This is a genomic window from Enterococcus camelliae (genome assembly GCF_042685105.1).
Classification (GTDB): Bacteria; Bacillota; Bacilli; order Lactobacillales; family Enterococcaceae; genus Enterococcus_G; species Enterococcus_G camelliae.
On sequence record NZ_JBHUMO010000044.1, the window covers coordinates 98,772 to 156,074 of the forward strand.

Consider the following 57,303-nt stretch of genomic DNA (forward strand, 5'->3'; position numbering starts at 1 on the left):
CTGTAATCGGCAACTAAAAACAGTGACAATCTGAATTAAGTCCTCGACTAATTCCTGTTCTCCCGTCTTTTCTGTATTGTCAATGATTTCTATTTCTGTGCCATATTTATTACAAAGTTTTTCAATGAGTTCATAACCAAAACGGATGAAACGATCTTTGTATAGAATAACTACCTTGTCTATTTCGCCATTGGTAATTTTGTCTATTAACTGACTTAATCCTTTATTATTGTAATTAATTCCACTACCAATATCTTGAATAATGTCAAATTGATATCCTCGTGCAATCATGTAAGTCTTAACGATCTCAATTTGACGTTCTAAATCGTCTTTTTGCTTGTTTGAACTGACTCTACAATAACCGATGGTTATTCGTTTTGGTTTCTTCCTTCCAGCGATTCCTAAGAATTGATTTCGTTGTTCTTCAGAATAATAACGAGTACCTCCTTGAGAAACATGAGCGGGCTTTAATTCCCCTCTTTTATCCCAATTTCTCAACGTTTGTGGTGTTACACCTATCTGTTTTCCAAATTCACCTATCGAATACATAGTCATAATCTTCACCTCAAAATGATTATACCACATATTGATGTTTTAAATGATATTTTTATAGATATTTATACATTATAATTAACTGTTGTTACACTCCTTCTAAAAAAAATTTACATAAATTGTTGAATGACTTGCGCTACCCCATTCTCTTCATTGGTTGCAGTCACAATATCGGCCGCTTCTTTCACAGCTGCAATGGCATTTCCCATGGCAACACCCACACCAGCATAGTGAATCATTGATAAATCATTTTCCTCATCGCCAATCGCCATCACTTCAGATGACTGAATGCCCAACTCTTTGGCCAAAAGACGAATACCGTACGCTTTGGTGACTCCTTTTGGCATGAATTCCAACAGATTACTCCGAGTTTTGATCACTTCAAAGCGTTCTTTAAATTCTTTTGGTATCGCTGGAATCCATTGATCAAGTTCTTTTTGATCATAAGCGACAACGGCTTTATTGTACAAAGTCTCAGCAGTCAGTTCTTGTTGAGTTGCCGATTGAAAGACTAGTAATGGGTTTAACTTTGGGTAAATGGTTTGATGATCCGATGAGGTCGGGAAACACAAGACTACCTCATCTGTTAAGACATCCAGTGGCATATCCATTTGTTTAGCTAACACCAATAAATCCGTCACATCTTCCACAGACAACGCTTGTTTGTCCACAATTGTGCCGGTATCATTTTTTTGTACCAGCCCACCATTAAAGGTAATGCTGTAATCACCAGCGCCTCTAAGATTCAATACATCTAGGTAAGGCAAGATGGCTTTTAATGGCCGCCCTGTACATAGCACAATTTTTATGCCGTTTTCCTTTGCTTTTGCTAGGGCCGCTTGATTTTCTTGTGATATTTGTTTTTGGTTATTTAGCAATGTGCCATCTAAATCAATTGCAACTAATTTTATCATGTGGCTCTCCTTTTATTCCAAAATCTTTCCATCTTCCCTCACATCATCCAAACGAACAGAGAGTACTTTTGATACTCCAGATTCTTCCATTGTGACCCCATACAAAACGTCTGCTGCTTCCATTGTCCCTTTACGATGCGTTACGACAATAAACTGGGTCTGATGATGTTCAGACTGCAAATAACGACCAAAACGGACAACATTGGCTTCATCCAATGCCGCTTCCACTTCATCCAAAATACAAAATGGTACAGGACGAACTTGGATAATTGCAAATAACAAAGCGATTGCAGTCAGCGCACGTTCTCCACCAGAAAGTAGGCTCAAACTTTGCAACTTCTTGCCTGGCGGTTGGGCTTCAATTTCTATTCCAGTATGCAACAAATCATCTGGATTTGTGAAAAGCAATTCTGCTTTTCCACCACCAAACATATTGGGAAATACTTTTTGAAATTGCAGACGAATGGCTTGGAAAACTTCAGAGAAGCGTTGTTTTACTTCTTCATCCATTTCATCCATTGTCGCGCATAGCTGAGCCTTGGCATGCAAGAGGTCATCGCGTTGACTGGTAAGAAATTCATAACGTTCATTGACTTGATCAAATTGGGTGATGGCTTGCAAATTAATAGGACCGAGTGCTTCGATTTTCTGTTTTAGCGTTTGAATGGTCTGTTTGGCATCTGCGGTAACAACTTGTTGCCCATATTGCACAAGCGCTTGATCGAACGTTAACTGGTAGGTCTCTGCTAGGTAGTGGATACGATTATCCAACATGACTGCCAGTCGATCATGCTCAATTTCCGCTTGTTTTTGTTTCCCTAGGGCTTCTTTTTGTTCTCGATACCCTTGCGCCAACGCATCATCTTGTAGGCGAATTTGCTCATGCAAGTGATACCTTTGTTCGCGCTTTTCTTGAAGAGCTTGTTGAATTTGTTGTTTTTTCTTTTGAAGATCGTCCACTTGTGTCCGCAAAGTTTCAGAGGTTTCCTCCTGATCACTATCATCCATCGACAAGGCAGCTAATTGACGTTCCAATGTTGTTTGACGCACTTGTTGCTCTTGGATGGTTTCATCCAGTTGATAGATAGCTTGCTGCAAATGACTGACCTTTTCTTTCGTCACCGCCACTTTAGCTTGCAAGTCAGCCAGTTCCTGGCGCATTGTTTGCCGACGAACTTCAATCCCGTCTTCTTCTTCATTCAATGCCTGAATATCTGCCTGAATGCGGTCCAATGTCGCTTGAATTTCCGCTTGTTCTTGTGCAAACGTCACCGTTTTTTCCTCATATTCAGCTAAAAAAGTTTGCCATTCGCGCCATTCATATTGAGCAATTTGTTGGTCTTTTTTTAGTCGTTCGATTTCGGCTAGTAAGAGTTGTTTTTGAGCAACCCATTCTTGTTCTTGCGATTGTCGTTCTGTTCCAGACTGGCGACCTTCTTCTAGTACTTGATTGGTTGTAGCCAGTAACGTTTGGAGTTCTTGGACTTGTCTTTCAGTCTCTTGCAGTTGGTGATTGCGTTCTTTGACTAGCTGAGAGACGTGGTCCAACTCTGCTCCTTGAGAAAATAGCGTGGTTTGCTGTTGACGTTTGCTTGCTCCGCCAGTCATTGATCCCCCAGCATTCATCACGTCACCTTCTAAAGAGACCACCCGATAACGAAATTGAAAGAGACGTGCAATGCGATTGGCACTGGCCAAGTCCTCTGCAATCAATACAGTACCTAGCAAATGGCAAACAACATTGGTCAAGTCTTCTTGATACGTAAGCAGATCACTCGCAATTCCGACAAACCCCTGTAAGGTCTGTGCCTGTTGTTGAACAGCAGGCGGAACTTGGCGTGGTTTGATGGTTGTTAATGGTAAAAACGTTGCTCGCCCTGCTTGGCGTTCTTTTAAAAAAGTGATGGCTTGGCGTGCATCTTGTTCTGTATTAACTACGATGTGTTGCATTGCCCCACCTAAGGCTGTTTCAATTGCCAACGTATAATTGGAAGGTACTTGAATCAATTCGGCCACAGCACCGCGAATACCTATTAGTTGTTGACGATGCTGCAAGGCGACACGTACTCCTTGATAATAACCAGTGTAATTTTCTTGTAAATCCTGCAAGCTTTTCTGTCTCGCCTTGGCTTGCTGCAGCTCACTCATTAATTGATACATTTGTTTTTGAGCAATCGCTAGTTTTTGTTGTGTGGCTTTGCTCGTTGCTTGTAGTCGACTATACTCATCGCGTTGTGTTTGTAACATCGCACGTTCGTTCGTAATGTTTTCTGTTAATTGAGCTAATTGGGCTGTTTTCTCTTTTAACGCTTGGGCAAACCGTTGCTGATCCCGCTCATTGTGTTGATTACGATGTGTTTCTTGCTGATATTGGCGTTCAAGATACTTTCGTTCATTGCTGACATTCGCTTGCTTTTGCATCCATTCAACATATTGGCCACGAAGTTCTTCTACCAATTCCTTGGTCGATTTCTCATACCTTTTTAACGCTTGTTGCGTTTGGGTTAGCTGCTTTTCAATGACCTGCAATTGCCCATTTTGTTGAGAAAGATCAGTAATTTTGCTGGTCTTTTGTCCCTCTAGTAATGTCAATTTCTCCTCAACATCGGCCAATAATTCCTGGTATTCGTGACTACTTTTTAGTGTATGTTTGGAGCGCTCAGCCAAAACTTCTTGCTTTCCTTCAGCTTGCTTGAGGGTCTCAACAAGGGAAATCAATTGTTGATTGCCTGTTTCTAGTGCATCATCCAATTCTTCTCGCTCAGCACGTGCTTGTTGTAGAACTTGCTCTTTTTGTTGAATGGCTTCATGCAAATGTGCCAACTGTTCGGCCACTTCGGTTAAACGGTGCTGCACACCCGCGGTGGACTGTTGCGCTGTCAGCACCTCTTGAACAGTGTAAGAAACGTCCACCTGCGTTAATTCCTCTTTCACTCGTACATACGTTTCAGCAGTGGTCTTTTGTTCTCGCAAAGGTACCAATTGTTCTTCCAATTCATGGACAATGTCTTGTACCCGATACAAATTATCTTGGGTTTCATTTAGTTTGGCTTCGGCTTGTTTTTTACGGGTCTTATATTTCAAAACACCGGCTGCTTCTTCAAAAATACCGCGTCGATCCTCTGGTTTGCTACTAAAAATCGCTTCTACTTTTCCTTGCGAAATAATAGAAAAGGACTCTTTGCCTAATCCAGAGTCCATAAACAATTCTTGAATGTCACGCAATCGGCAAGCTTGTTTATTCAGAAAGAAATCACTTTCTCCCGTTCGTCGCAATCGTCGCGTAACACTCACTTCTGTATACTCAATTGGTAGATAGTTATCGCTATTGTCTAAAACAATTGTCACTTCCGCAATATTGAGTGGCTTCCGAGACTCAGAACCAGCAAAAATAATGTCCGGCATTTTCCCCCCTCGTAGACTTTTTGCTGAAGACTCGCCTAAAACCCAACGAATGGCCTCTGTAATATTGCTTTTCCCACTGCCATTAGGACCGACAACTGCTGTCACTTGCTCTTCAAATTGAATCGTTGTCCGATTGGCGAATGATTTAAACCCCGCCATTTCAATTCTTTTTAAATACACCTGGTTTCCTCACTTACTCATTCAATTGACGTAGCGCATTTGCTGCTGCATCTTGCTCTGCTGCTTTTTTGGATTTTCCACTTCCCCGACCGATTAGCTGCTCTCCACAAAAAACCTCGGTCCAAAAAACCCGTTCATGTGCAGGTCCTTCTTCTTTGATTAGACGATAATCAATCATGACATCGCCCGCTCGTTGGAGCACTTCCTGTAGTTTTGTTTTGTGATCCATCTCATGTGAAAAAGCACCTGCATCCACCTTAGGAAAAACAACCAATTTCAAGAAACGATTCACTGCTTCCAATTCTTGATCTAAATACAATGCACCTAAAAACGATTCAAATAGATCACACAACAATGAATTGCGTTGGCGTCCTCCTGAATTTTCTTCCCCTTTGCCTAAGCGAATATAGTGATCGAAGCCACATTCACGTGCAAATTCTGCCAAAGAGTCTTCCCGAACCATTGATGCGCGTAATTTTGTCAACTTTCCTTCTGGGATATCTGGAAACTTGCGATACAAAAATTGAGAAACCAGTAGTTCCAATACTGCGTCACCCAAAAATTCTAGTCGTTCATTGTCCGATAAAGCTAAGTTCCGATGCTCATTCACATAAGATGAATGGGTAAATGCTTGTTCCAGTAACCCAATCTCTTGAAAAACAATGTGATAATTTTCTTTTAAACTTGTTACGAACTGATTATCCATTCCATCCATTCCTTTATGTATAGTCCTATGACGCATCTGTAATCGCGTCATATGGTTCATTATACCAAACTGCACCCCTTCTGTTAACTATTGTTATTGTCTCTCTTAACCAAAAAAATCCCGCCCATTTTCATGGACAGGAAAAAGCTGTTACCGAATGTTCATGTGGGTTCCCTTAAACCAATAAGCTACCAAATGTTGGTACGATGACTGTGACAATCACGCCAACGACCACTAGAGCGATACTGCCCATTGATGTTTCGACTTCACCCATCTCTTGTGCTGCGGAAACACCTAACGAATGTCCCGCCGTTCCCAATGCTAACCCACGTGCAATTGGATCATTGATATGGAATAATTTTACTAGTGGCTTAGCTAATGCATAAATAATAACGGCATTTAAGATACATGCCAACGAAGTCAATTCAGCTGAACCGCCCATTGCTACTGAAGTCGGCATAGCAATAGCAGTTGTTGCTGCTTGAGGTAACATCGAAGCCGTTACCACTTTCCCTAAATTCATCACAGAAGAGACCAGATAGATTCCGTAAATAGCAGCCATGCTGCCTAATGTAATGCCTCCCATAATTTGGAACCAGTATTTTTTTAATACTTCGCGTTTTTTGTATAATGGAATCGCGAAACAAATCGTTGCAGGTTCGAGGAAGAAACTGATAATTTGTCCACCTTTGTTATAATCGGCAAAGGAAATGCCTGTTGCTGACAAGATCGCAATACCTAGAATCATTGCAACGAATAGTGGTGCAAATAAGAAGAAACCATTCGTTTTTTTGAATAAAATTTGTCCTAGAAAAAATGTTCCAACTGAAAGTAACACGCCGAAGATTGGGGTTTGATGAAACAACTGAATAATTCCTTGCATCTTAACGCACCTCTTTTATCGTTTGATTATTCAATAATTGTGGAGCAACAGGCTTCGCTTTTCGATCTGTTGCTGAATGCTTTTGTGGATTGAATTTCAATAACAACTGACTCACCCAACCTGTGCCAACCAGCAAAAGTATCGTTGAAATAAAAATAAGTAAGATATCTAATAAAAAATGCGCCTTCAAAATATCAAAAGAATTGATAACGGAAATCCCCGCAGGAACAAAAAATAACCCAATATTGTCGACCAATGCATTGCCCACTTTTTCAACTTGTTCTAGCTTGACAATTTTTAAACAAAGTGCCACAAACAATAGTACCAAACCAATAACTGACGATGGCATCGTAAACGGTAAAAGCAGTTCAATAATTTTAGAAATAAGAATAATTGCGCCGATGACAACACTTTGGTAAATAACTGAATACGTTTTCTTCATGTGGGACAGCTCCTTTTTGTACTTTCTTTATGGACCTATCATAATAAAAAAAAAGTCATTCTGGCTTTTTTTAGTATAAAACGCTAAAAATTGGGTATGAAATGCAGAATTTCGCTCGTGAAATACTCTACAACTGTTACAAACCAACCGCTTCCTTAAATGATTTCAAATAAGAACGACTGACTGGTACTTTCCCTCCGTTGTTCATAGTCACTTGATACGTTTGATTAAACCAAGGTTGAATTTCTTTGATTTCATGGAGGTTAATAATATAGCTTCGATGAACACGTAAAAACATCGTTGCTTGTAAAGCCAGTTCAATGGATGCCAAAGTCGTTGTCGTCTGATAAACAGTCGTCTTCGTATAGACACTTGTCTGCTTGCCCTCCACCTCACAGTAAAGAATGTCCTCATACGGCAATAAATAAATCCGTTCATCCGTTTCAATGGTCAAACGATCTGGGTTTTTGTCTTTCCCTTTTTGGGGCAGTGGTGGTTGCTTTGCCTGTAAAATATTTTGCGCTTTGGTCACGGCTTTTTGCACACGCGATTGCTCAAAAGGCTTTAACAAATAATCGATTGCATTCACTTCAAACGCTTCTAATGCATGATTGTCGTAAGCAGTAGCAAAAATAATCAGCGGCGGATTGGGCACCTGGATTAATTTTTTGGCTAAATCAAGACCACTCTCATTTGTTAAATGGATATCCAAAAATAGCAAATCTGGTTGCTCGGTAAGAAGTAGTTGAAACGCATCTTCAATGGATTCCCCTTCATAAATTTCTTTTACTTCAAGCGTTTGGGCTAATAAATAATGTAATTCCATCCGTGCCAACGGTTCATCATCAATAATTGCGACTTTCATGTTCCTCCTCCTTTTGCTCCATCTTTAGTGGAATCGTCATTTCAAATAAACTGCCAGAATGATCTGAATGAATCACCAATTGTGCGGATTCACCAAATAAACTTAGCAAACGGCGATTCAGATTCTCGAGAGCTGAGCCTGTCCCTTGTGCCGAAGAAACGACTTCTTTGCCTAATTTCGCGACCTTTTCAGAAGGAATTCCTTGCCCATTGTCGCGCACTCGAAGCAACAAATGAGCCGGTTCTTGCACCATTGCTTGTACTAACACTTGATTGTTGTTTTTTCTCCCTGCAAAGGCATGTTTCAGGGCATTTTCCACCAAAATCTGAATGACAAATGGCGGAATTTCCGCCTTCATCAATTCTTTCGGTACATCAATCGTAATCTGGTAACGATTTGGAAAGCGAGCTTGTTCAATGGCGAGATACGCTTCTAAATGACTCAATTCTTCCGCAATTGGAATAACATTGTTTCGAGTACCATTCAGATTGGCCCGGAAGTAATTCCCCAATTGTAAGAGCAAATGTCGCGCTTTTTCGCTGTCAATTCGAATCATCGCTGAGATTGTATTGATTGCATTAAATAAGAAGTGAGGATTGACTTGAGCTTGTAGCGATTTGATTTCTGCATCTTTTAATAAACGTTGCTCATTATCCATTTCTCCCAACTCAATTTGAGATGAGAAGATTTCACCTAATCCTTCAGCAAGTTGTTCTTCTACATAGGTTAAATCATCCGCATTCGTAAAATAAAGTTTAAAGGTTCCCACAACTTTTCCTCTTACAAACAAAGGCACGACTATTGCCGCTGCCAAAGGACAATCTGGATCACTACACCCAATTGCATCCTTCGTTCGAACAACATGAATTTTACCCGTTTTCAAGACTTCTTTTGAGAGATCTGTGATAATTTCTTTGGTCGGAATATGGTGATCACTACCAGCACCGACATGCGCCAGAATGCGATGGCGATTGGTGACACTAACCGCTGATACCCGCATAAATTTCTTGATTTGTAAAGCTGTTTGCGTAGCAGAAGCTTCTGTTAACCCTTGTCGGAAATACGGCAAGGTAGTATTTGCAAGTTCCAATACATCATGTGTCTGAATGGCTTTGGTACTTTCCTCCTGCTTGAGTGTTCCCAAAATAATTGATAAAAAAATTCCCGTTCCTAATGCATTTACAAAAACCATCGGAACAGCGATGGTCTGAATCAACGTAACGGCTTGTTCTTTATTTGGTAAAAAAATCAAAATACAGAGCATTTGAATGACTTCCATTAGGGCACCACACAAACTACCTTGCCAAATTTTCGGGTAACTTTGCTTTCTTAAACTAACTCTTCCGAGTAAGCCCGATGTACTCCCAATTAGGATTGAGGAAATGAAATACGTGTAAGGGGCACTTCCTCCTTGTAACCATCGCACCGTCCCAGAAACCAGACCCACAAAAAAACCGACAAAGGGGCCTCCAATTAAGCCCGACATCCCGATTGTCAAAGTTCGTGTATTGGCAATCGATGAGTGATTTGACAAACTGACTAGTCCACCCTGATCAAATAACTGAAGGGATTCCGATACGACCACGCCCGTAAAATTACTAATAATGGCAAAGATACTAAAGGTAAAAATCAAGACCCATTGTGCATGTTGCGTATCTCGTTCGTACATCACTTTTTTGTAGAAAGGACTAATCATCAATAAATTCGCCAGTAGAATGATTAAGCCCACGCGTTCCAATAACGGCAAAAGTAATGAAATCATCACAGCACCTCTTTCGGTCTTTATTATAGCAAAAAAACTACCCACTCACGAGTGGGTAGTTCATGTTAATCGATCACCGTTGCCTAACGTTTGTCTGAAGTTACACCGATTTTCGCATACACGTTGTGATCCAAGTCGCGAGAAATATCGTAACCTGTTACACGGTCTGAAACTGGTGTGACATCAAAACTATATGTTGTTGGAATAACAAACGCTTCATCATTGGCATATTCTTGCCAGTTTTTGTAAATTTTCGCCGCTTTGGCATCATCAAAGGCATCTTTAGATTGCATTTCTTTGATTAATTTCGTATTTTCATCGGAAACAAAACGTGTGAAGTTAAATTGCGCATCTTCCCCATATAGACCAGATTGATCAGGATCATAACCAGTTGACCAACCCGCTTGGTACATATCGATTGAAGGGTCATCATTTTGAAGCTTATCATAGAAGCTGTTCACTTCAATTAGACGTCCAGTTGCCAATTTCACATCTAAGCCAACTTCTTTCCATGCTTGGATGTAGTATTCAGCTAGTGATTTAGCTGTTGTTCCATTGTCGCGGAAGGCGAAATTAATTTCTAATTTCTTACCATTTTTGTCTTCGCGGTAACCATCGCCATCTGTGTCTTTGTAACCAGCATCATCCAATAATTTTTTGGCTTTTTTCACATCTTGGGTGTAGCCTTTCAAATCTTTGTCATATTTGGTACCAAACGCAGGTACGATTAAAGAGTTGGCACGAGTTTGTAAGCCATTGTATAATTTTTGTGCAATTGCTTCGTTATCAATGGCATACCCAATTGCTTGACGCAAGGACTTATCAGCCATTTTTGAAGATGCGTTATACACATTCACACCTTTATCATTATCCCATTTACCTAATTTGAAACCAATATAGTTATAAGCAGTATCTTGTTGACCTAATAATTCATAGCCACTTAAATCTTTCCAAGAAGTGAATTCAGAACTTGGCATACCATCATAAATATCGAATTCTTTTGACTTCATTGATGCAGTTGCTGAAGAAGTTGGAACAGTCTTCATGATTATCTTAGAAAGTTTTGGAGTGCCACCGTAATAATATTTATTTGGTGTAAATTCAACAGATTCACCCGCTGTAATTTTGCTAATCACGTATGGTCCAAAAGTGATTGGGTTTTTACGAACAGGATCTGAAGCAGCCATATCTTTGACAGCAATCCCTTCAAACGCATGTTTTGGAATTGCATATCCAATTACACCAGAACTTGCATTTTGTAGCATTGATGGAATCATTTCTTTAAATGTAATTTGAATTTCTTTGTCGTTTATTTTTTTGATTCCTGAAATAGTATCTGCTTTTCCATCATGGTAGTCTTCCATACCAACAATATTTTTCATTGAAGAATCGTAACGAACACCTGTATAATCTTTATTTCCGATTATAAGATAAGGAAATTCTAAGTCATCAGCATTAACTTCTTTTCCGTCACTCCACTTAACGTTATCATTCATCGTTACTGTAACAGTTTTAGCATCTTCATCAAATTTTATTTTGGCTGCACCATCAGTCATTTTCAAATCTTTATCTGTATTGAATAACCCTTCGTCTGCTGGTCCAAAAAATGTAGTATCCAAAGTAATTTCACTGAATGCATCATTGAAAATTCCTGTAAAGGCAGTATCAGATACTACTCCTATTTCTAAAGTACCATCTTTAATGGCATCTTTCTTATTACTAGTTTTTAATTTGAAATTGCCTGTATCGGCAGTGGCAGCTCCACTACTACTGCTTGTTCCTTTACTGCTGTCGCTTTTGCCACCGCAAGCTGCTAATGTCAATGTTAGACCTGCTACGGTAACCAAACCAAGTAATGCTTTTTTCTTCATTCCTTTTTCCCCCTCTTATTATCCTAATCGTTGACGCGCATCTGCTGAACGCTTAAATGCTTGACCAACATAATTTATACTAAGCATCAATACTAAAATAAGCAAAGATGCTGGTAGCCAGACCCATAATTTTGATGTTAAGACTTCTGCATTGGTTGCATAGGCAATCAATGTTCCCAAACTTGGTGTGTTCATCGGTAAACCAAAACCTAAGAACGTTAAACTTGTTTCAATCCCAATATTGGCTGCAAAGTTCATGGTTAAGTTCGTGATAATCAATGAACTTAAATTCGGCATGATTTCGCGAAACATGATTTTGAAATCAGAAGTACCTAACGTTTTTGACGCACTTACGTAATCGCGACGGCTTTCAGATAACGTTTTCGCCCGAAAAAGTCGCGCTTTGCCGACCCAATAAAAAGCCGACATAATCCAAATCAAACTCCATGCAGAGTATTTTGGTATGATTGTTACTAACACAATGATAATCAACATAATTGGTAAAATCATGACAAAGTCAACGATACGCATCAAAATGGTATCAATAAGTCCACCATAATACCCAGAAATAATTCCGACAGCTACCCCAATAATCGAGGTAATAATCGTAATGGCAAATCCAATCATAATGGAATTACGCGCCCCGATGATTAAAAGGCCAAAGACATCACGGCCCCCCTCATCTGCTCCTAACAGGTAGTAGCGTCCATCCATTGAAGTGGAACCCGGTACAGCATACTTATCAAAAATACTCACTTTCGTCACAGTATCTTGATTTAACACAAATCCGCCAATAATGGCAACCAGTAGTACAATAATTAACAGTGCTAAAGAGAACATAGCCAATTTATCTTTGCTAAATTCACGCGCAATCATCCGCATCCCCATAGGTGGAGTAGACACTGTTGTTGGTGTTTGTTTTTCTTGTTTCTTCGACATCTGTGTATATCCTCCTATATTATTGAATACGAATACGTGGATCAACAATACTCATAATGATATCTGATAATAAGGTACCTACGAGTGTGGCAATCCCAAAGATGAGCGTCAAGGCAGTAATAACTGCGTAGTCTCGTTGGTTGATACTTGTAATAAACAAGTTCCCAATCCCAGGAAAATTGAAAATAATTTCAATCATTACGGAACCAGAAATCAAACCAGTAATTTCATAGCCGAGTGTGGATGCAATCGGTAACGATGCATTTCGGAAAATATGACGATTAAAGACCTTCCCTGTTGGCACCCCTTTGGAACGAGCTGTACGGACATAATCCATTTGTTTGGCATCAATTACTTCACTTCGCAAATACTGGATGGTCACCGCAGTACCCAACAAGGCCTGAACAATGGATGGCAACAGCACATAATACATCTGACTAAAGAAATACCCGATTGTACCCGGATTGGCATCGGTTGACACGCTTCCGCTTGTTGGGAACCAATGCAACGTATAGCCAAAGAAAAACAGCATCAACAAGGCAAGGACAAACGTTGGAATCGCAAAACTAACAAAGTTATAAACGACTACCCCTTTATCAAACCATGAATTTTGATAACGACCTGCATACAAACCTAAAGGAATGGCTAGCGCATACGTTAAAATAACAGAGACAATGGCTAAACGAACCGTATTGCCAATTCTTTGACCAATAACAGTAGCCACATCGTATTTATACGTATAACTATTCCCAAAATCTCCATGAAGGGCGTTGCCAATCCAACGGAAATATTGTTGGTACCATGGATCATATAATCCGGCTGCTTTTTTTAGTTCTTCAATTCTGGCTGGATCAGTGTTGGGATTGATTAATCCCGTAAATGGATCCCCTGGCATCATCTTTGCTAAAACGAAAATTAAAATACTTAAAATAATGACTTGAGGGATCATCAATATCAAACGACGTAGAATGGTTTTCCACATTAGTTCGCACCCCCATTTTTCAACGCTACTTTGTGTGTCGTAGTTAATTCAGACAAATCATATACGCGCCCTTTTTCATCATAATAATCTTTTTGATGAGCGACGTATTCTGCTTCAACTTTTCGTCGTAATTCCTTGTGTTCTTCACGATGTGGCACATCAATCTGTGGAATAGCTGATAGTAAGCGTTTTGTATAAATGTGTTGTGGATTCGAATAGATATCTTCGCGTGTCCCAATTTCAACAAATCGACCTTTATACATAATCGCAATATTGTCACACATATGCTTCACCACACCCAAATCATGCGAAATGAATAAGAAGCTTAGGCCAAATTCCTGTTGCACCCGTTTCATAAAGTTCAAAACTTGCGCTTGAACGGATAAGTCTAATGCCGAAACTAGTTCATCCGCCACAATTAATTTTGGACTTGAAGCAACCGCTCGAGCAACTCCTAAACGTTGACGTTGCCCGCCTGAAAATTCGTGAGGATATTTATAAAGTGCATCCTCTGGCATCCCAACGATATCTAACAATTCCTTCACGCGTTTTTTCTCTTCTTGATCACTCAAGCGTTCAAAGTTACGCAACGGTTCAGCAATAATATCAATCACGCGCTTTTTAGGATTCAAACTTGACATGGAATCTTGGAAGATCATCTGCACGTCTTTATTGTAGTTCATTTTTCTTCTGACCGAAGCTTTCGTCACATTCTCGCCATCATAAATAATTTCGCCGGCGGTAATTTTTTCTAATCCAACAATCGCTTTACCAGTGGTTGATTTTCCAGAACCTGATTCACCAACTAGTCCATAAGTTGTCCCTTTTTCGATCACGAAATCAACGCCATCAACGGCATATACGTAATCCGTTACCCGATTAAAAAAACCACTCCGAATTGGATAGTGAACTTTCAGATCTTTAATTGTAATTAATTCTGACATCTACACTTCTCCTTCTTCGTCTCTAAAATGAAAGTGTTTGTAACACGTGCAACGAACCCAATGATTTGGGGTAACTTCATGTAAAACTGGATTTTCTTCATGTGCATCTGCTGGAATCCATGGAATACGCGGTGCAAATCGGCAACCGTTGCGTTCCATGTTTTTTAAAGAAGGTACAACGCCTTCGATTACATGCAATTCCCCGTCATGATTGTCTTCTTGTGGAATCGAATTCAACAACGAACGGGTGTATGGATGCTGAGGATTGGTAAATAGTTCCTCCGCAGTCGCCACTTCTACAAATTGACCACCGTACATAACTGCTACACGGTCAGCCATTTCAGCTACGACACCCAAATCGTGCGTAATCAAAATAATGCCAGCTTCGGTTTCTTTCTGTAAATCAGTCAATAAGTCTAAAATTTGAGCTTGAATCGTCACGTCTAAAGCAGTCGTCGGTTCATCGGCGATAATGATTGGTGGCTTACAAGCAATCGCAATCGCAATAATAACCCGTTGACGCATCCCACCTGATAATTCATGCGGATATTGACGTCCGATACGTTGTGGATTAGGAATACCTACTTGTTCAAGAAGCTCGATAGCTCTTGCTTGACGTTCCGTTGCATTTAATTTCGTATGATAGCTTAAGCCCTCTTTGATTTGGTCTTCAATCCGCATAAGAGGATTTAAAGCTGACAAGGGATCTTGGAAAATCATGCCAATGTCATTGCCCCGAATTTTGTTGTAAAGTGTTTCATTTAAGTTAACCAAATCCAGTTCTTTATAAAGAATTTCGCCAGTGATTTTCGTGTTTAATGGATCATGAAGGCCCATAATCGTAGTAGCTAACGTGCTTTTTCCACAGCCAGACTCTCCCACGATTGCCAGGATTTCGTTATGATTCAGTGTAAATGAAACATCATCAACTGCATCATAAAACTCGTCTTTAATCCGAAAACTGGTATGTAAGTTTTGAATCTCCAGTAATTGTTTTTCTGCAGACAAACGAATACCCCTCTCTCTTTCAATTTCAATTCAACCTTATGCTTTAAAGAGAAAATAATGGAAACATCATGATTCCATTTCTTTTCTTAGAAAAGTATCAGATTATTTTAATAATTATAAACAACCTGGTCCTTCTTTGCAAGTTAAAAAAACGAACACGAGGCCCAGATTCCTATTATATTGCTCTCTGAACGTTTGTCAAGATTCGCCAAAATTCATTTTTTTAAAGAAGTAATCGTTTTCTCATTTTAATCAAAAAAAATCGAAAGTATTTGGCTGGTTTTCCCTACGAATAGTAAGAAATGAGCACCGAAAAAAATGCTTTCAAACAAAATAAAACAAAAAAACCCGACTATCGAAAGCAGACTTGTTTAAAAAAACAACAACTGCTTCGTAAGGCTCGGATTTTTTTGTTTTCATTTGAAGAACTGATTTATTATTTTGCTAGATTTGCGCTAATATAATCAACTGCAGCTCCTACAGTTTCGATTTGCTCCGCGTCTTCATCTGATATTTCTGTCCCAAATTCTTCTTCCAATTCAAGGACAAACTCCATTACACTAATTGAGTCCGCATTTAGATCATCTTTGATACTCATAGATTCGGTTACTTTCTCTGCATCAATATCAAAATGATTGGCAATTACTGCGGCTACTTTATGAAATACTTCTTCGTGTGTCACCTGTTTTCACCTCCACCGACTGACAAGAGAGTAAAATAGCTACTGTTCATTGTAGCGATTCTCTCCCTATTTGTCTACCTTTTTTCGTATTCCTCTATGAACAGGCACTCGAAACTATTGACTCACTTTGTCTACTTCTTCTTCAAAGTGGCTCACCAATTTAGAGACAACCTGGGTAGTCAACATCGTATGGATTTGTTGAATCGTTGTGGCAACAGCTGCCGGCCCAGTCGCCCCATGCGTTTTGATGACGGGTGCTTTTAATCCAAAGAGAACCGCACCGCCATATTTGGCATAATCCATTTTTCCTTTGACATCATGCAGACTATCTTTTAGAAGCAAGGCCCCGACTTTTCCCTTTACCCCAGAGGAAAGGATTGCCTCTTTTAATACGCCCATAATGTTCATGGCCGTTCCCTCAATTGTTTTTAGCACCGCATTACCAGTAAATCCGTCGGTAACGACCACATCCGCCACCCCATTCAAAAGGTCACGTGCTTCAACATTCCCAATAAAATGAATAGAGGGTTCCTGGCTAAGTAGCTCAAAAGCCTTTTTGGTCAATTCGCTGCCTTTTGTTTCTTCCGTGCCATTATTTAGTAACGCTACTCGGGGATTTGCTATCCCCCGCACGTTTTTGGCATAAAAAGATCCTAATATCCCATATTGTAATAGGTGCTCAGGTTTATTATCCGCATTCGCTCCTAAATCGAGCATATCAAATCCTTGATTACCTGTCATCACTGGCAAAGTGGACATTAAACCGGGACGTTCAATCCCTTTAATACGACCAACAATAAACAAACCAGCGGCTAATAACGCTCCTGTGTTACCTGCACTAAAAACGGCATCTGCATGCCCTGCTTTTACTGCCTGAGCAGCCAGTACCATTGACGCTTGTTTTTTCTTACGAATAGCCTTGACCGGTTCGTCTTCGCTATCAATCTTCTCATCAGTATGAATAATGGTTAGATTTGTTTCATCTGTAACATATTGACGTATTGCTGCTTCTTTCCCATATAATTGAAATTCAATATCGGGAAATTTTTTTTTGGCTAACATGACTCCCTCAACTATCGCTTTGGGAGCATCATCTCCGCCCATTGCATCGACGGCAATTCTCATGTCTGACGCACTCCTTTCTGACGCTTTCAGTATAACACAACTCCCTAATCAAAAAAGACATTTTCCTTATGGGATTCTTCTAAATAATTGGCCAATGCATGGTAACTTGGTACGACTTGCCAATTGGATTGTTTCCACAACCATTCTGCTTCTTGTTTGGCAACCTCCAAGACATTCGCGTGTTCAACAATATCGGCAATCAAAAATTCGGGCAAACCTGATTGTCGTTGACCAAAAATTTCACCTGGTCCCCTAAGTGCTAAATCCCGTTCACTCACAATGAAGCCATTGGTCGTTTCGGTCATCACTTTCATGCGTTCTTTTCCTACCTCATTTTTAGGATTGGCCACTAAAATACAATAGGAAGCAGACGCTCCACGACCAACGCGTCCTCTTAATTGATGCAATTGGGCTAAACCAAAACGATCCGCATCAATAATCACCATAAGCGTTGCGTTAGGTACATTCACCCCTACCTCAATCACAGTTGTCGAAACCAAAATTTGCAGTTCATTTTCTTTAAACTGTTCCATAATTTGCTCTTTTTCGGTCGGCTTCATCCTACCATGGAGCAAACCCACCGCAAACGTTGGTTCAAAAAAGCTTTGCAAATCTTCATAAATTTTCTGCGCATTCTGCACATCCAACATTTCTGATTCTTCAATTAGCGGACAAATAACATACATTTGATGTCCTTTTGCCATTTCCTTTTTTGCCCATTCCAATACGGTTTCCAGTTGTGGTGGTCGTACCCATCGCGTTTCAATCGGAATTCTTCCCTTTGGTAACTCATCAATCACCGACACATCCATTTCTCCATAGGCAGTAATGGCCAATGTCCGCGGAATTGGTGTTGCCGTCATGAATAATACATCTGGTTTCCAGCCTTTTTCCCGCAAAATTTTCCGTTGGTTGACCCCAAAGCGATGTTGCTCATCCGTGATGACCAAGCCTAAATAGGCAAAATCGACATCCTCTTGAATCAACGCATGTGTCCCAATCAAAATATCAATCGTGCCATTTTTTAATTCTGTCAGAATTTCTTTGCGCTCTTTGGATTTGGTTGAACCTGTTAGCAAAGCAATTGTTATATCCATCTGATCAAATAGAGTAACAAAACTTTCCATATGTTGTTGGGCTAGAATCTCGGTTGGCACCATCAACGCACCTTGAAAGCCAGCCGTAGTAGTTGCATAGAGTGCAAGAGCTGCGACAATCGTTTTTCCACTCCCCACATCGCCTTGCAGCAAACGTTGCATATGTTTGGGACTCTTCAAGTCTGCGCAAATCTCATTTGTTACTCGCTTTTGAGCAGCTGTTAGCTCGAACGGAAGTTGTTTAATAAAGGATTTTAACAGCTGGCTATCATAAGAAAGGACCAAACCATTCACTTCCGCTTTTTCGGCTTGTTTCAGTCCTTGCAACTTCATCTGAAATAAAAAGAATTCTTCAAAAACCACGCGTCGCTTTGCTTTTTTGTATTCCTCCATATTTGTTGGGAAGTGCATCGCGTAAATGGCTTGTTTTCTTGCCATCAATCGATATTTCTCAATCAACTGAATGGGAAGAATTTCCTCGATTTGCTCGCCATATTGCAAAAATCCTTGCTTGATGAGTTCTTGTAATGTCGTTTGGCGAATTTGTTTGCTTACATGATAGACCGGTGCAAAACTATCTTGTTTGCCACTACCAAAAATTTTCATGCCCGTCAGTGCCTTGCGCTTGGCATCCCATTTACCATAGACCACTATTTCCTCAGCCAAGACCACCTTATCCTTCAAATAGGGCTGATTAAAAAAAGAAACCTGAAACACATCATGATTTTGCATCATTCGAAACTGAAGCCGCGTTTTTTTATAACCAAAGCGACTCATCACTGCGGGAGAAACAACCGTCCCTTTAAGCGTAACTTTCTCTTGATCTTGAATTTCTGACAGTTGTCGTTCTTGAACATCCTCGTAACGGAAAGGATAGTACGTTAGCAACGATTCAATGGTTGTGATACCTAGCTCCGCTAAGGCATCTTGACGCTTTTTTCCTACACCTGCTAAAGCAGTTACCGCTTGTGTTAACATCCCAACTCACTTCCTTTCCTAGCGAAATAAAAAGCTCGAAAAAGCCAAAGATTGACTGATTCGAGCTTTTTTAGGATTATTCTGCTGCAAATAAGTACGGGTACACCGGTTGATTTCCTTCATGAATTTCCAATTCAATATCTGGGAATTCTTCGGCCAACACCTTTGCGTAAGCATCCGCTTCTTTTTGAGTGCCTTCTTCGCCGATAATGATGGTCACAATTTCAGTCTCTTCTGTAATCATTTTTCTTAAAGTTGTGACCCCAGCTTCAGTAATATCTTTGATGGATACTACGATGCTTCCATCGATCATCCCAAGAAAATCACCTTTTGTAATGGCAATCCCATCAATTTGCGTGTCTCGAATGGCGTGTGTAATTGATCCACTAACAACGCCTGCCAATGAGTCCGTCATCGCCTGTTTGTTTTCGTCTAAAGAAGCTGTTTCATTAAAGGCCAACATTGCGGACATCCCTTGTGAAACCGTCTTTGATGGCACAACAGCAACTGGAATTTCTGCCACTTCCGCAGCTTGATCAGCTGCCATAAAGATATTTTTATTGTTTGGCAATATAATCACTTTGTCAGCATTGACTTCTTCAATTGCTTTCACAATATCTTCAGTACTTGGATTCATGGTTTGACCACCACTAATGACATAATTGGCACCCAAACTCTTAAATAATTCTTGCACACCGCTTCCCGCAGCAATCGCAACAATTGCATATGGCAACCGCGCTTTTGGCTTGCCTGTTTCTTGGGCGTCATGTTCTAGAATTGTCTCATGTTGCAAACGCATATTATCGACTTTTATTTTGACTAATGAACCGAATTTTTGTCCATAATTCATAACATCACCGGGATGTTCTGTGTGCACATGGACTTTAATAATTTCATCATCGTTGACCACTAAAAGTGAATCTCCAAGTTCATTCAAATAATTGCGGAACGTTTCATAGTCAAATGTGGAATCAACTGTGGGTCCTTCGCCAATTTTCACCATAATTTCTGTACAGTAGCCATAACGGATATCTTCCGTTGCTAATTGGCCTTGAACGCTACGATGATGTTCAGCATTCACCATTTCATCCATTGCGGCAGGGGTTGCAACAATCTCTTCTGGTTGATACTCACCCGTTAATGCTCCTAAAAAACCTTCGTAAATAAACAGTAGGCCTTGTCCACCACTGTCCACGACCCCAACTTCTTTTAAAACTGGCAATAAGTCAGGTGTTTTGGCCAAAGCACGCTTTGAACCAGTCACAACAGCATGCATTACTTCTATACAATCATCTGTTTCAGCAGCTTTCCGTTCGCCAAATTCAGCACCAATTCTAGCAACGGTTAAAATCGTCCCCTCAACTGGTTTCATAACCGCTTTATAGGCGGTTTCCACACCACGTGTAAATGCTTGTGCTAATTCTTGAGCAGTCAGGGTCTCCACTGATGGAATTTGTTTTGCAAATCCTCTAAACAATTGCGATAAAATAACTCCGGAATTCCCACGAGCGCCCATTAACAATCCCTTTGATAAACGATTCGCTAATTCGCCTACTTGTTCAGATGCGGAATCACTGACAGCTTTCGCTCCACTCGTCATCGATAAATTCATATTGGTTCCCGTATCCCCATCGGGTACTGGAAAAACATTTAAAGAATTGACATATTCTGCATTGATTTGTAGACGATTAGCGCCGGCTTGTACCATTTCTTGGAACTGGCCCGCACTTATATTCGTTACTTTCACTGATAATCCTCCTTAAGATCAACAAACTGTACTTATTTTATTAGTCGGGCAGCACTCGTACTCCTTGAACAAAAACATTCACAGAGTTCGCGGTAATTCCGAGCATCGTTTCCAAATTGTACTTCACTTTTTCTTGTACGTTTCGTGAAACCTCTGAAATTTTTGTACCATAGCTTACAATTGTATAAACATCAACTGCAATCCCATTTTCTTCTTGGCGTACAACAACACCACGTGAATAATTTTCTTTTCTTAAAATTTCATTGATATTGTCTTTAATTTGATTTTTGCTTGCCATACCGACAATGCCAAAAACATCTGTTGCTGCACCGCCCACAACTGTCGCAATGACTTCATTTGAAATTTCAATCATGCCAGATGCATTTTTCATTTTTACAGCCATAAGATAGCCTCCTTAATAGACTTTTCGCCTATTTTCTACTATAGTATTCTAACATAGCTACAATCGAAATAAAAGAACGAGTACCTTTCCTAAACGAAATCCTTCATTTTACTTGAAAATGACAGCCTTTAATTTACCTTTTTTCTTAAAAAAAGTCAATTGCAGATCAATTTTTTCTTGCATAATTGCCTTCTTTATGATAAATTCATTTAGTATGAGCCAAAGTAGCGGCTAACAATCAAGGCAAAGGAGGAAACACACACATGGCTAAAGTTTGCTATTTCACAGGACGTAAAACAACTAGTGCAAATAACCGTTCACACGCAATGAATGCTACAAAGCGTACAGTTAAACCAAATTTACAAAAAGTTCGCGTAATGGTTGATGGAACACCAAAGAAAGTTTGGGTGTCAGCTCGCGCTTTGAAATCTGGTAAAGTAGAACGCGTATAATTGAAAAATTTTATGAGTAATGGACCGTTCGTCAGACGAACGGTTTTTTTATTTCATGAATTTTTCTTGTCGTTTTCCCTCCCGTCCACCTAGAACGATGAGAATGTGGTAAACTGAAACCATTCTATAACGTTAAGAGACTGGAGGATATTTTCGTGTCAACTTTTCGTCACTATTTGCACAACCATCGCTTTTTTTTATGGGCAAGCTTTCTTTTACCGGCACTCCTTCTTGCAGGAATTTATTTAAGCATTGGCATTTATCCAGGAAGCACAAGAAGTATTCTTGCCAGCGATGCATTCGCACAGTTTTCAAATTTCCATGCTAGCTTTCAAAATATGTTACTTGGCAAACAGAGTTATTTTTATACTTGGAATGCTTCACTCGGATTAAACTACCTCTCTTTGGTTTCTTACTATTTAGGTGGCTTATTTACTCCGCTCGTGCTGTTCTTTCCCAATCACTATATGCCAGATGCGCTATATGCCCTAACCCTGATTAAAATAGGGACAGCAGGACTTAGTTTTTGGTTATTTGCGAATCACACATTCAAACTTTCTCGGTGGAACCAACTAACTTTATCGAGTTGCTACGCTTTGATGTCCTTTGCAATTGCCCACTCTGAAATTATTATGTGGCTAGATACATTTACCTTTCTCCCACTGATTATTTGGGGTATTCATCGACTTATCCAGCAACAGCGGCCAGGATTATTATTCACCAGTTACACGCTTTTGTTTATTTCCAATTTTTATATGGGCTTTATGGTGGCGTTATTTTCTGGTCTATACTACCTTGTACTTCTCTTCTCCCAATGGAAAGAGGTAAAGCAGAGCCTTCTTCGCTATCTTTTTACAGCAGCTCTCGCCGTCGGAACGGCTATGATTACTCTGTTACCGACCTATCTCGATTTAAAAACAAACGGTGAAGAATTGACAAAAATCACTTCCTTGAAAACAGAGGCTACGGGTGTCTTCGATTTTTTTATTAAAAATATGGTTGGCGTTTACGATACAACAAAATATGGATCCATCCCATTTATTTATATTGGTTTGCTTCCTCTAACATTGTTTCTCTTCTACTTTTTGGTACGCACCATCCCGTGGCAAAAAAAACTTGGCTTTGCTTTATTGGCTGGACTATTGATTACTAGTTTTTATTTTCAACCGCTAAATTTATTATGGCAAGGCATGCATGCCCCGAATATGTTTTTGTTTCGCTATTCCTTTTTGCTCTCATTTCTTGTCATCTTATTAGCTGGATATGGTTGGGAAGCACTAACGTATAAAAGAATTCCTATTTATTTGGCTGGCAATCTATTCCTGTTGATTTGCTTTACAATCACTTACTTCACACTGAACAAACATGATTACAGTTATTTACATCTTCATTCTTTTGTCCTGACACTCGTTTTTATTGGACTGTACACTATTTGCACAGTCAACTTATCGTTTCATCTTCTATCATTCAAACAATTTTCCTTATTGTTATTACTTTGTTCATTCGTTGAAGTCGGCTTGAATACAAACGGCATGATTCATGGTATTTTGGATGATTGGAATTATGCCTCTCGAAGTTTGTATACAGACCCGTATCCTTCGATTAAAGCACTTGTCGACCAAACAAAAGAAACCAATCAGACCTTTTATCGTTTAGAAAATTTAGATGGGGTGTCACCCAATGATAGCATCAATTATGGTTACAGTGGTGTCAGTCTCTTCTCCTCCATACGTAATCGCCATTCTTCTAGCTATCTAAACCAACTTGGGTTTCGTTCTAGCGGAACCAACCTAAACATCCGTTACAACAACAACACTCTTTTGATGGATGCTTTTACTGGTATGAAGTACAACATCGCTTCTACGCCCATTAGTAAATATGGTTTTGAACAAAAGGCTACTGAAGGAAATTACTCCTTGTATGAAAATAAACACGCATTGTCTTTGGGTTATTTAGCCCCTACTGATGATCAAGCTGTCACAACTTATGACAACGACAATCTACTCAATCAAACCACTTTGATGAATTATTTATCTGGATTAAATTTAGACTATTATTCGCTAATACCTATCCGGGTCATTAATACAACCAATACAACGATTGAACCACAAGGAAATCAAATAACCTATAAAGAAATCGCAAGTAATTTAGCCAAAGATGTGACCTGGGACGTGACCGTGCCAGCGAACACCCAAGCCTATTTAAGCTTGTATCCTACGAACTATAATGATCTTCAAAGTTCTACCGTTACCATTCGTGTCAACGGTACAGAGCGCAAGACACAAATGAATATCAATGGTCAATACTATGATTTGGGTTATTATCCAACGGAAACGACCATTACCTTTGCTGCCAGCTTTTATGGGACGGATCAAGTCTCCTTTCAGACACCAAAAGTGGTTGCGTTGGATACGCTCGCTTACCAACAAGCCGTTAATGCAATTCAAAAGCAACAGGTTGAGATGAAAACGACCAATCGAGGTGCTTCAACAACCATTACGACTACGAAGGAGCAGTCCTTGATTACCACCATTCCATATGACAAAGGTTGGAGTGCAACCATCGATGGAGAAAAAGCAGCTATTTCATCGTTCCAAGATGCGTTTGTCAAAGTTACGATTCCAAAAGGGACCCATACCGTGGTCTTCAGCTATCTTCCTGCGGGATTTTTAGTTGGACTGTCAAGCAGCTTAATCTCCTTGACGCTTTTTGTCTCTTACCAATGGATCAATCAAAAAAAAAAAGAAAAAAACACTAGCATTCTCTCCTCCGTTCTCCTAACATGAAAAGGAGAACTGGATTAAGAATCCATAGACAAGTTCTTCCCTTAACTTATTATCGTTGAGGAAAGGCTTGTCTTTTTTTATTTTGTTCTTTTATCTCACGTGACCGTTTCCAGAAAAGCCAATGTGCATAAACCTAATAATATTAGGTTTTTCCCTATTTTCAGAAATAATTTTTAGAATTTTCTGTCGTTTGATAAAAAAATTGGTTTACACAGCTTGCTAACCATGTTATATTTTTTTACATGAAAGATAAACAGGAATGGTAAGCGTTAGAATAACCGAAACGGAAAAAGGATGGGATGAACAATGCCAAAAGAAAAAAAGACTGCTGCAGAGATTAAAGCGATTGTTGAGAAAGAACATGTGCGTTTTCTACGCCTGATGTTTACTGACATCATGGGAACAATTAAAAATGTTGAAGTCCCTGTCTCTCAACTAGACAAAGTTTTAGAAAATAAAATGATGTTTGATGGCTCTTCCATTGAAGGATTTGTTCGTATTGAAGAAAGTGACATGTACCTACACCCAGATTTGGATACTTGGATGATTTTCCCATGGGAAAGTGAACATGGCAAAGTTGCGCGTTTAATTTGTGATATCTTCAACCCCGATGGCACACCGTTTGCTGGTGATCCCCGTGGAAATCTAAAACGTGCTTTAGCTGATATGGAAAAAGCCGGTTTTACTTCATTTAACTTAGGACCTGAACCTGAATTCTTCCTATTCAAGCTTGCTCCAGATGACAGCATTACGACTGAATTAAACGACCAAGGTGGCTATTTTGATTTCGCCCCTACTGATTTAGGTGAAAACTGCCGTCGTGATATCGTATTAGAATTAGAAAACTTAGGCTTTGAAGTAGAAGCATCTCACCATGAAGTTGCTCCAGGACAACACGAAATTGACTTCAAATACGCAAATGCCGTTGAAGCATGTGACAACATCCAAACATTTAAACTAGTTGTCAAAACAATTGCCCGCAAACATGGTCTTCATGCAACCTTTATGGCAAAACCATTATTTGGTATCAATGGATCAGGAATGCATTGCAACATGTCTTTATTTAAAGGATCTGAAAATGCCTTCTTTGATAAAGATGGCGATATTCAATTATCGACTACTGCTTACCATTTCTTAGCAGGTTTGATGAAACATGCCAAAGCCTTTACAGCAATTTGTAACCCAACAGTGAACTCTTACAAACGTCTTGTACCAGGCTATGAAGCTCCCGTATATATTGCATGGTCAGGACGCAATCGTTCGCCATTGATTCGTGTACCAGAATCAAGAGGGTTATCAACACGTTTAGAATTACGATCAGTTGACCCAACCGCAAATCCATACCTAGCGCTAGCAGCACTTCTAACGGCTGGTTTAGACGGTGTGAAAAATGAATTAGAACCACCAAAATCAGTTGACCGCAACATCTATGTGATGACTGAAGCAGAACGTGAAGCAGCTCATATTTATGATTTACCAGGTACCTTGCAAGCTTCTCTGGAAGAATTGAAAAATGATCAAGTCATTGTCGATTCTCTAGGCAAACACATTTTCAACAATTTCTACGAAGCTAAAACGATTGAATGGCAAGCATTTGGCCAAGCCGTAACAGAGTGGGAACGCGAACAGTATCTAGAATTATATTAAGATAAATGAAATAAAAAAACGGACTGTACATGAATTGATTCACCAAGATAATGAGTTCAATTGCTAATTATCTTGCGGAAATCTTCATTCAGTCCGTTTTTTTTAGTATCTTACTTCTTTTAGATAGAGTCCTTCTGGGTGGGCAGTCGGTCCTGCAAGTTGTCTATTTTTGCTCGCAATAATGCTAGGAATACTTGTTTCATCCAAGCGACCATTCCCAATTTTCAATAAGGTTCCAACTAAAATACGAATCATTTTGTACAAAAAGCCATCACCACGAAATGTAAAAACTAATTCACTCAACGACTCATCATACGTCATGGTCGCTTCGTAGATGGTTCGTGTTTTATCCTCTACCGAACTCCCGCTTGCACAAAAGGCACTAAAATCATGGGTACCAAGTAAATCAGGGAGCGCACGCTCGATTTTTGTCAGGTCTAAAGGATACGGATAATAGCTAGCATAATGCCTCCGAAATGGGCTTCGTGGCTTTCCAATTTGTACGTGGAACTCATAAACTTTCTCCTTTACAAGATACCTTGCATGAAAGGCCTCTGTCACCTCTTCTATCTTTATTACAGCAATATCTTCCGGTGTTTGCGTATCCAAGGCAAAACGCATTTTTTCAAGAGGTCTTGCTTGCGGATAATCAAAATGAATAACCTGACCAAGTGCATGTACTTTAGCATCCGTTCGTCCAGATCCATGGACCATAATCGGCTGGCTTGCCATTTTCGATAAAGTTCGCTCTAATTCTTCTTGTACCGTTCTTCCCTCTGATTGACGTTGAAACCCATTAAAGAGTGTCCCATCATAAGCAATGAGTGCTTTGTATCTAACCATGATTCATTCCTTCCCGAAAATGAGAGTCTATCCGTGTCGCTTTCCGTTTTTTATTCTTACAAAAACGGGAAACTTTCTGGATACACTCTCATTTCTTTAGTTTCTCAAAATTATTAACAATGCTGTCACAAAAATGAACGCTACTACAACCAATGTATCGCGAAGATGCCAATGAAGAATCCGGTACTTGGTTCTCCCTTCTCCTCCTTGATAGCCTCGTGCCTCCATGGCAGTTGCAAGATCTTCTGCACGATTAAAGCTACTAACAAATAATGGGATTAGCAATGGTACAATAGCTTGCATTTTTTGAATTAAATTTCCCTCGCCAAAATCGACACCCCTTGCTCGCTGGGCATTCATAATCTTTTCTGTTTCATCCATCAAAGTTGGAACAAAACGCAATGCAATTGACAACATCAATGATATTTCATGTACTGGAAATTTGATAACCTTTAGCGGTCGCAAAATATATTCTAAAGCATCAGACAATTCGAGTGGCGGTGTACTCAACGTTAACAATGTCGACATAAAAATAATTAATACAAACCGACAAAAAATAAATAGCCCATTACGAACACCAAATTCTGTCAGCCGAAGAACTCCCCATTGCCAATAAATCGTCCCTCCTGATGTAAAGAACATTTGTAACGCCACAGTAAAAACAATTAACCAGAGCAACGGTCGAACACCTTTCCAGAAAAAGGCGAGACTAATATTTGAAAGAGCAATAGCACCTAACGTAAATGCTGCTAAAAAAAGATAACTTTGCCAATTATTCGCTAAGAAAATAATTCCTATGAAATAAAAACTGCCCACTAACTTTGCTCGAGGGTCTAATTTATGAATGAACGAATCTCCTGGTATATAGCGACCAAAAATTAACTTATTCATCATTTTTTTGGTCCTCCTTGGCTAAAATACTCGTTGCCAGTTCCTTCGCCGTTAATGGCAACGCATCAAAAGTAACCCCTTTTGCCATCAATTTTTGAGCAAACCGCGTTGCAGTGGGCACACCCAATTGTTTTTCTTCAAGCCATGCAACATTTTGAAAGACTGTCCTTGGCGTTCCTTCTTTCACTAACTGACCTTTTTCAAGAACGTATACATAATCGGCAAAATCCGCTACATCATCCATCAAGTGTGTCACTAAAACAATTGTCATCTTTTTTTGTTGATGCAACAAATCAAACATAGCCATCATTTCTTTTCTACCCTGTGGATCAAGTCCTGCTGTCGGTTCATCAAGAACTAACACTTCGGGTTCCATTGCCAAAACTCCCGCAATCGCAACACGTCTCATCTGCCCTCCCGATAAATCAAAAGGCGACTTCTCTAAGACATCTTCTGGAAGTCCCACTAATTCGATGTATTCCTTCGCTAAACGTTTCGCCTCTTCATCAGAAACACCAAAATTTTTGGGTCCGAACATGATGTCTTTTTCTACCGTTTCCTCAAAAAGCTGTGCTTCAGGAAATTGAAAGACAATCCCAACTTTCTTTCGAATAGGCTTTAGATTTTTATTATTTGTTTCTGGCTTAATTATTCGATCACCAATTGTCACAGTGCCTGTTGTGGGTTTTAATAATGCATTAAGGTGTTGCAACAATGTGGATTTTCCTGAACCCGTATGGCCAACAATAGCAGTATAACTACCATCTTTGATCCTCATGTCCAGATGAAACAACACACGCTGTTCAAAGGGCGTATTCGGTTGATACGTGAAATCTACTTGTTCAAAACGGATGTCCATAGCCAATCAACCATTCCTTCCTCAGATAGATAATAATCAGGGACTGCTAACCCTTGATCTTTTAAAACTTGTTTTAGCTTTTCTGGAAAAGGTAAGTCAAGTCCTAGCTCAATTAATTTAGGTCCTTCTGAAAAAATGTCTTCCGGTGTCCCCTCTTTTACTAACTGGCCCTGTTTCATTACAAAGATTCGATTGGCGTTGGCCGCTTCATCAATGTCATGTGTAATTGAAATGACCGTTAGTTGACTTTCCTCTTTAATCTTTTTTATTGCCTCTATCACTTCATATCGTCCTTCTGGATCAAGCATACTGGTTGCTTCATCTAGTATAATAATATCTGGTCGTAAGGCAACAACTCCCGCAATAGCGACCCTTTGCTTTTGACCACCGGAAAGGCGCGCTGGTTCTCTTGTGGCAAATTCACTCATACGAACTTGTTCTAACGCATCTTTTACCCTTTTCACCATTTCTTCCCGCGGAATCCCTTGATTTTCCATACCAAATGCAACATCATCTTCAACCGTTGCTCCTACGAACTGGTTGTCTGGATTTTGAAACACCATCCCAACTGCTTTTCGGATTGTCCAAATATTTTCTTCAGAAAGATATTGGCCAGCAACACTGACCTTCCCTTCCGCAGGCAATAATAAACCATTGATTGTTTTTGCTAAAGTTGATTTTCCTGACCCATTGTGTCCTATTATTGCAATCCATTCCCCAGGATATACTTGTAGAGATACTTGTTTGATTGCAGGGTGGCTGTCTTCTGGTTGGTACATAAAGGTGATATTTTCTAATTTAACTATCGGTTCCATTCTCTTACCCCCGCTATTCTTTCTTCATAAAACACTACCAAAAAAAAGCCTTGCACGCAATCACTCAGAGCAGAATTTGCTTTTTTTTACTCTCCATCATCTGTCAAGACAGGTAATCGAGAGTAAAAAAAAACACCAACATCTTATGATGAGTGCTTACCCCTTGACTAATCAAGGGGTAGCGCTGAGCTAGACTCGGAATAATATTCCAACATCATAACACTCTTTTTGCATCGATAAAATGATGATAAGTGTGATTTTATACTAATTCTAGGATAACCATTTTGGCAGCGTCTCCGCGTCTTGGTTCAGTTTTCAAAATACGAGTATAGCCACCTTGGCGATCAGCATAACGAGGAGCGATATCACTAAACAACTTTTGTAAAGCTGATTCGATAACGATTTCTTCGTTTTCTTCACGTACGCTAGCAACTTCATTGCGAACAAATGCAGCAGCTTGACGACGTGCATGTAAATCACCGCGTTTTCCTAAAGTGATCATTTTTTCTGTAGTTGAACGAACTTCTTTCGCACGAGCTTCTGTCGTTACAATACGTTCGTTAATGATTAAATCAGTTGTTAAATCACGCAACATCGCTTTACGTTGACTTGATGTGCGACCTAATTTACGATAACTCACTTGGTTTCCCTCCTTTTAAAAGGTTTAATCGTCTTTACGTAACCCTAATCCTAAATCATGTAATTTGGCTTTCACTTCTTCTAGCGATTTTCTTCCTAAATTACGGACTTTAATCATTTCAGGTTCAGACTTATTCGTTAATTCTTGTACAGTATTAATACCTGCACGTTTTAGACAGTTATAAGAACGTACAGATAAGTCTAATTCTTCAATTGTCATTTCCAACATTTTTTCTTTTTGTGTTTCTTCCTTTTCAACCATGATTTCAGCATTTTTTGCTTCATCTGTAAGGTTAACAAAGATATCTAAATGTTCGGTCATGATTTTTGCAGCCAAACTCATTGCATCTAATGGTTCAATTGAACCATCTGTCCAAATTTCCATCGTTAATTTGTCAAAATCATCACGACGACCAACTCGCGTATTTTCTACTTGATAATTTACACGACGAACTGGTGTATAGATAGAATCGACTGGTAACACACCAATTGGCATGTCATCTTTTTTGTTTTCATCTGCTTGAACATACCCACGACCAGGCTTCACTGTTAAGCGTGCATGGAAGGTAGCTCCATCAGAAACGGTACAGATATACATATCTTTATTCAGGATTTCCACATCACTATCAACGATAATATCGCCAGCAGTGACCGTTGCAGGACCTGTAATATCGATTTCAAGGGTTTTTTCATCTTCGCCATACAATTTTAATGCTAGGCCTTTAATATTCAAGATGATTTGAGCCACGTCTTCTCGAACACCCTTTATTGTTGAGAATTCGTGCAATACGCCATCTATTTGAATATTAGTGATTGCTGCCCCAGGCAAAGAAGATAACAAAATACGACGTAGGGAATTTCCTAAAGTAGTTCCATAACCACGTTCAAGTGGCTCTACAATGAACTTGCCATAATCTTTCTCTTCATCAATCTTTGCAATTCTTGGTTTTTCGAATTCAATCATTCTTATCTCTTACCCCTTTCAAACGAAAAGTGTCTTGTTCAATGACGCGATACGGATATTGCTCAAATGAGAAGCACTCATTAAACACGACGGCGTTTTGGAGGGCGGCACCCATTATGAGGTACTGGAGTCACGTCACGGATTGCTGTTACTTCCAAGCCTGCTGCTTGTAATGAACGAATAGCTGCTTCACGTCCTGAACCAGGACCTTTTACGGTTACCTCTACTGTTCTTAATCCGTGTTCCATTGCTGCTTTAGCTGCAGTTTCTGCTGCCATTTGAGCGGCAAAAGGAGTTGATTTTCTACTTCCTTTGAAACCTAATGCACCAGCTGATGACCATGCTAACGCGTTACCATGAGTATCAGTGATCATGACGATTGTATTGTTGAATGTTGAATGGATATGTGCAATCCCAGCTTCAATATTCTTTTTCACACGGCGTTTACGACTCACTTTTTTTGCTGCCATGAAGTTATAACCTCCTTCACTTTAAAATCAATTATTTTTTCTTGCCTGCGACTGTTTTAGACGGGCCTTTACGAGTACGTGCATTGTTTTTCGTGTTTTGTCCACGAACTGGCAATCCACGACGATGACGGATACCACGGTATGAACCGATTTCCATCAAGCGTTTAATGTTTAAGTTGATTTCACGACGTAAATCACCTTCAACTTTTAACTTATCAACTTCAGCACGAATGGCATCTGTTTGTTCATTCGTTAAATCACGAACACGAACTTCTTCAGAAACACCAGCGTTTGCTAAAATTTGTTTAGCAGTCGTATTTCCAATACCATAAATATAAGTAAGAGAAACGACTACACGTTTATCACGAGGAATATCTACTCCTGCAATACGAGCCATAGCTTGTTACACCTCCGATTATCCTTGACGTTGTTTATGTTTTGGATTTGCTGGGCAAATCACCATAACGCGTCCTTTACGACGAATTACTTTACAATGTTCGCACATTGGTTTTACTGATGGTCTTACTTTCATGATAATACCTCCTGTGGTTTTACGGAGTACAATTACTTAAAGCGATATGTAATACGGCCACGGTTCAAATCATACGGTGAAAGCTCAACCGTTACTTTATCTCCAGGCAGAATTCGAATGTAATGCATTCTAATCTTTCCTGAAACAGTTGCTAGAACTTGATGTCCGTTTTCCAATTCGACTTTAAACATTGCATTCGGCAAAGTTTCGACGACTGTACCTTCGACTTCAATCATATCTTCTTTTGCCACGCACAGTACCTCCTTGTACTTTTTCGCATTTTCACACGATAAAACGGCGGAATGCAATGCTTCCACCTAATAATCTTCAAGACTTCTAAAGCTAGAAGTCAGACTGAAACATTGTAACATGTTTCTGCAAATACATCAAGAAAAAGTCATTGCACCTGTGTGTCGGCAATCGATCGTTACTCGATAATTTTTTTTACATCTGCAAATACAGCATCGATTTCACGATTGCCATCAATAGATTGCAACAAACCTTGATCTTTGTAATACTTGAGAATTGGTTCGCTACCTTTGATATTGACAGCTAGACGATTTTTGACCGTCTCAGGCTTATCATCTTCACGTTGATAAAAATTGTGGCCACCACATTTATCACAGGTTCCTTCAACCTTTGTCGGATTGAATACTTTATGATAGGTTGCACCGCAATCACGGCACATGAAGCGTCCAGTTAATCGATCAACTAAAATAGATTCAGGGACATGAATCTCAATCACCGCATCCAGTTTCTTTCCAAGTTCATTTAACATTGCATCCAAAGCTTTGGCTTGATCAAGTGTACGGGGAAAGCCATCTAACAAGAAGCCATGGTCCGTATCAGGTTCAGCTAAGCGTTCTTTCACAATGCCATTGGTGACTTCATCAGGAACTAATTCGCCTTGATCCATGTATGATTTTGCTTTTAATCCTAATTCTGTTTTGTTTGCCATTGCCGCACGAAACATATCTCCAGTCGAAATATGCGGAATATCGTATGCAGCAACAATTCTTTCTGCTTGAGTCCCTTTTCCTGCACCAGGAAGACCCATTAAAACGAGGTTCATTCTGCTTCCTCCTTATAAGTTCTTGAATAGTGTTGAGGTAAATTCCTCAACACTTCAATCACTTGTTAATTCATAAAGCCAGTATAATGACGTTTTAGCATTAATCCTTCAAGCTGTTTAGCAGCTTCCAAAGCAACACCTATTACAATTAACAAACTCGTTCCACCTAGTCCGATGGATTGTGGTAAATTCCAAATCATTTGTGCAATGATTGGAACCAATGCAACTAGTCCCAAAAAGATAGAACCAACTGTACTCAATCGCATTAAAACTGCTGAAACATAGTCTTCCGTTCCTTTACCAGGTCGAACACTTGGAATATAACTTCCTTGTTTTTGCAAGTTTTCCGCCAATTTTTCTGGATTGACTTGAACAAATGCATAGAAGAAAGTAAATGCTACAATCAAAATTGTATAAATTGTTGCACCAGGCACGGTATTGTAACTAAATATGGTTGTTATAACCGAATACCAAGATTCGTTTTGATAGGAACTTCCTAATGCTTGGATAATCGCACTCGGAGTTGTAATAAATGAACTAGCAAAAATGACAGGGATAACTCCAGCAGCATTTACTTTTAATGGTAAGTAGCTACTTGTTGGAGCACCGGTAATTCTTTTGGTGTATTGAATAGGAATCTTACGTTCTGCTTGTTGGAAATATGTGACAAGCGTTACGATAACTAATACGGCAATGATCAAAATTGTTACAAAAATTCCAGATTTCCATAAGTCAGAAGAAGGGACATTCACAAAATAATCTTCATAGAGTTCCTTCACACTAACAGGTAATCTTGAAATAATGCCGGCAAAGATAATCATTGACACGCCATTTCCGATTCCTTTTTCAGTAATTTGTTCTCCTAACCATGTAACGAACATCGTTCCTGCAGTTAAGATAATCCCAATTGTTACAAATGTTTTCCAGTTAGGATTGTTAACAAATCCATATTGGGTATAAAAGTTAAAGCCCGCTGTTAATGTCATTGATTGCAAAAATGCAAGCACTAAGGTTAGATACCGTGTTGCTTGATTGAGCTTTTTACGTCCCACTTCACCTTGCTTCGACCATTCCACAAAACGAGGAACAATATCCATTTGCAACAATTGAACAATAATTGATGCAGTAATGTACGGGGAAACCCCCATCGAAAAAATGGAGAAGTTCTGCATGGCACTACCACTTACCAGGTTTAACATACCTAAAAATGGTAAATCTGCGATATCTTGAAGTCGATTTGCATTCACACCAGGCACAGTAACGTGCGCACCAATACGAAATACAAACAATATCAATACTGTAAATAGAATTCTTGAGCGAATATCTTTAACTTTAAAAGCATCCTTCAAAAGTTTAAGCATTAGATCACCTCAATTGATCCACCAGCAGCTACGATGACTTCTTCTGCTGTTTTAGAGAATTTCGCAGCTTTTACCGTTAATTTTTTCGTTAACTCTCCGTTACCCAATACTTTAATTCCAGCTTTTTCATTTTTCACGATTCCAGCTTCAATTAAAGTAACTGGTGTAATTTCAGCTCCATCTTCAAAACGGTTTAAAAGTTCCACATTTACAACTGCATATTCCTTGCGGTTAATATTTGTGAATCCACGTTTTGGTAAACGACGGAATAAAGGTGTTTGACCCCCTTCAAATCCTAAACGTACACCGCCACCTGAACGTGCTTTTTGACCTTTTTGTCCACGCCCTGCTGTCTTACCATTACCAGATGATGTTCCACGTCCAACGCGATTACGCACTTGACGAGAGCCTTCTGCAGGTTTTAATTCATGAAGATTCATGGTTTGGCACCTCCTTAATCAAACTAAATCCAAATTTTTAAACTTCTTCTACGTCCACTAAGTGAGCGATTGTGTTGACCATACCTTTGATTGCATCATTGGCTGGTTTTACCACAGAACTGTCCACTTTACCAAGACCTAACGCTTTTACAGTTGCGCGTTGGTTTTGAGGACGTCCAATAATACTGCGTTTTAATGTAATTCTTAATTCAGCCATTATAGTTGTCCTCCTTACCCGATAATTTCTTCAACTGATTTGCCGCGAAGTGAAGCTACTTCTTCAGCACGTTTTAATTGTTTTAGACCGTCAACAGTTGCGCGAACAACGTTAATTGGTGTGTTTGAACCTAATGATTTAGATGTGATATCAGATACCCCAGCTAATTCCAATACGGCACGAACTGGTCCACCAGCAGCTACCCCAGAACCTTCTACAGCAGGTTTCATTAAGATACGTCCACCGCCAAATACACCGATTACTTCGTGAGGGATTGTAGAACCAACCATTGGCACTTCTACTAGGTTTTTCTTAGCATCTTCAACAGCTTTACGGATTGCTTCTGGTACTTCTTGTGCTTTACCAGTACCGAAACCAACGTGTCCATTTTTATCGCCAACAACGACTAAAGCTGCGAAACGTAAACGACGTCCACCTTTTACAACTTTTGTAACACGGTTAATCGCAACGACGCGGTCTTCTAATTCCAAGTGTTTTGGATCAATATAAACCATGAATGGTGTTCCTCCTTCTCCTAAAATTCTAGTCCATTTTCGCGTGCGGCTTCAGCTAAAGCTGCTACACGGCCATGGTAAAGGTATCCACCACGGTCAAAGACTACTACTTTAATACCTTTTTCTGTTGCACGTTCTGCGATTAATTTACCGACAGCTTGTGCTTGTTCTGATTTGTTTCCACCTGAAATTTCTTTATCTAAGGCAGAGGCACTTGCTAGCGTCACACCCGCTACGTCATCAATAATTTGAGCGTAGATGTTTTTGTTAGAACGGAAAATGTTCAAGCGTGGGCACTCAGCAGTACCAGAGATTTTGTTACGGACGCGACGATGTCTTTTTTGACGTGTCTTATTCTTATCTGGTTTTGAAATCACAATTGTCACCTCTTTAATTTTTTTTATGCAATTTTGGCTAAATAATCGTAACGACGATTATTTACCAGTTTTACCTTCTTTACGACGAACAAATTCACCAACATAGCGAATTCCTTTGCCTTTATATGGTTCTGGCGGACGTACACCACGGATGTTCGCTGCTAATTCACCAACTGCTTCTTTGCTAATTCCTTTAACAATGACAGATGTGTTCGCAGGTACTTCAATGGTAATACCTTCTGGAGCAACGATTTCAACTTGGTGTGAATAACCTACGCTTAATACAAGTTTTGATCCTTGTAATTGAGCACGGTACCCAACCCCAATTAATTCTAAAGCTTTTTGGAAGCCTTCGCTAACACCAACAACCATATTGTTGAAGTTCGCACGAGTTGTTCCATGGATTGTTTTCATTTCTTTGCTGTCATCAGGACGAGTGAATGTTACTTCATTTCCTTCGATATTCATTTGGATATCTTCAGAGAATGTACGTGTTAATTCACCTTTAGGTCCTTTAACTGTAATGTCACTTCCGTTTTGTTTTACTTCAACACCAGCAGGAAGGACAACAATTTTATTACCGATACGACTCACTTAGAGACACCTCCTTGTGTAATTTATTTGATTACCATACATAAGCGACAACTTCGCCGCCAATATTTTTAGCTCGTGCTTCTTTGTCAGTGATTACACCTTCAGAAGTTGAGATAATTGCAATTCCTAAACCGTTTAAAACTTTTGGTACTTCGTCAGATTTTACGTAAGCACGTAAGCCAGGTTTAGAGATGCGTTTCAAGTTAGTGATAACACGTTCACCATTTTTTCCATATTTCAAGAAGACACGGATCACGCCTTGTTTGTCATCTTCGATATATTCAACATCGCGAACGAAACCTTCATTTTTTAAGATTTCTGCAATATCACGTTTGATTTTTGAAGCAGGTACTTCTAAAACTTCGTGTTTCACCATATTGGCATTACGAATTCGAGTTAGAAAATCTGCAATTGGATCTGTCATGACCATTAGATGATTTACCTCCTTTATGCGAGTTTACTTGTTTACCAGCTAGCTTTCTTCACGCCGGGAATTTGACCTTTGTAGGCAAGTTCGCGGAAGCAAATACGGCAAAGTTTAAATTTACGATAAACTGAATGTGGACGTCCACAACGTTCACAGCGAGTATACTCTTGAGTTGAGTGTTTTGCTGGACGTTTGTTTTTAGCAATCATTGATTTTTTAGCCACGTAGTTCGCCTCCTTTTTTTATTTTTGGAATGGCATGCCTAATTGCGTTAACAACTCACGAGATTCTTCATCTGTGTTTGCTGTCGTTACAATAACGATATCCATCCCACGTACTTTATCTACCAAATCATAATCTACTTCTGGGAAGATTAATTGTTCTTTCACACCTAACGTATAGTTTCCACGTCCGTCAAATGCTTTTTTGCTCACACCATGGAAGTCACGTACACGTGGTAGAGATACAGAGACTAATTTATCTAAGAATTCATACATTCTTTCGCCACGTAGCGTTACTTTTGCTCCAATAGGCATTCCTTCACGTAAACGGAATCCAGCGATTGATTTTTTTGCTTTCGTAATTAAAGGTTTTTGACCTGAAATTAATTGTAATTCTTCTACTGCTTTATCTAAATTCTTTGCGTTTGATACTGCATCACCCACACCCATGTTGATAACAATTTTATCAACTTTTGGTGCTTCCATGATTGAGCTATATTCAAACTTTTCCATCAATGATGGAACCACTTCACTCGTATATTTTTCTTTAAGGCGGTTCATTTAGTAAGCTCCTCCTTCCTTCGTTTGATTATTTATCTAGAACTTCACCGGTTTTTTTAGAAACGCGGACTTTTTTACCGTCGACTTCTTTGTAGCCCACACGTGTAGCTTCACCGTTTGAAGGATCAATAACCATCACGTTAGAAACATGAATTGGTGCTTCGACTTCAACGATTCCACCTTGAGGAGCAGCTTGAGAAGGTTTTTGGTGTTTTTTCATAACATTTACACCTTCAACAACGACTTTATCTTTTTTCGGAAACGCTGCTAATACAACGCCTTCTTTGTTTTTGTCTTTTCCAGTGATAACTTTAACTTTATCGCCTTTTTTAACAAACATTACTGTTTCGCACCTCCTTTAGAATAAGTGACAATTATAGAACTTCTGGTGCTAGTGAAACGATCTTCATAAAGTTGTTTTCGCGTAGTTCACGAGCAACTGGGCCAAAGATACGTGTTCCACGTGGGCTCTTATCGTCACGGATAATTACCGCAGCATTTTCATCAAATTTAATGTAAGAACCGTCTGCACGACGAGCGCCTGTTTTTGTACGAACGATAACGGCTTTAACAACGTCGCCTTTTTTGACAACCCCGCCTGGCGTTGCTTGTTTAACCGAAGCAACAATGATGTCTCCAATGTTCGCAGTTTTGCGACCTGAACCACCAAGGACTTTGATTGTCAAGATTTCGCGAGCGCCTGAATTGTCAGCAACTTTTAAACGACTTTCTTGTTGGATCACGATGTGTATCCTCCTTTCAGATTTTGCAAATTCAATCTATATAGGAAAATCTCGTATGATTAAATAATCACTGCTTTTTCAACAATCTCTACTAGACGGAAACGTTTCGTAGCTGATAATGGACGAGTTTCCATAATTTTCACGATATCGCCAACTTTTGCTTCGTTGTTTTCATCGTGTGCTTTGTATTTCTTAGAATAGTTCATACGTTTACCGTAGATTGGGTGATTTTTCTTTGTTTCAACCACAACTGTGATAGTTTTATCCATTTTGTCGGATACCACACGACCTTGATAAACTTTGCGTTGGTTTCTTTCTTCAGTCATACGTTAAATGGGCCTCCTTCCAAAATTAGTTAGCTTGTTGACGCAACACTGTTTTAATGCGTGCAATCGATTTACGAACTTCTTTAATACGTGCAGTGTTTTCTAATTGACCTGTAGCTAATTGGAATCTCAAGTTAAACAATTCTTCTTTTAATTGTTTTTCTTGTTCTAGCATTTCGGCAGTGGTTAATTCTCTGATTTCTTTAACCTTCATTCGATTCACCACCCATTTCTTCACGTTTTACGATTTTCGTTTTCATTGGTAATTTATGTGAAGCAAGACGTAATGCTTCGCGAGCTACTTCTTCTGGTACACCAGCAATTTCAAACATGATTTTTCCACGTTTTACTGGAGATACCCAACCTTCAGGAGCCCCTTTACCTGAACCCATACGTACCCCAATCGCTTTGGCAGTATAAGATTTATGAGGGAAAATTTTGATCCATACTTTCCCACCACGTTTCATGTAACGAGTCATGGCAATACGTGCTGCTTCGATTTGACGGTTTGTTAACCAATGTGATTCTACAGCTTGTAAGCCATATTCACCAAAAGCAACTTCTTTTCCACCTTTCGCTTCTCCACGCATTTTTCCACGGAATTCACGACGGTGTTTTACACGTTTAGGTACTAACATGCTTATTTCCCCCCTTTCTCAGTGTTCTTTTTAGCTGGAAGAATTTCTCCACGATAGATCCACACTTTAACTCCTAGTTTTCCGTATGTTGTATCTGCTTCTTCCCATGCGTAATCAATGTCCGCACGTAATGTGTGTAATGGAACTGTTCCTTCAGAGTATCCTTCGCTACGAGCGATATCCGCACCGTTTAAACGACCTGATACTTGAGTTTTAATTCCTTGAGCGCCTGCACGCATTGAGCGTTGGATTGCTTGTTTTTGTGCACGACGGAAAGCCACACGACCTTCTAATTGACGGGCAATGCCTTCGCCAACTAATTTTGCATCTAAATCTGGTTTTTTGATTTCTACAATGTTAATGTTTACTTTTTTACCAGTTAATTTATTTAATTCTTTTCTTAGGTTTTCGACTTCAGATCCGCCTTTACCGATAACCATACCTGGTCTAGCTGTGTGAATTGATACGTTCACGCGATTTGCAGCGCGTTCGATTTCAACTGTTGACACAGCGGCATCAGCAAGTTTAGATGCGATGAATTTACGAATTCTTAAATCTTCGTGTAGAAAATCAGCATACTCTTTTTCAGCATACCATTTTGCATCCCAGTCACGGATAATGCCTACACGCATTCCAATTGGATGTACTTTTTGACCCACTGAATGTCCCTCCTTATTTTTCTGATACGACTACGGTGATGTGACTTGTCCGTTTATTGATTGGTGATGCTGATCCTTTGGCACGTGGACGGAAACGTTTCATTGTTGGTCCTTCGTTAACAAACGCTTCTGATACTACCAAGTTTTCAACGTCTAAATCAAAGTTGTTTTCCGCATTCGCAATAGCTGACATTAGGACTTTTTCAATTACCCCTGCAGCTTTGTTCGGCGTGAACTTTAAGATTGCAATTGCTTCAGCAACATTTTTCCCTCTGATTAAATCGATCACAATACGTGATTTGCGAGGAGAAACGCGAACTGTTTTTGCAGTTGCTTTAGCTGACGTAATTTGTTCTGCCATTCTTATATCCTCCCCTCAAATTAACGTTTTGTTTTCTTATCATCACTTGCGTGACCACGATAAGTTCTTGTTGGTGCAAATTCACCTAGTTTATGTCCTACCATGTCTTCTTGGATGTAAACTGGTACATGTTTACGTCCATCATAGACAGCAATTGTAAATCCAACAAAGCTTGGGAAGATTGTTGAACGACGTGACCAAGTTTTGATTACTTTTTTCTTTTCAGCACCTTGTTGTGCGTCGACCTTTTTCATCAAATGATCATCGACAAAAGGTCCTTTCTTTAAACTACGACCCATGGTGAACCTCCTCTCAAAATGTGCGACACATGGTCAAAGAAATTATTTTGCATTACGACGACGAACGATAAGTTTGTCTGATTTTGCTTTTTTATTACGTGTTTTGTATCCAAGAGCTGGTTGACCCCAAGGAGAAACTGGTGCTTTACGTCCGATTGGAGCTTTACCTTCACCACCACCGTGTGGGTGATCATTAGGGTTCATTACGCTACCACGAACAGTTGGGCGTTTGCGCATCCAACGAGAGCGACCTGCTTTACCGATGTTAATCAATTCATGTTGTTCATTACCTACAGCTCCAATTGTCGCACGGCAAGTAGCCAAAATCATACGAACTTCGCCTGAATTTAAACGAATTAAAACGTATTTGCCTTCTTTACCTAACACTTGTGCACTTGTACCAGCAGAACGAATTAATTGTCCGCCCTTGCCTGGTTTCATTTCGATATTGTGAACAACGGTACCAACTGGAATATTTGCCAATGGTAATGCGTTACCTACTTTAATATCTGCTTCAGGTCCAGAAACGACTGTCACGCCAACTTCTAATCCTTTTGGTGCTAAAATGTATGCTTTTACTCCATCTTCGTAATGTACTAATGCAATATTAGCAGAACGGTTTGGATCATACTCAATTGTTTTTACTGTAGCAACAACGTTATCTTTATTACGTTTAAAATCAACTAAACGGTATTGACGTTTGTGACCGCCGCCTTGATGGCGAACTGTAATACGTCCGTTGTTGTTACGACCGGCATTATTTTTCAATGGTGCCAACAATGTTTTTTCTGGTGTCGAAGTAGTGATTTCCGCGAAATCAGAACTTGTCATATTGCGGCGACCATTTGAGGTAGGTTTGTACTTTTTAATAGCCACGTCTTTTTTCCCTCCTGTTAATTTTTTTTAGAATGAACTCTGCTTATTCAGCAGCAAATAATTCAATTTCTTTTGAAGCTTCTGTTAATGTTACAACCGCCTTGCGGCGTTTTTTCGTGTACCCTACATATTTACCCATACGTTTAAATTTCGGACGTACGTTGATGATGTTTACGTTTTTCACTTCAACACCAAAAGCTGCTTCTACAGCTTGTTTCACCAAAGTCTTGTTTGCGCGAGTGTCTACTTCGAATGTGTATTTCTTTTCGTCCATCGCCAACATTGATTTTTCAGTGATGACTGGTTTTTTGATAACATCTAGTAAATTCATTATGCAAGCACCTCCTCAATTTGAGTAAGAGCAGTTTGAGTTGCTAACACTTTGTTGTTTGAAACAACATCCAAGACACTAACATTATCAGCAGAAACAACAGAAACGTTTGGTAAGTTACGTGCAGACAATGCTACAAAATCATTACCATCTTCTAGTACTACTAATACTTTAGAGTCAATAGATAAGTTAGCTAAAACTTGTTTAAATTCTTTTGTTTTTGGTGCATCAAGGCTTAACGCTTCGACCGCAACCAAGTTATTTGAAGCAACTTTTTCTGATAATACAGATTTCATTGCTAAGCGACGAACTTTTTTAGGAAGTTTGTAGCTGTATGAACGTGGTGTTGGTCCAAAAACTACACCACCTCCACGCCATTGTGGTGAACGGATAGAACCTTGACGGGCACGACCTGTTCCTTTTTGGCGCCATGGTTTACGGCCACCACCACGAACAGCACTGCGGTTTTTCACAGTATGTGTTCCTTGTCTTAATGAAGCACGTTGCATGATGATTGCATCATAGACAACTGATTCATTTGGTTCAATTCCGAAGATTTCTTCGTTTAAAGTGATTTCGCCATTTTGGCTTCCATCTTGTTTAAATAATGCTACATTCGGCATTCCTTAGTTCCTCCTTTCTTCCTATCTATTTATTTAGCCTTCACAGCTGATTTTATTGTAATCAATGATTTTTTCGCTCCAGGAACGTTACCTTTAATTAAGATGACGTTACGTTCAGCATCCACACGTACGATTTCTAAGTTTTGAATAGTTACGCGGTTGCCGCCCATACGACCTGCAAGATGTTTATTTTTGAATACGCGGTTAGGCGCTACTGGACCCATTGAACCAGGACGACGATGGTAACGAGAACCGTGAGCCATTGGTCCGCGGCTTTGTCCGTGACGTTTGATAACGCCTTGGAATCCTTTACCTTTAGTTGTGCCTGTCACGTCAACGATATCCCCAGCTTGGAATACATCAACTTTTACTTCTGATCCTACTTCTAAGCCCTCAAGCTCAACATCCTTAAATTCGCGAATGAAGCGCTTAGGAGCCGTGTTTGCTTTTGCAACATGACCTTTCGCAGGTTTGTTACTTAAAACTTCACGTAAATCTTGGTAACCAACTTGAACAGCTGTATAGCCATCATTTTCCACTGTTTTCAATTGTAGGACAACGTTTGGTGTTGCCTCTACAACTGTTACTGGAATTAGTTCGCCTGATTCAGTAAAGATTTGAGTCATTCCCACTTTTTTCCCTAAGATTCCTTTGGTCATGATTACACCTCCATCTTATTTTTATAGTTTAATTTCAATGTTCACACCGGATGGTAAGTCTAGCTTCATTAAAGCATCAACTGTTTTTGGTGTTGGATTCACAATGTCGATTAGACGCTTGTGTGTACGCATTTCGAATTGTTCGCGTGAATCTTTGTATTTATGTGTCGCACGGATAACGGTGTAAAGACTACGTTCTGTTGGTAATGGAATTGGACCAGATACATCAGCTCCAGTTCTTTTTGCAGTTTCTACGATTTTATCCGCTGATTGATCTAAAATACGATGTTCATACGCTTTTAAACGGATACGAATTTTTTGTTTTGCCATTGTTTTCCCTCCTTCGCCTATTTTAAAAGTAGACATAGCTCCACGAAAATTTTCCGTCACGCTCGTCCATGGCAAAGCGTCCGGGCGTGTCGCAACCTCTCGTTTCCTAGCCGGCAGAATTTTTTTTCTACCAATGCTGTTTTTGTTTTTTTGAACAGCACCTTTATGATTATAGTATGTTTAAACTTCAATAGCAAGAACTTTCTTCTAAAAAATTCAAAAATAAGCAACTGTTTTCAACAATAAGGGCTCAACCAACAAACAATGTCGCTCTCCTTGTGCCCTTTATCGCCAAAAACAGTTTATCCCTACTAGTATTTATTGGTCGGTAGCAAACGTACCATGGCTTTTTTTAATGGAAAATAAAGAAAAGTGACAACAATGATTGTTGTTACCACATTAATTAATGTAGCGGGCAATTGGACAAGCGCAGCATTAAACCCGACTGACAAACGATTCCCCATCATTAATTGAACAACAGTGTTTTTGATTTGGGTCATACTAATTTTAGCAATACCTGTTCCAATACCAATCATGACCACTTGATAGATTTTTGTTGGATTTTTTTTATATAAACAATACATTCCATATGCTGCCGCACCTACAATGAAACTCTCTAAAATAAAATAAGGCGCCTCCGTTGCGTAGCCATTTAATAAATCAAAAATAGCAAATCCAATTCCTCCGGCCAATGAGCCGCGAAGATAGCCTAGCAATAATACGGACAACAACAGCACCGCATTTCCCATGTGTACAAAAGCACCAGTAGGTAAAGGAATTTTGATCATCGTGCCAATGACAGTTAATGCCGCAAAAAGCCCTACAAATACAACACTTTCTATAGTAGAAAAACGCCTCATTTTCCTTCCTCCATTCGTTCTTCCGCATGATTATATGCACCATGCCAGACATGACCTACATAAGAATTGATAACAACTCCCTCTTCAATCGCCTTGGAAACAAAGGCTTTGGCTAAAACCACTGCATCGAATACCGTTTTCCCTTTGGCTAAGCCAGCTGTAATCGCGGCAGCAAACGTACAACCAGCACCGTGATTGCAATTCGTTTCGTAAAGTTTCCCTTCCAACAATTCAAAACGAGTACCATCATAATACAAGTCAAGGGCTTTATCTGAAGCAAACCGACGGCCGCCTTTGATTACCACCTGTCTTGCTCCATAATCCGTAATCCTTTTGGCAGCCTCTTTCATTTCAGCAATTGTATGCAAGTCGCCCATGCCAGATAAAATACCTGCTTCTACAAGATTCGGGGTAACGATTTCTGCTCTAGGTAAAAGATAGTGCTTTATTCCTTCTACACTCTTCGGTTGCAGAATTTGTGCCGTCCCTTTACAAGCAATCACAGGATCAATAACCACATGATTCGTATACGTTGTGGTTAAATAATGACTTGCTATTTCAATGTTTTTTTCATTGCCCATCATCCCCGTTTTGATTGCATCAACCGGTCCACCAGCGAATACGGAAATAAGTTGCTTTGCTAATAGTTCTGAAGAAAGCTCCGTTACTTCATGCGACCAACCGATTTCGGGATCCATCGTTACAATCGAAGTAATACTAGAAAAACCAAACGTTCCGTATTCCTCAAACGTTTTTAAATCTGCTTGCAGTCCCGCTCCTCCAGTTGAATCAGAGCCTGCAATCGTTAATACCTTTTTCATTTCACCACATCCTTTTTTCTTGTTTTTCAGTATACCCAGCAAATGCCTTGACGAAAACAACCAATTGGATTATTTTTAAACCATCCAATTATCATTAAGCTTTATCATTCTCGTTCGTGAAAGGAAGAACATGGCAAAAAAAAATCCCTTGTATCAACAAATTATTGATGATTATATTTTGAAAATCGAACGTGGCGATTTGCTACCAGGTGCCTCTTTGCCACCCGAACGAACCTTAGCTAAACAATGGGGTGTAAATCGATCGACAGTTGTGCGTGCATTAGAAGAGCTAACTAGTTTGGGTTGGATTATCCGCAAACAAGGCAGTGGGACACAGGTTGCTCAAAGTCAACTCGCCAATCGTCGGACACCATTTTCTCATTGGTCTACCTTTCCTTCGCATTCTCGATTAAAGGATGATCCCTACCTGAAAAAAATGAGGGAGCGACAGAAGACCATTGACGATATCGATTTATTTACTGGAGAATTACCCACTGAACTGATTCCAAACTTTTCTTTTCCAGCAATGGCTTGGGACCAAATACTAAAAAAAGCAACTGAAAATACAAGCAGTGGGTATACACCGTTGCTTCACTTGCTGAAAGACCATCTTCAACGTACGCTTCATTTTTCAAATGACTTCCAACAATTAGTACTAACTTCTGGCTCCACCCAAGGAATTCAGATTATTTTGCAAACTTTACTAAAAAAAGGCGATTGTGTCGCCACCGAAGATCCATCATTCTTATTCGCACTTCCCTATTTTGCTGCGTTAGGAATTCGTTTGGAGGGCATTCCGCAAGATGATGAAGGCATGTCGGCCCACGCCTTTTCACAAGCTTGTCAGAAGAAAAAAATTCGGTTGCTTTATCTTAATCCCACTCATCAAAATCCTACTGGTAGAAGTATGTCGCTTCACCGACGCAAACAAATCATTGCTATTTGTCGGCATTACCAAATCCCAATTATCGAGGATGATATTTTTACTGAGTTAAGTTTCGCCACTGTACCACCTAGTTTAAAAGAATTGGCACCTGACCAAGTGATTTATCTCGGTTCGTTATCAAAAATTTTTTCCCCTTTGATTAAAATAGGTTGGATTTTAGCTCCGCAAGCCCTTATTCAAGCATTTTCGGAAACCAAAGAACGACTCGATTTAGTTACGGACTTATTTCCACAGTTACTTGCCTATCAAGCATTAACCGATGAGAACTATCAGGAAACCCACAAACAATTAGTCAAGCATCTCAAACAAAAAGATCAACAATTCCAAGAACTCTTTCCCGCTTTACAGAAGGATTGGCAAATCAGAACAATTAGTGGTGGCATGTATCATTGGCTCACTTGGAAGCATCAACCCTTAAAGCGAAAAGATTGGGATCTATTTTTAGCAAACAATATTCTTCTAGCACCTTCTTTTCTCTTCAGTAATGATACAATGTCCTGTAGAGTGAACTTTACTCGCTTAGCTAAGAGTCAAGTCACTCCCTTTATAAAAACGATGCAGCTCATCTCTGAGCAATTAAGAAAGGATGATTACTTATGAACGAAACAATAAAACTACTGACGTCCCATCGTAGCTATCGCAATTTTGATGAAGCCTATGAATTACCTAAAAAAGAATTAGAGGCCATCTTAGCAGCCGCTCGCCAAGCTCCAAGTTGGATGAATGGCCAAATGTATTCAATCCTTGTCATTCAAGATCAAGCTATCCGCCATGAGATGGTTCGGTTAAATCCAGGAAATCCTCATATAGAAAAAAGCTCTGTGTTCTTACTTTTTCTAGCTGACTTGAAACGTACGGCAACAGTTGCCGAAAAAAATCATGTAGCCTACAAGATAGAAGAAGGCCTCAATCCATTGTTAATTGCAACGACTGATGCAAGTTTAGCACTGGAAAACGCACTAATTGCAACAGAGTCACTTGGTCTTGGTGCTGTGCCTGTTGGTAGCGTACGTAGTTATGTTGACGAACTGAAAGAGTTGCTACATTTACCTGATTTTGTTTTGCCAATCGCCGGTCTAAGCATCGGAAAACCTACAGTAGAAATGAACATCAAACCACGCTTACCAGAACAAGCTGTTATCCATTATGACACCTATAAAGATTATGATTATTCTTTGATTGAAGCATATGACACAACCATGGAAAAATTTGGTGAAGCGCGGGAAACGAAACGCTGGAGCAAAAAATTTGCAGACTACTTTGCTCATCGTCCAAGTGAAAAATTGGATCATTTTATCAGCAAGCAGCACTTGTTTCATTTCAATCAAAACCAAAAATAACTATAAAAAAAAAACGTGAACGAAATTTCGCTCACGTTTTTTCATTACTATTTTTACGCTTTGATTTCAGAAACAACGCCTGAACCAACAGTACGTCCGCCTTCACGAATAGAGAAACGAGTTCCATCTTCGATAGCAATTGGGTGAATTAATTCAACTTCAATTGTTACGTTATCACCAGGCATTACCATTTCAGTACCTTCTGGTAATTCTACAACACCTGTAACGTCTGTTGTACGGAAGTAGAATTGAGGACGGTAGTTTGTGAAGAATGGAGTATGACGTCCACCTTCTTCTTTTGTTAATACATACACTTCAGCAGTGAATTTTGTATGTGGTGTAATTGTAGAAGGTTTAGCTAATACTTGACCACGTTGGATGTTTTCGCGAGCAACCCCACGAAGTAACGCACCAATGTTATCACCAGCTTCTGCATAGTCTAATAATTTACGGAACATTTCAACACCTGTTACAGTTGTTTGAGCAGTTTCGTCAGCGATACCAACGATTTCTACAACGTCACCTACGCGAACTTGTCCACGTTCAACACGACCTGTAGCAACTGTTCCACGACCAGTGATTGAGAATACGTCTTCGACTGGCATCATGAATGGTTTGTCAGTATCACGAACTGGAGTTGGGATATATTCGTCAACAGCAGCCATCAATTCTAAGATTTTTTCTTCGTATGAAGGATCGCCTTCTAAAGCTTTCAAAGCAGAACCTGCAACAACTGGAGTGTCATCGCCTGGGAAGTCATATTCAGATAATAAATCACGAACTTCCATTTCTACTAATTCTAATAATTCTTCGTCATCAACCATATCCATTTTGTTTAAGAAAACAACGATGTAAGGAACACCTACGTTACGTGAAAGTAAGATATGTTCGCGTGTTTGAGGCATAGGGCCATCAGCAGCAGAAACTACTAAGATAGCTCCGTCCATTTGAGCCGCACCAGTAATCATGTTTTTAACATAGTCCGCGTGTCCTGGGCAGTCAACGTGAGCATAGTGACGGTTTTCAGTTTCGTATTCAACGTGCGCAGTTGAGATAGTGATTCCGCGTTCGCGTTCTTCTGGAGCGCCATCAATTTGATCATAAGCAGACGCTTTAGCCAAACCTTTTTTAGCTAAAACAGTTGTAATTGCAGCTGTTAATGTAGTTTTACCATGGTCAACGTGTCCGATAGTACCAATGTTTACATGGGGTTTAGAACGGTCAAATTTTTCTTTTGCCATTTTAAATGTTCCTCCTAAAATTTACAATTTTTTGATTTTTTTATTTGACAAGTAAGGAATCACAAGTGATTCCTTGCCTTTATCATCGTTCATTATTGTACACGAAACTTCTTAAAAAACCTAGTAGTTTGAAAAGAATTCCGAAATCATTTAAGATTATTCGGCTTTCCCACCATTTTTCTTAATGATTTCTTCTTGAATTGATTTCGGTACATCTTCATAGTGGTCAAAGACCATCATAAATGTTCCACGTCCTTGTGTTGATGAACGTAGTGTTGTTGCATAACCAAACATTTCTGATAATGGTACAATCGCATGCACGATTTGAGCATTACCATGTGCTTCCATACCTTCTACACGTCCACGACGAGCAGTCACGTGACCCATTACGTCTCCTAAATATTCTTCAGGAACAGTCACTGTTACTTTCATCATTGGTTCTAGAATGACTGGATTTGCTTTTTTCGCAGCAGCACGTAGCGCCATTGAAGCAGCTACACGGAAGGCTGTTTCATTTGAGTCGACATCATGGTATGACCCATCATAAAGTTTTGCTTTAATATCAACTAAAGGATAGCCTGCTAAGACACCATTTGCCATCGCATCTTCTAGTCCTTTTTCAACAGCTGGGATGTATTCACGAGGAACAACCCCACCGACGATTGCATTTTCAAATTCAAACCCGCCGCCTTCTTCATTAGGGGTAAATTCGACCCATACGTGACCGTACTGACCTTTACCACCAGATTGGCGAACAAACTTACCTTCTGCTTGCGTTGCAGAACGGAATGTTTCACGGTAAGAAACTTGAGGAGCACCAACGTTTGCTTCTACTTTAAATTCACGACGCATACGGTCTACCAATACGTCCAAATGCAATTCACCCATACCTGCGATAACCGTTTCACCCGTTTCAACATTTGTTGTTACACGGAATGAAGGATCTTCTTCAGCTAGTTTTTGCAATGCAATACCCATTTTATCTTGGTCTGCTTTTGATTTTGGTTCAACAGCAACTTCGATAACTGGATCTGGGAAGTCAATTGATTCTAAGATAACTGGTGCATTTTCTGCACACAACGTATCTCCAGTTGTTGTATCTTTCAATCCAACAGCTGCCGCAATATCGCCTGAATAAACTTTTTCAATTTCTTTACGTGTGTTGGCATGCATTTGTAGAATACGGCCGATACGTTCGCGTTTGTCTTTCGACGCATTTAAAACATATGAACCAGATTCTAATACACCAGAGTACACACGGAAGAATGTTAAACGACCTACGAATGGGTCAGTCATCACTTTAAACGCTAATGATGCAAATGGTGCGGAATCATCAGCTGGACGATCTGATTCTTCATCAGTCTTAGGGTTAATCCCTTTAATTGCAGGGATATCTGTTGGAGCAGGTAAATAATCAATAACTGCGTCCAATAGTAATTGAACCCCTTTGTTTTTGAAGGCTGTTCCACAAAGAACTGGGAAAAATTCCACGGCAATTGTTGCTTTACGAATCGCTTCTTTCAATTCGTCGATAGTGATTTCTTCACCTTCTAAGAATTTCATCATTAAGTCTTCGTCTGTATCAGCTACAGCTTCGACTAATTTTTCACGCCATTCTTCAGCTTGTTCGCGATATTCTTCTGGAATTTCCGTTTCTTGAATTTCCGTTCCTAAATCGTTTGTGTAAATTTCAGCTTTCATTTTCACTAAGTCAATAATCCCAGTGAAATCATCTTCAGCACCAATTGGTAATTGAACTGGATGCGCGTTTGCTTGTAGACGATCGTGTAAAGTTGATACAGAATACAAGAAATCTGCTCCAATTTTATCCATTTTGTTACAGAATACGATACGTGGAACACCATATTCTGTTGCTTGGCGCCAAACAGTTTCTGTTTGTGGTTCAACACCTGATTGGGAATCTAAGACAGTTACCGCGCCATCAAGGACACGTAGAGAACGTTGTACTTCAATTGTGAAGTCCACGTGCCCTGGAGTATCAATGATATTTACGCGATTACCCTTCCATTGAGCAGTAGTAGCTGCGGAAGTAATCGTAATCCCACGTTCTTGTTCTTGTTCCATCCAGTCCATTTGTGATGCACCTTCATGCGTTTCACCAATTTTATGAATTTTACCTGTGTAGTACAAGATACGTTCTGTTGTTGTTGTTTTACCAGCATCAACGTGGGCCATAATCCCAATGTTACGAGTGTTTTCTAAAGAAAATTCTCTTGCCATTTTAGGTTTGTTCTCCTCTCAGTTCGAGTAAATGGTTTCCATCTATACCTTCTGCTAAATGATATGCATATGCAGAGAGGATCTTACCAACGATAATGAGCAAATGCACGGTTTGCGTCTGCCATTTTGTGAGTGTCTTCGCGTTTTTTCACAGAAGCTCCAGTGTTATTGGCAGCATCCATGATTTCTTTTGCAAGACGTTCTTCCATTGTATGTTCTCCACGCAAACGAGCGTAATTTACCACCCAACGAAGACCTAAAGTTGTACGACGTTCAGGGCGAACTTCAACTGGTACTTGATAGTTTGAACCCCCTACACGACGAGCTTTTACTTCTAGTACTGGCATGATGTTTTTCATTGCTTGTTCGAAAACTTCCAATGGATCATTGCCTGTAGATTCTTTAATAATGTCAAATGCATTATAAATAATATTTGAAGCAACCCCACGTTTTCCGTCAATCATGACACGGTTAATTAAGCGAGTTACTAATTTTGAGTTATAAATAGGATCTGGTAAAACATCACGTTTTGCAACAGGACCTTTACGAGGCATCCGTAACTCCTCCTTCCGAAAAATATATTTTTATGTTCTTACTTTGTTTTTGCTAAATAAAGAAAATTATGCTTTAGGGCGTTTTGTACCATATTTTGAACGAGATTGTTTACGATCGTTCACACCGGCAGTATCCAACGCACCACGTACGATATGATAACGTACCCCTGGTAAGTCTTTTACACGTCCACCACGAAGTAACACAACACTGTGTTCTTGTAAGTTGTGGCCAATACCTGGGATATAAGCAGTCACTTCAATTAAGTTAGACAAACGAACACGGGCATATTTACGCAAAGCAGAGTTTGGTTTCTTTGGTGTCATGGTACCCACACGAGTAGCTACCCCACGCTTTTGAGGTGAACTCACGTCAGTTTGAGTTTTTTTGAAACTGTTGTATCCTTTGTTCAATGCAGGTGAATTTGATTTTTCAACCTTAGATTTACGAGGTTTACGTACTAATTGATTAATTGTAGGCATCCCTTGTCATCCTCCTTCCTGGTTCACTATATAGACCCACACATCCAGGTGGTTCTTTTTTTTCAATAAAAAATAATGCATCATTCGCATTTACGTGTACTTCCCACAGTCAGCACGTCTCAAAGAGAGACCTGTAATTAAAGCACCTTTGTTAGAATAGCATGGAACAACAAAACTGTCAAATATGTTTGAACATTTTTTGTTGCTTTTTTTGAAGTTCCGTCTATGAAGCGCTATCTTATTTTTTCATTTCCCATTATAATAGAAACATCAAAAGTCAAAGGTGGTCGCTATGAATTTAAAACAAATGGTTGGAATCGAAGCTGCATCTTATGTCAAGCAAGACATGATTGTTGGGTTAGGAACAGGATCAACAGCGTATTACTTTATTGAAGAATTGGGGCGGCGGGTCAAAGAAGAGCATTTGCAAATCCAAGGAGTCCCTACTTCCATTGCTTCTCGCGAGCAAGCTAGTAAGTTAGGCATCCCCATTCGGACAATTGATGATGTTCCTTATGTTGATTTAGTCGTAGACGGAGCCGATGAGATATCGGCAGATTTTCAGGGGATAAAAGGTGGCGGTGCTGCACTACTATTTGAAAAAATTGTGGCCTCCTATGCAAAAGAAATTATTTGGATTGTTGATCAATCGAAGATGGTTGACACGCTGGGTAAGTTTCCATTGCCCGTTGAAGTTGTTCCATATGGCGCAAAGCAGTTGTTTCGCTTGTTCTCTGAGAAAGGATACAATCCTTCTTTCCGCTTGACAGCTGATGGACAGCTCTTAACCACCGATTGCAATCATAATATTATTGATTTGCATTTGACTGCTATTGAGCATCCACATCAATTAAATGAAGAACTCAATCAATTGGTTGGGGTCGTGGAGCACGGTTTATTTTTAGATATGGTCAAAACGGTGATTGTCGGCCAAGACAATGGTCCAAAAACCATTCTTGTTCCTCCTCGCAAAATCAAGTAAATTTTTCAATAGAAATAATTTGAGAAAAAGTGTACAATGAATATGAAAATGAAAAATTTCGGAAAACAATGTAAAGGAGAGTTTTTTATGCCAAAATTAGTTTTTTCTCGTCATGGATTAAGTGAATGGAATAAGTTAAACCAATTTACAGGGTGGGCTGATGTTGATCTAGCTCCAGAAGGTGTGGAAGAAGCCAAAGAAGGTGGCCGTAAAATTAAAGAAGCAGGTATCGAATTTGATATCGCCTACACTTCTGTTTTAACACGTGCTATCAAGACATGTAACTACATTTTAGAATATTCAGATCAATTATGGGTACCTACAGTGAAGTCATGGCGCTTAAATGAACGTCATTATGGAAAATTACAAGGCTTAAACAAAAAAGAAACTGCTGAAAAATATGGTGATGACCAAGTTCATATTTGGCGTCGTTCCTACGATGTATTGCCTCCATTGATGGAAGCAACCGATGAAGGCTCTGCAGCAAACGATCGCCGCTATGCAATGTTGGATTCTCGTGACGTTCCAGGAGGAGAAAACTTAAAGGTAACTCTTGAACGCGCATTGCCATTTTGGCAAGATCAAATTGCTCCTGCTTTAAAGGATGGCAAAACTGTCTTAGTCGCTGCTCACGGAAACTCTTTACGTGCTCTTGCAAAACACCTTGAACAAATTTCTGATGAAGATATCATGGATTTAGAAATCCCAACAGGTCAACCATTAGTTTATGAATTAAACGATGACCTAACTGTATTGAAAAAATATTATTTATAATTTGTATCTTAAAAATAATCTTTTAGAGAGTGGAGAAATCCACTCTTTTTTTACAAAAAGTACACCTCGTAAAAAATAGCAGCTTCCAAAAATTCATTCTTTTCTCTGACCTTTTGGAAGCCACTGTATTTTACGAGGTGTTTTATTTCCTACACATATTTAGATGGAGTCATACACGCTTGATAAATGGAGACTACATCCTCCACTGCCAATGGTTCAAAGGCGAGCGTTGAAATTTTACTAGAAGCAACTGCTTGTTCTGCCATCTTTTGAAAATTTGTTTCGTCTGTTATACCAACTTCTGGCAGTGTCATTGGTATGCCACATTCAGAAAAGTAGTCTGAGAGTTTTTGAATACCCATTCTCGCTGCTAATTCCGGTACAGTTTCTCGAATACCCCAAACTTCTTTCGCATAGCGGGCTAATTTAGGAACCGTTCGTTCGTTGAGAATATGCTCCATCCAACGTGGGGTCAATATCGCCAAGCCTACCCCATGTGTAATATCATAGAACGCACTCAATTCATGTTCCATAGCATGACATGACCAAGCACCAGCTTTTGATGCACCTGTTAAGCCATTCAAAGCCAAACTACTCGCCCACATCAGATTTGCACGTGCATCATAATCGTCTGGTGTCGCAAGCGCAACAGGTACATTTTTGATGACCGCTCGCATCAGACCTTCAGCTATACCATCCTCCACATCGGTACCAGGCGTATTATCAAAATAATTCTCCATCAAGTGACTAAAAATGTCAGCTGATCCGGCAGCTGTTTGATAAGCATTTACGGTATAGGTGTTGGTTGGATCCAAGAAGGAGGCTTTTGGTAAGAAATTCTGTCCACCGAAACCAAGTTTTTGTTTCGTTTTAAGATTAGAGATGACTGCACCTCGATTCATTTCACTTCCAGTTGCTGCTAAAGTCAATACAGTCACCAATGGCAAAGCTGGACCCGCATATGCCCGGTTGGTAACCATTTCCCACAAGTCACCTGAAGCAAATGTCCCTCCTGCGATTGCTTTGCTACAATCAATAACCGAACCACCTCCAACTGCTAGAATAACATCAATGTTTTCTTTCCGACAAAGTGCTGCACCACGTTCAACTGTCTCAATTCTCGGATTTGGTTCAACGCCATTTACTTCAAACACTTGATTGTCGTTCGATTCTAACTGCGCCATAATTTGAGCATACAAGCCGTTGCGTTTGATGCTTCCTCCACCGTAAACCAATAATACGCGCTTACCAAATTGATTTAATACTTCCGGCAACTCACCTAAACGATTTTTCCCAAAACGAATATCGGTTGTAACATGAAAGCGAAAATTTTCCATATTGCTCATTCCTTTCTTGACACCTGTTGCAAAAAGGACGGTACCCTAGCTAGCATCCCATCCTTTTTTCCACTTAATTATCCTATTGCTGTCTCTAATCCTATGGTAATCATGTCGTTAAATGTTGTTTGTCTTTCTGCAGCTGTCGTTTCTTCTCCAGTAACAATATGATCACTTACCGTACAGATAGCCAATGTTTGAACTTGGAACTTTGCCCCTAAGTAATACAAAGCTGCTGCTTCCATTTCGACACCCATCACGCCTAATTCGGCTAATTTTAACGTTTCCGTCATGTCATCTTTGTAAAAAGTATCTTCTGATAAAATATTTCCTACATGGGTTGTGATTCCTGATGCAGTCGCTAGTTCATATGACTTTTTCAACAATTGAAAATCAGCAATCGGGGCAAAATGAAAACTTGAAAAATTTTTTTGAACCATAGAAGAACTCGTAACCGCCCCTTGAGCAATCACTAGATCCCGAACATGTACATCCATTGAAATTGCTCCACAAGTTCCCACTCGAATCAATTTTTTAACACCGTATGATTGAATCAGTTCTTGAGCATAGATCGTCGCAGAGGGCATTCCCATCCCAGTACCTTGAACCGAAATGCGTTCTCCTTTATACGTCCCCGTATACCCCAACATGCCACGTACGTGATTGTAGCAAACAGGATTTTCTAAAAAAGTTTCGGCAATATATTTTGCCCGCAGTGGATCGCCTGGAAGCAACACAACTTCTGCTATTTCACCGGCTTTCGCCTCAATATGAACACTCATAACGGATTCTCCTTTATAACGCTGCTAGCGTCTCTTTGATTAATGACTTAAATTCTTGCTTCACACGCTGAGTTGTTTCAACCACTTCTTCATGATTTAATTCTTTTTGCATACCTGCAGCTAAATTGGTAATGCACGATACGCCTAACACCCGTAAACCACTATGGACTGCTACAATGACTTCTGGCACAGTAGACATGCCCACTGCATCTGCACCAATGGTACGTGCAAACCGAATTTCTGCCGGCGTCTCATATGTTGGACCAGAAAAAGCCATATACACACCTTCTTGCAAATGCAATCCTTTTTCTTGGGCCACCTTGTGCGCTACCGCTTGATAAGAAGCATCATAGGCTTGACTCATATCTGGGAAACGCGGACCTAACTCATCTTCGTTGGTTCCAATCAAAGGATTTGCTCCCATGTAATTAATTTGATCGGTAATGAGCATCAAATCACCTGGTGTGAAGTCATGATTCACTCCACCGCAAGCATTGGTAACGATGACAGAATGGGCTTGAAGTGCTGCCATGACCCGCACTGGATAAGTGACCGTTTGCATCGAATGTCCTTCATAATAATGAAATCTGCCTTGCATAGCCAACACTTTTTTCCCAGATAGTGTTCCGTAGACTAATTTTCCGGCATGTCCCACTACTGTCGAGATTGGAAAATGTGGAATTTCATGATACTGCAGCACGACTGCATCTTCAATCTCATCTGCCAATTCTCCTAGACCCGATCCTAATATCAGACCAAACTCTACTTCTTTGACACCAGCTTTTTTCATGTATGTCGTGGTTTCATTTAGCTTCTCTTGCAATGTCGTCATTTTTTCCAACTCCTATTGTAATTGATTCAAAAAGCTTTCGCCATTCTCTGTGGCAGGAACATTAAAATTATCAGCAATGGTTGCTGAAATATCTGCATAA

Annotated in this window: 68 protein-coding genes (1 of these 68 cut by a window edge); 7 read left to right on the plus strand and 61 right to left on the minus strand. The window is 39.7% G+C overall.

What is annotated here, in order from left to right:
• From ACFSR0_RS07415 to ACFSR0_RS07500, 18 genes are all read right to left on the minus strand, one after another.
• Positions 1-555: IS607 family transposase (locus ACFSR0_RS07415; RefSeq protein ID WP_379981421.1), on the minus strand; the 555-nt coding region annotated here is incomplete at its 3' end.
• A 107-nt stretch (positions 556-662) separates the two neighbouring features.
• A complete protein-coding gene (locus tag ACFSR0_RS07420; protein WP_379981423.1) occupies positions 663-1,466 on the minus strand; it encodes a Cof-type HAD-IIB family hydrolase in 804 nt (267 codons plus the stop codon).
• Positions 1,467-1,478: 12 nt separating this feature from the next.
• On the minus strand, positions 1,479-5,051 hold the full coding sequence (smc, locus tag ACFSR0_RS07425) for a chromosome segregation protein SMC (protein ID WP_379981425.1): 3,573 nt from the start codon (positions 5,049-5,051) through the stop codon (positions 1,479-1,481).
• Between the two features lie 13 nt (positions 5,052-5,064).
• Positions 5,065-5,757 (minus strand): ribonuclease III, encoded by a 693-nt coding sequence (rnc, locus tag ACFSR0_RS07430; protein ID WP_379981427.1) that lies wholly within the window; start codon positions 5,755-5,757, stop codon positions 5,065-5,067.
• A gap of 175 nt (positions 5,758-5,932) precedes the next feature.
• Entirely contained in the window at positions 5,933-6,640 is a 708-nt protein-coding gene (gene lrgB / locus ACFSR0_RS07435; RefSeq protein ID WP_379981429.1) for an antiholin-like protein LrgB, read from the minus strand.
• A 1-nt stretch (position 6,641) separates the two neighbouring features.
• A complete protein-coding gene (gene lrgA / locus ACFSR0_RS07440; protein WP_379981431.1) occupies positions 6,642-7,082 on the minus strand; it encodes an antiholin-like murein hydrolase modulator LrgA in 441 nt (146 codons plus the stop codon).
• A gap of 136 nt (positions 7,083-7,218) precedes the next feature.
• The gene (locus ACFSR0_RS07445) at positions 7,219-7,947 is read right to left on the minus strand and encodes a LytR/AlgR family response regulator transcription factor (RefSeq protein ID WP_379981433.1); all 729 of its coding nucleotides are present in this window, start codon (positions 7,945-7,947) and stop codon (positions 7,219-7,221) included.
• Positions 7,928-9,709 carry a LytS/YhcK type 5TM receptor domain-containing protein gene (locus tag ACFSR0_RS07450; RefSeq protein ID WP_379981435.1) on the minus strand — a complete coding sequence of 594 codons (1,782 nt, stop codon included), beginning with the start codon at positions 9,707-9,709 and terminating at the stop codon, positions 7,928-7,930. The genes ACFSR0_RS07445 and ACFSR0_RS07450 overlap by 20 nt, the downstream gene beginning before the upstream one ends.
• Before the next feature lie 83 nt (positions 9,710-9,792).
• Positions 9,793-11,580: an oligopeptide ABC transporter substrate-binding protein gene (locus ACFSR0_RS07455; RefSeq protein WP_379981437.1), complete on the minus strand. Its 1,788-nt coding sequence runs from the start codon at positions 11,578-11,580 to the stop codon at positions 9,793-9,795.
• 18 nt (positions 11,581-11,598) lie between these two features.
• Entirely contained in the window at positions 11,599-12,519 is a 921-nt protein-coding gene (locus tag ACFSR0_RS07460) for an ABC transporter permease (protein ID WP_379981439.1), read from the minus strand.
• A gap of 19 nt (positions 12,520-12,538) precedes the next feature.
• On the minus strand, positions 12,539-13,501 hold the full coding sequence (opp4B, locus tag ACFSR0_RS07465) for an oligopeptide ABC transporter permease (protein ID WP_379981441.1): 963 nt from the start codon (positions 13,499-13,501) through the stop codon (positions 12,539-12,541).
• Positions 13,501-14,445, minus strand: a complete 945-nt coding sequence (locus ACFSR0_RS07470) for an ABC transporter ATP-binding protein (RefSeq protein WP_379981443.1) — start codon at positions 14,443-14,445, stop codon at positions 13,501-13,503. The genes opp4B and ACFSR0_RS07470 overlap by 1 nt, the downstream gene beginning before the upstream one ends.
• Positions 14,446-15,453 carry an ABC transporter ATP-binding protein gene (locus ACFSR0_RS07475; protein ID WP_379981445.1) on the minus strand — a complete coding sequence of 336 codons (1,008 nt, stop codon included), beginning with the start codon at positions 15,451-15,453 and terminating at the stop codon, positions 14,446-14,448. It abuts the gene before it with no gap.
• Positions 15,454-15,889: 436 nt separating this feature from the next.
• On the minus strand, positions 15,890-16,135 hold the full coding sequence (gene acpP / locus ACFSR0_RS07480; RefSeq protein WP_379981447.1) for an acyl carrier protein: 246 nt from the start codon (positions 16,133-16,135) through the stop codon (positions 15,890-15,892).
• A 114-nt stretch (positions 16,136-16,249) separates the two neighbouring features.
• A complete protein-coding gene (gene plsX / locus ACFSR0_RS07485; RefSeq protein ID WP_379981449.1) occupies positions 16,250-17,260 on the minus strand; it encodes a phosphate acyltransferase PlsX in 1,011 nt (336 codons plus the stop codon).
• A 44-nt stretch (positions 17,261-17,304) separates the two neighbouring features.
• On the minus strand, positions 17,305-19,335 hold the full coding sequence (recG, locus tag ACFSR0_RS07490) for an ATP-dependent DNA helicase RecG (RefSeq protein WP_379981451.1): 2,031 nt from the start codon (positions 19,333-19,335) through the stop codon (positions 17,305-17,307).
• A 76-nt stretch (positions 19,336-19,411) separates the two neighbouring features.
• Entirely contained in the window at positions 19,412-21,082 is a 1,671-nt protein-coding gene (locus tag ACFSR0_RS07495) for a DAK2 domain-containing protein (RefSeq protein ID WP_379981453.1), read from the minus strand.
• 40 nt (positions 21,083-21,122) lie between these two features.
• Positions 21,123-21,485 carry an Asp23/Gls24 family envelope stress response protein gene (locus ACFSR0_RS07500; RefSeq protein WP_251852017.1) on the minus strand — a complete coding sequence of 121 codons (363 nt, stop codon included), beginning with the start codon at positions 21,483-21,485 and terminating at the stop codon, positions 21,123-21,125.
• 263 nt (positions 21,486-21,748) lie between these two features.
• On the opposite strand from ACFSR0_RS07500, the gene rpmB reads away from it, so the two are divergent.
• The 3 genes from rpmB (at position 21,749) to glnA (ending at position 26,370) form a co-directional block, all read left to right on the plus strand.
• Positions 21,749-21,937 carry a 50S ribosomal protein L28 gene (rpmB, locus tag ACFSR0_RS07505; protein ID WP_379981455.1) on the plus strand — a complete coding sequence of 63 codons (189 nt, stop codon included), beginning with the start codon at positions 21,749-21,751 and terminating at the stop codon, positions 21,935-21,937.
• A gap of 155 nt (positions 21,938-22,092) precedes the next feature.
• A complete protein-coding gene (locus ACFSR0_RS07510; protein ID WP_379981457.1) occupies positions 22,093-24,723 on the plus strand; it encodes a YfhO family protein in 2,631 nt (876 codons plus the stop codon).
• A gap of 306 nt (positions 24,724-25,029) precedes the next feature.
• Positions 25,030-26,370 carry a type I glutamate--ammonia ligase gene (gene glnA, locus ACFSR0_RS07515; RefSeq protein WP_379981459.1) on the plus strand — a complete coding sequence of 447 codons (1,341 nt, stop codon included), beginning with the start codon at positions 25,030-25,032 and terminating at the stop codon, positions 26,368-26,370.
• Between the two features lie 102 nt (positions 26,371-26,472).
• Here glnA and truA read toward each other — a convergent pair whose 3' ends face one another.
• From truA to thiD, 35 genes are all read right to left on the minus strand, one after another.
• Complete coding sequence (gene truA, locus ACFSR0_RS07520) at positions 26,473-27,213, minus strand: tRNA pseudouridine(38-40) synthase TruA (protein ID WP_379981461.1); 741 nt, start codon at positions 27,211-27,213, stop codon at positions 26,473-26,475.
• Between the two features lie 96 nt (positions 27,214-27,309).
• Positions 27,310-28,107, minus strand: coding sequence for an energy-coupling factor transporter transmembrane component T family protein (locus ACFSR0_RS07525; RefSeq protein WP_379981463.1), 798 nt, complete (start codon positions 28,105-28,107; stop codon positions 27,310-27,312).
• The gene (locus ACFSR0_RS07530) at positions 28,097-28,963 is read right to left on the minus strand and encodes an energy-coupling factor ABC transporter ATP-binding protein (protein WP_379981670.1); all 867 of its coding nucleotides are present in this window, start codon (positions 28,961-28,963) and stop codon (positions 28,097-28,099) included. Before ACFSR0_RS07530 ends, ACFSR0_RS07525 begins: the two co-directional genes overlap by 11 nt.
• Positions 28,939-29,778, minus strand: a complete 840-nt coding sequence (locus ACFSR0_RS07535) for an energy-coupling factor ABC transporter ATP-binding protein (RefSeq protein ID WP_379981465.1) — start codon at positions 29,776-29,778, stop codon at positions 28,939-28,941. Before ACFSR0_RS07535 ends, ACFSR0_RS07530 begins: the two co-directional genes overlap by 25 nt.
• Positions 29,779-30,037: 259 nt before the next feature.
• Positions 30,038-30,418, minus strand: a complete 381-nt coding sequence (gene rplQ, locus ACFSR0_RS07540) for a 50S ribosomal protein L17 (protein WP_379981467.1) — start codon at positions 30,416-30,418, stop codon at positions 30,038-30,040.
• A gap of 24 nt (positions 30,419-30,442) precedes the next feature.
• A complete protein-coding gene (locus ACFSR0_RS07545) occupies positions 30,443-31,381 on the minus strand; it encodes a DNA-directed RNA polymerase subunit alpha (RefSeq protein ID WP_379981469.1) in 939 nt (312 codons plus the stop codon).
• A gap of 80 nt (positions 31,382-31,461) precedes the next feature.
• Positions 31,462-31,851, minus strand: coding sequence for a 30S ribosomal protein S11 (gene rpsK, locus ACFSR0_RS07550; protein WP_379981471.1), 390 nt, complete (start codon positions 31,849-31,851; stop codon positions 31,462-31,464).
• Positions 31,852-31,882: 31 nt separating this feature from the next.
• On the minus strand, positions 31,883-32,248 hold the full coding sequence (gene rpsM, locus ACFSR0_RS07555) for a 30S ribosomal protein S13 (RefSeq protein WP_379981473.1): 366 nt from the start codon (positions 32,246-32,248) through the stop codon (positions 31,883-31,885).
• An 18-nt stretch (positions 32,249-32,266) separates the two neighbouring features.
• On the minus strand, positions 32,267-32,383 hold the full coding sequence (rpmJ, locus tag ACFSR0_RS07560) for a 50S ribosomal protein L36 (RefSeq protein ID WP_002288710.1): 117 nt from the start codon (positions 32,381-32,383) through the stop codon (positions 32,267-32,269).
• A gap of 32 nt (positions 32,384-32,415) precedes the next feature.
• Entirely contained in the window at positions 32,416-32,634 is a 219-nt protein-coding gene (gene infA / locus ACFSR0_RS07565) for a translation initiation factor IF-1 (protein ID WP_002288695.1), read from the minus strand.
• 176 nt (positions 32,635-32,810) lie between these two features.
• Positions 32,811-33,455, minus strand: coding sequence for an adenylate kinase (locus ACFSR0_RS07570; protein WP_379981477.1), 645 nt, complete (start codon positions 33,453-33,455; stop codon positions 32,811-32,813).
• Between the two features lie 65 nt (positions 33,456-33,520).
• On the minus strand, positions 33,521-34,816 hold the full coding sequence (gene secY, locus ACFSR0_RS07575; protein WP_379981479.1) for a preprotein translocase subunit SecY: 1,296 nt from the start codon (positions 34,814-34,816) through the stop codon (positions 33,521-33,523).
• Positions 34,816-35,256 (minus strand): 50S ribosomal protein L15, encoded by a 441-nt coding sequence (rplO, locus tag ACFSR0_RS07580; RefSeq protein ID WP_379981481.1) that lies wholly within the window; start codon positions 35,254-35,256, stop codon positions 34,816-34,818. Before rplO ends, secY begins: the two co-directional genes overlap by 1 nt.
• Before the next feature lie 37 nt (positions 35,257-35,293).
• The gene (gene rpmD / locus ACFSR0_RS07585; protein ID WP_379981483.1) at positions 35,294-35,473 is read right to left on the minus strand and encodes a 50S ribosomal protein L30; all 180 of its coding nucleotides are present in this window, start codon (positions 35,471-35,473) and stop codon (positions 35,294-35,296) included.
• 14 nt (positions 35,474-35,487) lie between these two features.
• Positions 35,488-35,988 (minus strand): 30S ribosomal protein S5, encoded by a 501-nt coding sequence (gene rpsE / locus ACFSR0_RS07590; protein ID WP_379981485.1) that lies wholly within the window; start codon positions 35,986-35,988, stop codon positions 35,488-35,490.
• Positions 35,989-36,008: 20 nt separating this feature from the next.
• Complete coding sequence (rplR, locus tag ACFSR0_RS07595; protein WP_379981487.1) at positions 36,009-36,365, minus strand: 50S ribosomal protein L18; 357 nt, start codon at positions 36,363-36,365, stop codon at positions 36,009-36,011.
• Positions 36,366-36,422: 57 nt separating this feature from the next.
• On the minus strand, positions 36,423-36,959 hold the full coding sequence (rplF, locus tag ACFSR0_RS07600; protein ID WP_379981489.1) for a 50S ribosomal protein L6: 537 nt from the start codon (positions 36,957-36,959) through the stop codon (positions 36,423-36,425).
• Positions 36,960-36,990: 31 nt separating this feature from the next.
• A complete protein-coding gene (gene rpsH, locus ACFSR0_RS07605; RefSeq protein ID WP_379981491.1) occupies positions 36,991-37,389 on the minus strand; it encodes a 30S ribosomal protein S8 in 399 nt (132 codons plus the stop codon).
• A 35-nt stretch (positions 37,390-37,424) separates the two neighbouring features.
• Complete coding sequence (locus ACFSR0_RS07610) at positions 37,425-37,610, minus strand: type Z 30S ribosomal protein S14 (protein WP_007207616.1); 186 nt, start codon at positions 37,608-37,610, stop codon at positions 37,425-37,427.
• 18 nt (positions 37,611-37,628) lie between these two features.
• Complete coding sequence (gene rplE, locus ACFSR0_RS07615) at positions 37,629-38,168, minus strand: 50S ribosomal protein L5 (RefSeq protein WP_379981494.1); 540 nt, start codon at positions 38,166-38,168, stop codon at positions 37,629-37,631.
• A gap of 28 nt (positions 38,169-38,196) precedes the next feature.
• Positions 38,197-38,508 carry a 50S ribosomal protein L24 gene (rplX, locus tag ACFSR0_RS07620; protein WP_379981496.1) on the minus strand — a complete coding sequence of 104 codons (312 nt, stop codon included), beginning with the start codon at positions 38,506-38,508 and terminating at the stop codon, positions 38,197-38,199.
• A 34-nt stretch (positions 38,509-38,542) separates the two neighbouring features.
• A complete protein-coding gene (gene rplN, locus ACFSR0_RS07625) occupies positions 38,543-38,911 on the minus strand; it encodes a 50S ribosomal protein L14 (RefSeq protein WP_007207619.1) in 369 nt (122 codons plus the stop codon).
• A 59-nt stretch (positions 38,912-38,970) separates the two neighbouring features.
• Positions 38,971-39,237: a 30S ribosomal protein S17 gene (rpsQ, locus tag ACFSR0_RS07630; RefSeq protein WP_007207620.1), complete on the minus strand. Its 267-nt coding sequence runs from the start codon at positions 39,235-39,237 to the stop codon at positions 38,971-38,973.
• A gap of 25 nt (positions 39,238-39,262) precedes the next feature.
• Positions 39,263-39,451 carry a 50S ribosomal protein L29 gene (rpmC, locus tag ACFSR0_RS07635; protein WP_007207621.1) on the minus strand — a complete coding sequence of 63 codons (189 nt, stop codon included), beginning with the start codon at positions 39,449-39,451 and terminating at the stop codon, positions 39,263-39,265.
• Complete coding sequence (rplP, locus tag ACFSR0_RS07640) at positions 39,441-39,875, minus strand: 50S ribosomal protein L16 (protein ID WP_379981498.1); 435 nt, start codon at positions 39,873-39,875, stop codon at positions 39,441-39,443. Before rplP ends, rpmC begins: the two co-directional genes overlap by 11 nt.
• A 2-nt stretch (positions 39,876-39,877) precedes the next feature.
• The gene (gene rpsC, locus ACFSR0_RS07645; protein WP_379981500.1) at positions 39,878-40,534 is read right to left on the minus strand and encodes a 30S ribosomal protein S3; all 657 of its coding nucleotides are present in this window, start codon (positions 40,532-40,534) and stop codon (positions 39,878-39,880) included.
• 13 nt (positions 40,535-40,547) lie between these two features.
• On the minus strand, positions 40,548-40,895 hold the full coding sequence (gene rplV / locus ACFSR0_RS07650) for a 50S ribosomal protein L22 (protein ID WP_007207624.1): 348 nt from the start codon (positions 40,893-40,895) through the stop codon (positions 40,548-40,550).
• 20 nt (positions 40,896-40,915) lie between these two features.
• Entirely contained in the window at positions 40,916-41,194 is a 279-nt protein-coding gene (gene rpsS, locus ACFSR0_RS07655; RefSeq protein ID WP_379981503.1) for a 30S ribosomal protein S19, read from the minus strand.
• Between the two features lie 42 nt (positions 41,195-41,236).
• Positions 41,237-42,070, minus strand: a complete 834-nt coding sequence (gene rplB / locus ACFSR0_RS07660; protein WP_379981505.1) for a 50S ribosomal protein L2 — start codon at positions 42,068-42,070, stop codon at positions 41,237-41,239.
• Between the two features lie 43 nt (positions 42,071-42,113).
• Positions 42,114-42,401: a 50S ribosomal protein L23 gene (locus tag ACFSR0_RS07665; RefSeq protein WP_379981507.1), complete on the minus strand. Its 288-nt coding sequence runs from the start codon at positions 42,399-42,401 to the stop codon at positions 42,114-42,116.
• A complete protein-coding gene (rplD, locus tag ACFSR0_RS07670) occupies positions 42,401-43,024 on the minus strand; it encodes a 50S ribosomal protein L4 (protein ID WP_379981509.1) in 624 nt (207 codons plus the stop codon). The genes ACFSR0_RS07665 and rplD overlap by 1 nt, the downstream gene beginning before the upstream one ends.
• 29 nt (positions 43,025-43,053) lie before the next feature.
• Positions 43,054-43,683 carry a 50S ribosomal protein L3 gene (gene rplC, locus ACFSR0_RS07675; protein WP_379981511.1) on the minus strand — a complete coding sequence of 210 codons (630 nt, stop codon included), beginning with the start codon at positions 43,681-43,683 and terminating at the stop codon, positions 43,054-43,056.
• Positions 43,684-43,704: 21 nt separating this feature from the next.
• Complete coding sequence (gene rpsJ / locus ACFSR0_RS07680) at positions 43,705-44,013, minus strand: 30S ribosomal protein S10 (RefSeq protein ID WP_002389727.1); 309 nt, start codon at positions 44,011-44,013, stop codon at positions 43,705-43,707.
• A 311-nt stretch (positions 44,014-44,324) separates the two neighbouring features.
• Positions 44,325-44,873 carry an ECF transporter S component gene (locus ACFSR0_RS07685; protein WP_379981513.1) on the minus strand — a complete coding sequence of 183 codons (549 nt, stop codon included), beginning with the start codon at positions 44,871-44,873 and terminating at the stop codon, positions 44,325-44,327.
• Positions 44,870-45,694 carry a bifunctional hydroxymethylpyrimidine kinase/phosphomethylpyrimidine kinase gene (thiD, locus tag ACFSR0_RS07690; protein WP_379981515.1) on the minus strand — a complete coding sequence of 275 codons (825 nt, stop codon included), beginning with the start codon at positions 45,692-45,694 and terminating at the stop codon, positions 44,870-44,872. The genes ACFSR0_RS07685 and thiD overlap by 4 nt, the downstream gene beginning before the upstream one ends.
• A gap of 130 nt (positions 45,695-45,824) precedes the next feature.
• Here thiD and ACFSR0_RS07695 point away from each other — a divergent pair, with 130 nt between their 5' ends.
• Complete coding sequence (locus ACFSR0_RS07695) at positions 45,825-47,240, plus strand: aminotransferase-like domain-containing protein (RefSeq protein ID WP_379981517.1); 1,416 nt, start codon at positions 45,825-45,827, stop codon at positions 47,238-47,240.
• Positions 47,237-47,980 carry a nitroreductase family protein gene (locus ACFSR0_RS07700; RefSeq protein ID WP_379981519.1) on the plus strand — a complete coding sequence of 248 codons (744 nt, stop codon included), beginning with the start codon at positions 47,237-47,239 and terminating at the stop codon, positions 47,978-47,980. The genes ACFSR0_RS07695 and ACFSR0_RS07700 overlap by 4 nt, the downstream gene beginning before the upstream one ends.
• A 53-nt stretch (positions 47,981-48,033) precedes the next feature.
• Here ACFSR0_RS07700 and tuf read toward each other — a convergent pair whose 3' ends face one another.
• From tuf to rpsL, 4 genes are all read right to left on the minus strand, one after another.
• Entirely contained in the window at positions 48,034-49,221 is a 1,188-nt protein-coding gene (gene tuf, locus ACFSR0_RS07705; RefSeq protein WP_379981521.1) for an elongation factor Tu, read from the minus strand.
• Between the two features lie 156 nt (positions 49,222-49,377).
• Positions 49,378-51,462 carry an elongation factor G gene (fusA, locus tag ACFSR0_RS07710; RefSeq protein WP_379981523.1) on the minus strand — a complete coding sequence of 695 codons (2,085 nt, stop codon included), beginning with the start codon at positions 51,460-51,462 and terminating at the stop codon, positions 49,378-49,380.
• 83 nt (positions 51,463-51,545) lie between these two features.
• Positions 51,546-52,016, minus strand: coding sequence for a 30S ribosomal protein S7 (gene rpsG, locus ACFSR0_RS07715; protein WP_379981525.1), 471 nt, complete (start codon positions 52,014-52,016; stop codon positions 51,546-51,548).
• 66 nt (positions 52,017-52,082) lie between these two features.
• Positions 52,083-52,496 (minus strand): 30S ribosomal protein S12, encoded by a 414-nt coding sequence (rpsL, locus tag ACFSR0_RS07720; RefSeq protein ID WP_379981527.1) that lies wholly within the window; start codon positions 52,494-52,496, stop codon positions 52,083-52,085.
• Positions 52,497-52,788: 292 nt separating this feature from the next.
• Between rpsL and rpiA the strand changes: the two genes are divergently transcribed.
• Both rpiA and gpmA read left to right on the plus strand, forming a co-directional pair.
• A complete protein-coding gene (rpiA, locus tag ACFSR0_RS07725; RefSeq protein WP_379981529.1) occupies positions 52,789-53,478 on the plus strand; it encodes a ribose-5-phosphate isomerase RpiA in 690 nt (229 codons plus the stop codon).
• An 87-nt stretch (positions 53,479-53,565) separates the two neighbouring features.
• Positions 53,566-54,252: a 2,3-diphosphoglycerate-dependent phosphoglycerate mutase gene (gene gpmA / locus ACFSR0_RS07730; protein ID WP_379981531.1), complete on the plus strand. Its 687-nt coding sequence runs from the start codon at positions 53,566-53,568 to the stop codon at positions 54,250-54,252.
• Between the two features lie 149 nt (positions 54,253-54,401).
• Here the strand turns inward: gpmA and ACFSR0_RS07735 are convergent, their stop codons facing one another.
• The 4 genes from ACFSR0_RS07735 to deoB form a co-directional block, all read right to left on the minus strand.
• Positions 54,402-55,589 (minus strand): iron-containing alcohol dehydrogenase, encoded by a 1,188-nt coding sequence (locus tag ACFSR0_RS07735; protein WP_379981533.1) that lies wholly within the window; start codon positions 55,587-55,589, stop codon positions 54,402-54,404.
• Between the two features lie 77 nt (positions 55,590-55,666).
• Positions 55,667-56,371, minus strand: a complete 705-nt coding sequence (deoD, locus tag ACFSR0_RS07740) for a purine-nucleoside phosphorylase (protein ID WP_379981535.1) — start codon at positions 56,369-56,371, stop codon at positions 55,667-55,669.
• A 13-nt stretch (positions 56,372-56,384) separates the two neighbouring features.
• Complete coding sequence (locus ACFSR0_RS07745) at positions 56,385-57,203, minus strand: purine-nucleoside phosphorylase (RefSeq protein ID WP_379981537.1); 819 nt, start codon at positions 57,201-57,203, stop codon at positions 56,385-56,387.
• A 12-nt stretch (positions 57,204-57,215) separates the two neighbouring features.
• On the minus strand, positions 57,216-57,303 hold the final stretch of the coding sequence (deoB, locus tag ACFSR0_RS07750; protein WP_379981539.1) for a phosphopentomutase. 1,079 nt of this gene lie beyond the right edge of the window; only the last 88 of its 1,167 coding nucleotides appear in the window; the start codon falls outside the window, past its right edge; its stop codon occupies positions 57,216-57,218.

What these genes read in the sequence shown, in the direction of transcription:
- secY (WP_379981479.1), bottom strand. Translation starts at nt 34,816, where the DNA reads ATGCTTAAACTTTTGAAGGATGCTTTTAAAGTTAAAGATATTCGCTCA.
- recG (WP_379981451.1), bottom strand. Translation starts at nt 19,335, where the DNA reads ATGTTAACACAAGCGGTAACTGCTTTAGCAGGTGTAGGAAAAAAGCGT.
- plsX (WP_379981449.1), bottom strand. Translation starts at nt 17,260, where the DNA reads ATGAGAATTGCCGTCGATGCAATGGGCGGAGATGATGCTCCCAAAGCG.
- thiD (WP_379981515.1), bottom strand. Translation starts at nt 45,694, where the DNA reads ATGAAAAAGGTATTAACGATTGCAGGCTCTGATTCAACTGGAGGAGCG.
- rpsH (WP_379981491.1), bottom strand. Translation starts at nt 37,389, where the DNA reads ATGGTCATGACAGATCCAATTGCAGATTTTCTAACTCGAATTCGTAAT.
- ACFSR0_RS07500 (WP_251852017.1), bottom strand. Translation starts at nt 21,485, where the DNA reads ATGGCTGTAAAAATGAAAAATGCATCTGGCATGATTGAAATTTCAAAT.
- tuf (WP_379981521.1), bottom strand. Translation starts at nt 49,221, where the DNA reads ATGGCAAAAGAAAAATTTGACCGTTCTAAACCCCATGTAAACATTGGT.
- lrgB (WP_379981429.1), bottom strand. Translation starts at nt 6,640, where the DNA reads ATGCAAGGAATTATTCAGTTGTTTCATCAAACCCCAATCTTCGGCGTG.
- rnc (WP_379981427.1), bottom strand. Translation starts at nt 5,757, where the DNA reads ATGGATAATCAGTTCGTAACAAGTTTAAAAGAAAATTATCACATTGTT.
- rpmB (WP_379981455.1), top strand. Translation starts at nt 21,749, where the DNA reads ATGGCTAAAGTTTGCTATTTCACAGGACGTAAAACAACTAGTGCAAAT.
- ACFSR0_RS07460 (WP_379981439.1), bottom strand. Translation starts at nt 12,519, where the DNA reads ATGTCGAAGAAACAAGAAAAACAAACACCAACAACAGTGTCTACTCCA.
- rpsM (WP_379981473.1), bottom strand. Translation starts at nt 32,248, where the DNA reads ATGGCTCGTATTGCAGGAGTAGATATTCCTCGTGATAAACGTGTAGTC.
- truA (WP_379981461.1), bottom strand. Translation starts at nt 27,213, where the DNA reads ATGGTTAGATACAAAGCACTCATTGCTTATGATGGGACACTCTTTAAT.
- ACFSR0_RS07525 (WP_379981463.1), bottom strand. Translation starts at nt 28,107, where the DNA reads ATGATGAATAAGTTAATTTTTGGTCGCTATATACCAGGAGATTCGTTC.
- rpiA (WP_379981529.1), top strand. Translation starts at nt 52,789, where the DNA reads ATGAATTTAAAACAAATGGTTGGAATCGAAGCTGCATCTTATGTCAAG.
- rpsE (WP_379981485.1), bottom strand. Translation starts at nt 35,988, where the DNA reads ATGGTTTATATTGATCCAAAACACTTGGAATTAGAAGACCGCGTCGTT.
- rpsK (WP_379981471.1), bottom strand. Translation starts at nt 31,851, where the DNA reads ATGGCAGCAAAAAAAGTGAGTCGTAAACGCCGTGTGAAAAAGAATATT.
- rpsS (WP_379981503.1), bottom strand. Translation starts at nt 41,194, where the DNA reads ATGGGTCGTAGTTTAAAGAAAGGACCTTTTGTCGATGATCATTTGATG.
- rplO (WP_379981481.1), bottom strand. Translation starts at nt 35,256, where the DNA reads ATGAATCTTCATGAATTAAAACCTGCAGAAGGCTCTCGTCAAGTGCGT.
- gpmA (WP_379981531.1), top strand. Translation starts at nt 53,566, where the DNA reads ATGCCAAAATTAGTTTTTTCTCGTCATGGATTAAGTGAATGGAATAAG.
- ACFSR0_RS07535 (WP_379981465.1), bottom strand. Translation starts at nt 29,778, where the DNA reads ATGGAACCGATAGTTAAATTAGAAAATATCACCTTTATGTACCAACCA.
- ACFSR0_RS07450 (WP_379981435.1), bottom strand. Translation starts at nt 9,709, where the DNA reads ATGATTTCATTACTTTTGCCGTTATTGGAACGCGTGGGCTTAATCATT.
- ACFSR0_RS07530 (WP_379981670.1), bottom strand. Translation starts at nt 28,963, where the DNA reads ATGGACATCCGTTTTGAACAAGTAGATTTCACGTATCAACCGAATACG.
- opp4B (WP_379981441.1), bottom strand. Translation starts at nt 13,501, where the DNA reads ATGTGGAAAACCATTCTACGTCGTTTGATATTGATGATCCCTCAAGTC.
- ACFSR0_RS07545 (WP_379981469.1), bottom strand. Translation starts at nt 31,381, where the DNA reads ATGATTGAATTCGAAAAACCAAGAATTGCAAAGATTGATGAAGAGAAA.
- rpsQ (WP_007207620.1), bottom strand. Translation starts at nt 39,237, where the DNA reads ATGACTGAAGAAAGAAACCAACGCAAAGTTTATCAAGGTCGTGTGGTA.
- deoD (WP_379981535.1), bottom strand. Translation starts at nt 56,371, where the DNA reads ATGAGTGTTCATATTGAGGCGAAAGCCGGTGAAATAGCAGAAGTTGTG.
- rpmD (WP_379981483.1), bottom strand. Translation starts at nt 35,473, where the DNA reads ATGGCTGAATTAAGAATTACATTAAAACGCAGTATTATTGGACGTCCT.
- rpmJ (WP_002288710.1), bottom strand. Translation starts at nt 32,383, where the DNA reads ATGAAAGTAAGACCATCAGTAAAACCAATGTGCGAACATTGTAAAGTA.
- ACFSR0_RS07445 (WP_379981433.1), bottom strand. Translation starts at nt 7,947, where the DNA reads ATGAAAGTCGCAATTATTGATGATGAACCGTTGGCACGGATGGAATTA.
- glnA (WP_379981459.1), top strand. Translation starts at nt 25,030, where the DNA reads ATGCCAAAAGAAAAAAAGACTGCTGCAGAGATTAAAGCGATTGTTGAG.
- rpmC (WP_007207621.1), bottom strand. Translation starts at nt 39,451, where the DNA reads ATGAAGGTTAAAGAAATCAGAGAATTAACCACTGCCGAAATGCTAGAA.
- rplE (WP_379981494.1), bottom strand. Translation starts at nt 38,168, where the DNA reads ATGAACCGCCTTAAAGAAAAATATACGAGTGAAGTGGTTCCATCATTG.
- rplC (WP_379981511.1), bottom strand. Translation starts at nt 43,683, where the DNA reads ATGACCAAAGGAATCTTAGGGAAAAAAGTGGGAATGACTCAAATCTTT.
- lrgA (WP_379981431.1), bottom strand. Translation starts at nt 7,082, where the DNA reads ATGAAGAAAACGTATTCAGTTATTTACCAAAGTGTTGTCATCGGCGCA.
- ACFSR0_RS07570 (WP_379981477.1), bottom strand. Translation starts at nt 33,455, where the DNA reads ATGAACCTCGTTTTAATGGGTCTTCCTGGTGCAGGAAAAGGGACTCAA.
- ACFSR0_RS07470 (WP_379981443.1), bottom strand. Translation starts at nt 14,445, where the DNA reads ATGTCAGAATTAATTACAATTAAAGATCTGAAAGTTCACTATCCAATT.
- rplP (WP_379981498.1), bottom strand. Translation starts at nt 39,875, where the DNA reads ATGTTAGTACCTAAACGTGTAAAACACCGTCGTGAATTCCGTGGAAAA.
- ACFSR0_RS07695 (WP_379981517.1), top strand. Translation starts at nt 45,825, where the DNA reads ATGGCAAAAAAAAATCCCTTGTATCAACAAATTATTGATGATTATATT.
- ACFSR0_RS07665 (WP_379981507.1), bottom strand. Translation starts at nt 42,401, where the DNA reads ATGAATTTACTAGATGTTATCAAAAAACCAGTCATCACTGAAAAATCA.
- rplD (WP_379981509.1), bottom strand. Translation starts at nt 43,024, where the DNA reads ATGCCGAATGTAGCATTATTTAAACAAGATGGAAGCCAAAATGGCGAA.
- fusA (WP_379981523.1), bottom strand. Translation starts at nt 51,462, where the DNA reads ATGGCAAGAGAATTTTCTTTAGAAAACACTCGTAACATTGGGATTATG.
- ACFSR0_RS07420 (WP_379981423.1), bottom strand. Translation starts at nt 1,466, where the DNA reads ATGATAAAATTAGTTGCAATTGATTTAGATGGCACATTGCTAAATAAC.
- rpsG (WP_379981525.1), bottom strand. Translation starts at nt 52,016, where the DNA reads ATGCCTCGTAAAGGTCCTGTTGCAAAACGTGATGTTTTACCAGATCCT.
- ACFSR0_RS07735 (WP_379981533.1), bottom strand. Translation starts at nt 55,589, where the DNA reads ATGGAAAATTTTCGCTTTCATGTTACAACCGATATTCGTTTTGGGAAA.
- rplX (WP_379981496.1), bottom strand. Translation starts at nt 38,508, where the DNA reads ATGTTTGTTAAAAAAGGCGATAAAGTTAAAGTTATCACTGGAAAAGAC.
- ACFSR0_RS07700 (WP_379981519.1), top strand. Translation starts at nt 47,237, where the DNA reads ATGAACGAAACAATAAAACTACTGACGTCCCATCGTAGCTATCGCAAT.
- rpsL (WP_379981527.1), bottom strand. Translation starts at nt 52,496, where the DNA reads ATGCCTACAATTAATCAATTAGTACGTAAACCTCGTAAATCTAAGGTT.
- rpsJ (WP_002389727.1), bottom strand. Translation starts at nt 44,013, where the DNA reads ATGGCAAAACAAAAAATTCGTATCCGTTTAAAAGCGTATGAACATCGT.
- rplV (WP_007207624.1), bottom strand. Translation starts at nt 40,895, where the DNA reads ATGGCAGAACAAATTACGTCAGCTAAAGCAACTGCAAAAACAGTTCGC.
- ACFSR0_RS07455 (WP_379981437.1), bottom strand. Translation starts at nt 11,580, where the DNA reads ATGAAGAAAAAAGCATTACTTGGTTTGGTTACCGTAGCAGGTCTAACA.
- ACFSR0_RS07745 (WP_379981537.1), bottom strand. Translation starts at nt 57,203, where the DNA reads ATGACGACATTGCAAGAGAAGCTAAATGAAACCACGACATACATGAAA.
- ACFSR0_RS07685 (WP_379981513.1), bottom strand. Translation starts at nt 44,873, where the DNA reads ATGAGGCGTTTTTCTACTATAGAAAGTGTTGTATTTGTAGGGCTTTTT.